The organism is Priestia sp. KCTC 13724 (genome assembly GCF_056820425.1).
Map to the genome: position 1 here is coordinate 1 of NZ_JBXDLD010000169.1, position 52,129 is coordinate 52,129.

Consider the following 52,129-nt stretch of genomic DNA (forward strand, 5'->3'; position numbering starts at 1 on the left):
GTACTCCTTTTTTGATGTCTATAAAGTCTTGCGAGACATAGGGTTCAGATTATGAAATTCATTCAATTATAGTATAATATGAAAAAAGAACATTTGGCAAAATATTTTTATTTTTTCAAACAAAAATATTGTCTTACTCTCTACATAAACAGAGCTCTTTTCACCCCGAAGTATGAAAAGAGCTCTTTAAATAAACTAGCAGATGCAGCTGCATCCAATAATAACCAATAAAATAAACAGCACAAGAATTAATGCAAATGAATTTCCTGACCCACAGTGGTGGTGATACCCCCCAACCGGATATTGACATTGATCATAACAACCATAATTATACATAGCAATCTCTCCTCATTCGTGATATTCGTTTAGCACATTGTTACTTTATGTTTTGAAAATGCGATGTGTATGTGCGAATACCCATTTTCACTCTCCTTTTTTCGTCTGTAAGCTCTTTGTTCCAAGAAGAATAAAACAAAAAAGTGTTACAAATAAAAAAACGGCCCAGTGCTGCTTCATGATTGTAAGTAGGAAGCCTACATATGGAAGATGATAAGAATACACTCCCATTATGCTTTCATCGGGCAAGTGGTTATTCGCTTTCATTACTATTAATGAATCTTGTTGATTAACTAGTACAACTCCTTCGGTATCTATATCTTGTGATGACTGAAACACAACCACTGATCCACTAGGAATTCCTGGTCCATTTTCTTGCTGTAAGGTTACAGTAAATCCAAAGAGAGCCGGCAGTAAACTCGCGACAATGAGGGTGAAAACAACAGCATAACACACAAGTACATACCGAAAGACGGTGAACCACACGCTTCCTTTCATAATGCAGTCACCCCTTTTCGTAAATTAGTAACTAAAATGATAAGACAATGAAATGCAGTAATAGAAGAATGAACCCAAATCCAATGAGCATGATTTTGAGCATCTTCTCATAAAACAACTTCATCCTCTTCACCTCTTTTACCTATAACCATTATTCATTAACGGTTATGCTTCATTCTATTCAATTAAAAGCAAGATGAAAGTTGGTCAATTGTTTCACAGCATAATTTATGAGTTTTAGCATATGTTTGGTTACGTATAGACATCTTTTTCCTACTCCGTATAACAGAGGAGCTGAACGCATGGCTAATTATTCATTTGACCAATACATTAAAAAAGCAATGAAATATGATTTTTTATCAAACTACTATAAATATAGCGATCCTTCCCGTCACATTGCTTATTACGAAAAGCATTTATATTATGTGCAGCAAGCAATTTTAGCAGGTAAAAATGCACAAGGGTCACGAATAGCTAAACCAATGGCTAGAATTTTCCACGCTTCTCCCGATGCACCGTCCGTCGATATTTATTTAAATGGCCGACGTATTATTAGGAATCTCACTTACAAACAAGAAACTGATTATTTACCGTTAGGGGACCCGGGTCGCTACACAATCTCAATTTATCCTGCTGGCCAAACCGAAAAACCTTTACTCACAAAGTCGTTTACGTTTGAAGGGAACCAAAAATATACGGTTGCTGCCGTAAATAATTTAAATGAGCTAGAATTACTTTTTATTTATGATGATAGTAAAGTTCCAGATGGCGAAACAAAAATGAGGTTTATTCATTTGTCTCCTGATGCACCAGCAGTTGATATTGCTGCTCGGGGTGGAGACGTGATCTTTTCTGACGTTACGTTTAAAGAAATTACTAAATATCTAGGATTATCTCCAATGTTTGTACAGCTTGATGTACGCATAGCAGGAACAGATGATGTTGTTTTATCTATCCCACCTCTCAGCCTGCGTCCAAACCGAGCTTATACCGTTTATGCTGTCGGCTACGCACAAGGAAATCCTGCATTAGAAGCCTTAATTTCACAAGATCGCTAACACAAAAAAGCTCTCAGTAATAAACTATTACTGAGAGCTTTTTTGCTATTCTTTCTTTGAAATTAACTTGACTCGTATATCATCATTTTCTAAGTCAAACTTCTCAACTTTCACATTAAAATCTGTTTGAAGCTCCATCTCTTGAAGAGCCACATATACAGACTCGCTCTTCGGATCAATTGTCACCCATTCAGGAAGGTTAAAATTATTATTAACATAGCGAAGTACTGTTTTTACCGGGAGCTGGATTTTTCCAATCGATAGTGTTTCTTGTTCAAGAACAATATCTCCATTATCTTGCACTTCAGGAGTAAAGGTCATTCGAATATCAATATCGTCCCCAAAAACCTCGATGGTTCCGTCTAGCTGCACAACATCTGTTAGCGTGATATCGTAATTAAGAGGCTGATTATTAAGCTCTCTTTTTAAGTATTTATCAATAAGTATATTTAAATCTTCTTTTTTAGCTAAAATCGTTAGTTCAGCATCTCCCTCTATTTCACCAGACTTCAGCGGTGTTACTTCATCAGCCGGTTGAAAAATAAGACCAATGATTATAACCGCTAAGAGAAGGTTAACGCTTAATAATCCAATAAATAACCATTTCCACTTCTTCATTTCATAAGCTCCTTACTCGTTTCCGTTCAGTTCTTCTTCCCGTGCTTTCTCTTTGTTTTGTCCCAATAAAGGATCTTCTTCTTCCATTGCATCGCTAATACGTTCCGCCATTAATTCATACCCTTTTTTATTAGGATGAAACTCATCTTTTCCTAAAAGATTGTCAGAAGAATCGTAAAAGACATCATCAATTTTAACATATGTTACGTTTTCATAATTCATTGCTACTTGTTGACTTGCTTGGTTCCATTCATCAATTACAACATTAATCTCTTTCATATCGCTTAGCGTTTTAAAAAATGGATTATAAAATCCTATTAAGTAAATATGTGCATTTGGATTTAGCTTTCGAATTCGTTGAAAAACCTCATTTAAACGTTTTTCATATTTTGATTTTTCTGTTTCAAATGTTTTAATTGAAATATCGTAAAAATAGTCTCTCACAACTTTCATTACGTCGTTACCGCCAATTGTAACATAAATCATATCTGCTCTTGAAACTTTGCTCGCAATTGATGGATCCTTTAATCTTGCCAACAGCTGGTCCGTACGGTTTCCTTTTTTACCCAGGTTAGAAATTGTTACATTTTCCACTTCGTTTTTCTTGGCAATATACTGTTCAATAAAAGGTACGTATCCACCTTTTTTGGATTCATCTCCTATACCTTCCGTTAACGAATCACCTATCGCAACAGCTTCTAATTCTACAGGGAAAAAGCCCTTTGGTATTTGTTCCTTTTCTGTAAGCTGCACTTCTTTTTGATCTACAACGTCTTCTTGATTGACAAGAAAGGTAGGCTGAGAACAGCTAGCTAAAGTGACAGAGCACACGCTTGCCACGATTATTTTTCTCCATTTTTTCATCACAACACCTACTTACTATGCTGTATTCTAATTGTCGCCTTACTTGACTAGATTTACTATAGCGCATTTATATATCTTTATATAGTAACATACATTGTCAAGGAAGGTCTTTCCCATGCTTATAGTATATGTAGAAAAATGGATAAGAATGTTTATTCTAAAAAAAGGTAACCATGAATTAAAATACAACTTTTAACTCATAGATACCTTCTTTTTACTTACTTAACGTTTTCATATCTTTAATAATTTCGTCATACGGAGTATCTCCCACACCACTATAAGACTTCATAACGGTACCTTCTTTGTCGATTAAATAAAAAGTTGTAGCATGGATAACTTGCGGATCATTTTCTGGCTTTTTAACAACAGCTTTAAATTGGTCCAACGCAAATTTTTCGATTTCTTGTTGTGTATAACCCGTTAGAAAGTGCCAATTCGAAAGGTCCGCATTAAATTTTGCGGCAAACTCCTTCAGTTTATCGGGTGAATCGTTTTCAGGATCTACGCTAAAAGAAATAAAGTTGGCATCGAGTCCCTCTTCTTTCACCATTTTCTGAAGCTTAGCCATATGAGCAGTCATTGGTGGACAAACCGTTTCACAGTTGGTAAAAATAAAGTTAGAGACCCAGACCTTCCCCTTAAGATCATCTAGGTTAACTTCTTTATTCTCCTGATTTGTATAAATAAAAGAATTGAGCTTCCAGTTTAAAGGGTCTTTAATTTGTGATCCACAAGCTGCTAAAACGATAACTAAAACCAAACACAGCAGCATAAGCTTTTGATTGTTGTTTTTCAATATTTCCCCCTCCGATACAATGGTTTACGTTTTATATGCTGGTATTGAAACAATAAACGTAGATCCTTTTCCTTTCTCACTTTCAACAGTAATCTTGCCTCTCATTTCTTCTACAATTTGGTATGATACCATTAACCCAATCCCTGTCCCTTTTTCTTTTAATGAGTAAAAAGCTGTTCCTAGTCTCTCTAACTCTTGTTGGGTCATTCCTTCACCAGTATCTTTAATTGCAATATGAACTTGATTATCTTTTACATTAATAGACACAGAAAGCTTTCCACCATCTTGCATAGCTTCAATACCATTTTTCATAATGTTGAGAAGCACTTGGTTAAATTCATTCTTATTGCCTCGAACGTATGCTAACTGATTCGTTTGAATTTCAATTTCAATATTGCTTGTTAACAGTGCATATGAAGATAATAAATCTACTAAACTTGTTACGCTTAGGATGCAGTCAATGATATCTACTTCTTTTACCCCTGGACGTGCTAAGGATAAATAATCATTAATAATAACCTCGGCTCGATCCATTTCGCTAATCATTAAATGAATATAACCTATCTCTGCTTTTGTTAGCTTTTGGTTATCTTGAAACAGCTGTAAAAAACCTTTTACCACGGTCATCGGGTTTCGAATTTCATGTGCGACAGATGCAGCTAGCTGACCAATTGCATTCATCTTTTCTGCACGCTGAAGCTCCTTTTGAAGTTTCGTTCGTTCCATAATAATTTCAAGCTCATCCAAAGCTTTTTCCAAGTCTCCACTAGACTCCAAACTCGGTTGTTTTACTGCTAACTGCTCTTTTGTAGCAGCAACCTGCTGAAACAAATGCTGTAACCTTTGGGTCATTACATTAAACTGCTGGCTGATTTGACCGATTTCTGAAGCATCTTTCTGCTGCAATTTAACTTGAAAGTTACCATGACTAACCGATTTAATACCTTCTACTAGTTCTTTAAGAGGAGCCATAACCACGCGTAGACCCCAATCTTGAATAAAAATAATAATCGTAAATAGAAAAACAAGAGCAATAAATAGTAACGAAAACAAGCGCTGCTGATAGGTTGTCATTACGCTAGCATCAACATCAATTACAAGCATAGCAATGACTTCGCCTTTTTCATTTAAAATGGGAGAAAAGGCAGTAATCCACGTGCCAAACTGATCCGTATATGTATCTGTTACCGCTTCCGTTTTTTCTGTTTTCGCTTTCATAAAATGGGTATAAAACTCTTTTTCGCCATAATAAATCATGGAAGGTGTAAGCTGTTGACGCACCTTTTGATTAGCAGTAACAACTATTTTAAATCCATGATTTTCATAAGGTTCTACTGTAAATAGATGACCTTGTAAATATTCTGGACTTGCTTTATAAATACGCTCAAACTGTTTCTCTATCCCTGTTCGAGCTAAAGAGCTAGGTAAATTTTCTGCCTTAACAAATTGCGTAATCTCATTAGGAGATAACGTCTCTTTCCAAAGCTTTGTTGTCGTTAGTGCATTCTGAGTGAGTAGCTGCTTGGTCGTTACGTTTTGGAGATAGTAGCTAACCGAAGCTGTCCCAACTCCAACAATAATAACAATTAACATGGAGAACAAAACAGTTTTGTTAAACACGCTTAAGTTTCGAATATAATTTCTCATGTTTGCACTCCATATAGAAATTTTTGCTAAACATACGATGGTTACTTTCTCACTATTATAACATCTTTTCACCACTATTAACGTTGAAGTCTATATGATTTTTCCAACAAAAAAGTGACCTGCTCACCAGACAGATCACTTTCAGTTTATTCAGCAAAGTACATAAATCCAATCGCACCAACTCCTGTATGAGTAGAAATAACAGGTGTTGTTTCTTCAATTGTAAAATCTTCATAGCCACAGGCAGCAATTATCGATTCTCTTAGCTTTTGAGCTAGTTCAAATCCTTCCGCATGCACCAATCCGATTCCTTTAATTTGCTTACCTGCCGTTTCCTCCATGATTTGCTTTGTCAAAAATTTCACGATTTGAGAATGACTTCTAACTTTTGCAACAGGCGTATACACACCATCAGCAAGTGAAGCAATAGGCTTAATATTTAGTAGAGAACCAATTAGCGCTTTACCTCGACCAATTCGTCCACCTTTTATTAAGTTTTCTAACGTATCAACTACAACAAACAGCGTCGTATTACGGCGAATTTCATCCAAACGTTGGACAATTTCATTCATTTCACACCCTTGTTGAATCATATCAAGAGCTTCAAACACCTGAAAGGAGAGAGCTTTTGAGATATACATAGAATCCACTACGGTAATATTCCCATCTACCATCTTAGCAGCACTTTCTGCAGAACGTACTGTACCACTCATACCACCTGTCATATGAATTGATAAAACATCGTACCCTTCATTCACTAGGCGCTCGTATACTTCAACAAAGGCTCCAACCGCTGGCTGGGAGCTCTTTGGTAATACATCAGACCTTTTCATCTTTTCAATAAAATCACTTGGCGTTATTTCAACTCGATCTAAATATGTTTCATTATCAATATTAATCGATAACGGGACAATCTCAATACCATATTGAGCTGCTTGCTCTACGGTTAAATCTATCGTTGAATCCGTTACCACTTTAATTTTCATCATGAGTTCACCCCTACAAAATCCTTTGCGCTCATTATAGCATTGTTCTAAACTTGATTACAGTAATATTCTAAAGTACTTATTATCAAGCTAGTATAATACAATACAACTATTTCACGTAAAACATAAAAAAGTTGACTACGCCGAAAAATTCAGAATAGTCAACTTTTTCTCTTTAAGCATTATGTTTTAATGCGTCAGACTTAAATAGCTGTTCATAATCTTTCCATTTCAACACGCGTTTTAAATATTCTTGAAACGAGTAGGTTTTTTTCGGCATTGATTTCTTCATAATGTCTGTTATTAAGATATTTAACTTTACAGAGATCATAAACCGAAATGTGCTATCTTCCTCCAATACTGGAATATCAATAATTTTTACTTTTTGACCATTCTCATGTTTAAATTCAAGGCTTTTCAATAGCAAGGCGATCAACCCTCTTTTTACCCGTTTCTTTTATTATACATGGTAAACTAATTACTTGTCTTTCCATTTTTACTTTATTTTTAGAAAAAATGTCTCATAGACATCTTATTCGACGTACAATGAGACATTCCTTTGTAATGCTGTTATTTTATTACAGGTTATTGCATCAATCTTAAATGAATAAATGGAACAAGCTGCTTTCTTTATTAATTTCCGTATAAGGAAATCCTTTTTTATCCATTCGACTAATTAATGGATAATAATCTTCTTTATGTTTTAATTCGATGCCAACCAATGCTGGGCCGCTATCTTTGTTATTTTTTTTCGTATATTCAAAGCGTGAAATGTCATCATTTGGTCCAAGCACTTCGTCTAAAAATTCTCGTAGTGCTCCTGCTCTCTGAGGGAAGTTCACAATAAAATAATGCTGCAAACCTTCATACATCATGGAACGTTCTTTAATTTCTTGCATGCGACCAATATCATTATTCCCTCCACTGATAACGCACACCACTGTTTTACCTTTAATTTGTTCGCGATAAGAGTCTAAAGCGGCAATAGAAAGCGCACCGGCTGGCTCTGCAATAATCGCATTTTCATTATACAGAGATAAAATGGTTGTACAGACTTTCCCTTCAGAAACAATAACGATATCATCAACCACTTCTCGGCTGATTTCGTAGGATACGCTACCAACGGTCTTTACGGCTGCTCCATCTACAAACGGGTCAATGGCCTCAAGGGTTACGACTTCTCCTCTATCAAAAGACGTTTGCATTCCAGCTGCGCCGGCTGGCTCTACGCCAATGACTGCTGTTTTAGGAGAAATGCTTTTCACATAAGTCCCTACACCTGAAATTAGACCGCCTCCCCCAATACTTCCAAACACATAGTCAATTTCGTCTTCACAATCGTTAAACATTTCAACAGCAACCGTTCCTTGTCCCGCAATTACATCAACGTCGTTAAAAGGGTGAATAAACGTTCTTTTTTCTTCTTCACTGCACTGAATAGCTGTTTCATACGAATCATCGAACGTATCACCTGTTAAAACAATCTTTACATTGTCTCTCCCTAAAAATTTAACTTGGTTGACCTTCTGTCGAGGAGTAGTGCTAGGCATGAAAATTTTCCCGTCAATGTTCAAATGGCGACAAGCGTAAGCCACTCCCTGTGCGTGATTACCGGCGCTTGCACACGCAATTCCATGCTCTAATTCCTGCTTTGTCAATTGCTTAATTCGATTATACGCTCCTCGAATTTTAAATGAACGAACGACTTGCAGATCTTCACGCTTCAAGTACACATTACATTCATAACGCTCAGAAAGCACCTCGTTGCGCTGTAGTGGTGTATGTACAACAACATCTTTAATCATTTGATTCGCAATCATGATGTCCTCTAACTGTACATGTTTTGTTCGATTATCTACTTGTTGTTTCATAACCAACTTCCTTCCTCTTCCTACCTTTTTTTAATTTGTACATTATATCACATAAAATTTAGAAAAATCATTATTTTTAGTTAATCTTTTGATTTTTTTTAATTAGCATCTTTTCACCAGTATAGTAAACAGTAAAAAAGAAAGATAGAAAGCTGGTGATTAACATGGAGTATACGTTACAAAGCATTGATAGTGCCATTCCTTGTGAAGTAACTATTGATGATGATAACGGACGATACATGCTGAGGAATGCGGATACAAGTGGAGAAGTATTTAACTCAGCTTCTGAGCTTACACAGTGGGTCCAACAACATTGGAATGAACAACAATTTGTAAACCCAGAAGAATTCAGACAGTTAGTTCATCATTTACAGGAATTTATTGAACAAAAAAAGAGTTTGGGACATAACAAAAGATTGCTTCTAAGAGACGAACAATAGCTGTTCCAATCTTTTTGGTTTGTCTCAACACGTTCGTTCCATTGCGCTACGGCCACTCGCTTTCCGCGGGGAGGAACCTGAGCTTCCTCGCTGCGCTGCGGGATCTCCGTTTTCCCTCTCTTTCCCGCAGGAGTCGAGTGTCCTACGCTCCATTCCACCCTGTTTCCAACATTGTTTTCACAATCAACCAAAGAACCTGAACGATTAAAAGTGAGAAACTCTCAATCGTTCAGGTTTATCATTGGCTGAATTACTTATGTCCCAGCCTCTTTTTGATTGCACTTGATGATTATTATTTAAAGCTTGAACCGATGCTCTGCGATTGACCCAATCAATAAACATACTCACTTGCTATGGGTAGTTATTTCATTATGCACGTTCGTACACTGTAAAGTAGTAGGCATAAGGGTTTTTTTCATCCTTAACACCTTGCTTTCTTGATACTTCTCTCCAAACAGATGAATCAATTTCAGGAAAGTATGTATCCCCTTCAAACACCTCGTCGATATGCGTAACGTATAAACGAGTCGCCACATGCATAGTTTGCTCATACACTGTTGCGCCACCAATCACAAACAGTTCACTTTCTCCTTCAAGCGATACTAGTTCATCAACAGAGTGAATAACTTTTACACCTTCATGGTGATAGTCTTTATTTCCTGTTAAAATAACGTTGTTTCGATTTGGAAGAGGTTTACCAATTGATTCAAACGTTTTTCGCCCCATTACAATTGTGTGACCCGTTGTGGTTTGTTTGAAATACTGTAAATCAGCTGGCAAATGCCAAGGTAAATCGTTTTCTTTTCCAATCAAGCAGTTGTTGTCCATTGCTACAATTAACGAAATCATACGCTAACGGCCCCTTTAATGTGAGGATGCGGATCATACTCAACAAGCTCGAAATCTTCAAATTTAAAGTCAAAGATAGATTTGACATCTGGATTAATCTTCATTTTTGGTAGCGAGCGAGGTTCACGCGTTAGCTGAAGATTTACTTGTTCAAGATGGTTTGTATAAATATGAGCATCACCAAACGTATGAACAAAATCACCTGGTTCTAAATCACACACTTGCGCAACCATCATTGTCAGAAGCGCATAGGATGCAATATTAAAAGGTACGCCTAAAAAAATATCGGCTGATCGTTGATATAGCTGACAAGATAATTTACCGTCTGCTACGTAAAATTGGAATAAGCAATGGCATGGCGGCAGCGCCATGTTATCAACATCCGCAACGTTCCACGCGCTTATCATCAACCTTCTTGAATCCGGATTATTTTTAATTTGATGAATGACATTTGTGATTTGATCAATCGTACTTCCTTCTGGTGTTGGCCAAGAGCGCCATTGGTGACCATAGACAGGACCTAACTCTCCGTTTTCATCAGCCCATTCGTTCCAAATACGTACACCGTTATCTTGTAAATATTTGATGTTTGTATCACCGCTTAAAAACCATAATAATTCATGAATAATTGATTTTAAATGAAGTTTTTTTGTGGTTAAAGCAGGAAAACCTTCTTGGAGGTTAAATCGCATTTGATAGCCAAATGTACTAATTGTTCCTGTTCCTGTCCGATCTTCTTTTTTCGTTCCATGTTTTAATACATGTTCACATAAGTCGAGATATTGTTTCACTTCCGACACTTCCTTTTTCAAAAGTCTTTCTCTATTGTATAGGCGATTTTTTCTCATGTCTATGAGAAAGTGCAGGGTTTCTCATAGAAAAAAGCTGGGACATAACGAACTGATTCCTTCTGGGAGACGAATCATCCTGTTTCTAAACGATGTAGGTTGTTGTAAGAACACATTCGTTCGGTTGCGCCACAGACACTCGCTTTCCCGCAGGATTCAAATGTCCTACGCTCCATTCCACTCTGTTTTCAAAATTGTTTTCCGAACCAACAAAAAAATCCGAACTATAAAAAGTAGGTAACTTTAAATAGCTCGGATAGATCATTGGCTGAAATTCTTATGACCCAGCCTCTTTTCATCAATTAAATACAATTGTTCGATTACCGTAAACTAAAATTCGATCTTCTAAATGCCACTTTACTGCTCTTGCTAAGACGGTACGCTCAATTAAGCGTCCTTTTTTCTTCAGCTCTTCCGCATCATCTCGGTGATTTACTCGTTCGATATCTTGTTCAATAATGGGTCCTTCGTCTAGATCATCCGTTACGTAGTGTGAGGTAGCACCAATTAACTTAACACCACGCTTGTATGCTCGCTCGTATGGCTTTGCACCAATAAAAGCAGGTAAGAACGAATGATGAATATTAATGATACGATATGGATTCTCTGCTACAAATGTCGGCGTTAAAATCTGCATATAACGTGCTAAGATAATTAAATCTATGTTGTAGTCCTTCAATAATTGTAGCTGCTGTGCTTCCGCTTCAGCACGAATTTCTTTTGTTGCAGGAATATGATAGAACGGAATACCAAAAGATTCAACGACTTCACGCGCATCTTCGTGATTACTAACGACTACAGCAATATCGCTCATTAAATCACCGCTTTCCCATGCCCATAGGAGTTCTAATAAACAATGTAGCTCTTTTGATACAAAGACCGCCGTTCGTTTTAAACGATGTGCGTACGTAAATTTCGCTTCCATTGAAAATGATTCTGCAATTGATTGGAAAGCTTCTTCCATTGCTGATCCTTTTTCATCCAAGCGGTCGCATTCAAATTCAAAACGAATAAAAAATGTTCCACCTTCTGGATTGGTTGAATGCTGACTAGACTCTACGATATTTGCTCCTTGTTCAAATAAAAACGTAGATACAGCTGACACAATTCCAGGCTGATCTGAACAGCTGATTAACAACCGACCTCTGTTTTTATACTTTTCTTTGTATGATGTTACATGTTGCTCAATGTGCGATTTCATAAAGTTCCCTCTCTCTTTGAATGTACAGACTATTCTATCATTATAATGAAAGTCTACCGATTATCAAGCTTCATTCTTATTTTTAGAGTAAGGATTCGATTCTTCTCCATGCTGAAGCTCTGCTAGCTTCGCGTAATGAGGCTTCATACTATTCATAATATCTCGATAGACGGGCAGAATTTTTTTATATACTTCCACATTTTCAGGAATTGGCTTTAGGTGTGTAGTTTTCCCAACCATCTTCTCTACAACGTTTACCGATTCAACTTCATCAATTGCATAAAGGCCTAGTACGGCTGCGCCAAGACAAGAGCTTTCAAAACTTTCTGGAATTCTTACTTCTGCATTAAAAATGTCAGCCATCATTTGCTTCCATACTTCAGAGCGAGCAAATCCACCTGAAGCTTTAATTTCACGAGCAGACCCAATTAATTCTTCAAGAGGCTCTAACACCGTGTATAAGTTGTACATAATCCCTTCCAAAACCGCGCGAATCATGTGCTCCTTACCATGATGAAGAGACAGTCCGGTGAATGAACCCCTCGCGTCTGCATCCCATAAAGGAGCCCGCTCTCCTGATAAATAAGGATGAAAAATGAGTCCTCCAGCTCCAGGGGGAATCGTATCAGCCATTTTCGTAAGTAAATCATATACGTTAACATCTAAGCGTTCGGCAACTGCAGCTTCGCTTTTGGCCAATTCATCTTTTGCCCATCGTAAAATCATCCCACCGTTATTAATAGGGCCGCCTACAACCCAGAGATCGTCGGTAAATGCATAACAAAATGTTCGGCCCTCTTTATCTAGAACAGGCTCTTTTGTAACCGCTCGAACTGCTCCACTCGTGCCAATTGTAATGGCAATTTCACCTTGGTCGATAGCATCTAAGCCCAAGTTAGACAATACGCCATCGCTTGCCCCTATTACAAAAGGCGTGTCTTCATTAATTTTAAGCGTGTGAGCAAGTTCGCTTTTAATGCCTTTGCTCACATGAGTTGCTGGCACAATCGTGGATAGTTGCAAAGGAGAGATTTCTGCATTTGTTAACGCGACTTCATCCCATTGTTTTGTTTCTAAATTAAGCATGCCTGTTGCAGAAGCAATGGAGTAATCCACTATATACTCATCAAATAATTTATGGAATATATATTCTTTAATTGAAATAAATTTAGCTGTTTTTTCAAAGATTTCTGGGTGCTCATGCTTTAACCATTTAATCTTAACAAGAGGTGACATAGGATGAAGAGGCATACCCGTTCGCTTGTATAGTTCCATTCGTTGATTACAAAGCTTATCTGCATATGTAGCCGCTCGCTTATCAGCCCATGTTATACAATTTGTAAGTGGCTCACCACTTTCATCAACAGCAATAAGGCTATGCATCGCGCTGCTAAAAGATACAACTTTTAAATCTTCTTTATTTACCTTTCCCTTTGCCACTACTTTCTTAATTGTTGATAGGACAGCTGCAAAAATCTCATCTGGCTTCTGTTCAGCTGTTAGGGCATCCGGCGTATGAAGAGGATACCCAACATGATGTGACTCCTTCACTTTTCCATCAGCAGTAAATAAAACCGACTTTGTTGTTGTTGTTCCAATATCAACACCTATCATATATGTTGTCACTTTACTTAACACCAACCTTTTCTCTCTGCGTTCTTTATTTATGAGGTTTTCCTAAAATGATTTAAACCATGCTTCTGCAGACGAATTACACATTACTCTTTTTACCTGATGCCTTGCATTTAAAACATAAAAACAGGTTGGGATATAACGAAATGATGGCTTTTCCAAGACGAATTATGCCTTTTTTAAAGTATTAGGCTACAATAACCAGTTTGTTTCCTATCACTGCAGACACTCGCTTTCCTCGGGGAGGAGTTACGTGTCCTACGCTTCATTCCACTAGGTTTTTTCAACTTGTTTTTGGAATGAACAAAAAGATACCCAAACTATCAAAAGTCGTTAACTTCTAATAATTCGGATATCTCGTTAGCTAAAACACTTATGTTTCTGCCTCTTTATATTTAGACTTGTTTTATAACTGCAACTTCATGAAGCGCATTCCTTACTTCCCCATGTTCACTCGCATGTGGTCGATCTTCACCGTCATTGTACCCGTAATCAAACATACGATTTCGGTTTAATGCGAGCTTAGTCACAGATGGACGAAGCAAATCAAACAGTTCAAAGCGCTCTTGAAGCTTTGGAAATTGCTTTTGATATTCAAGTATTTCACTTCTAACACTATTCCAGAATTGATATTCACTTATTCCTTCTTTATTTTCAAGCACTTTCGCTAAATAACGAAAGTGACAAATAAATAAACCTGTTAGGATAAATTGTGTTAAGCCATCTGGTTTCTCGCTCCGCAATACAGCTTTTAATTCGGGCGTTAAACTTTGTAATTCTTTAAATGATTGATCACTAATATTTACGTCATCAACAAAATCTTTCATAATAATGCGGACTGGCTTACCTTCTTTTAAGACAAGAACTGTATTTTGACCATGAGGTGAGAACACCGTTCCATATTGATATAAGTAATGTAATAACGGCGGAAGAGTTGCGCTCATTAATGCTTCTACCCACTGTGAAGCAGATAAGGCAGACTGTTCTATATAAGACGATACCAATGCTTTACCCTTAGAGTCCACATGCAAGAGTGCTGCTAGCGTAATAGCTTGCTCTCCTTCTTCTAACTCTTGATAAATACTTTCTCTCCACACGACGCCAAGCATTTCTAAATATTGATAAGGAGCATCTTTCATTGCTGCAAATGTCGGATGGTCTACATTTAAAGTGGCTACTTCTCCTAACAAGCCCACTTTACATATGTCTCGCAAGAATGAATCATTGTCGCGAATGTCTTTTATATGCTTTGTTACCTGAGGTGCAATAACCGTCCGTTCACTCGGAAGACCTCGATATACAAGCGTATTTAAAATGCTCATTGGTAGCTTTACATGATATTTATTGCGATTTGTTGTATTAACAAATGTGCGAATTGACTGCTGCGGAAGATAATAATCATCTCCTTCCCCCATTGGGACAATGAGATTTTCCGCTAAATAGTGTGCATATAGAGGGATAATCATGTTCTTCCACTGCCATTCATGAACAGGTAGATAATAATAGTCTGCTGGTTGTAAACCTTTTTCCTGCAATTGATTTTCAAATACTTCTACTGTTTTTTCACCTAGCTCTTGTTCCATTACTTGTTGGAACTGAAGTGATGTGAGTGAATGGAAAGAGCTCACAGTTTTCGACACAGCAATCCATGATAACTGAATTTTTTGCTTTTGTTCCGGAGCAAATTTCATATAGTCATTATAGTTAAAACCAATTCTTCCTTTGTTATATGTAATCCAAGGGTGTCCCGTCATTTCACCTTCAAGCTCTGCGTAGTCAAGATTTGCTAGTTCATCAGCACTGAGACGTTCTTGTAAATGAAGATCAGCCACAAGGGTATGCATATACTCTTTAGCTAAATGTCCAGCTGTTGAAAACGACATTTCATCAAGGTCAGACAGACTAATTAATAGCTGTAGTGCTCTTGAAGAGTTAATCAGCATATTATTTTCTTCTATATAAATTGTTTCTACTAACACTTCATAACTATCAAACAAGCGCTTTTTCGCTTCAAACCGATAGACAATTCCACGAGGGTCTTTCCATTCATACAACGAGCTTTCCTCGTTTACCTTCACCTCGTGTGGAGTAATAATATTTTCATACATAAACTCCTCTAACATTTTAGCAAGCAATTGATTATTTGCTTTATTCCAGCGCTCTTTTGTAAATACCGTTAAATTCGTATCTGTTATTTTCATCCTTTATTCTCCTCCGGTTTATAGAATTTTAACCTCTGCTGAGCCATGATAAATGATAGAACTGCTGCCAGTAATACCATTCCACCACCAATAAGAGGTATATGTAGCTTGCCATTTTGAACAAGTATTAGCGCAAGTAGCGGCGCTAAAAGCAAGCCAACATTTTGTGCCGTTAGCATCCAACTATAATAAGAAACCGTCTCCGCATTGCTTTGCTTAAACAGATAAAGATCGATAATTAGGTAACTTTGAAATACAAGTAGTAGAAGTGAAAAAGCTAGAAACATGGAAAAGCTGCTGCTTTCACTCAACATCCATTTACAAATGGATATACTAACAAGAGCATAGACGCTTACTTTTTCAATCTTCCACTTTTTTAAAAGCAACCCCCAAATTGGTGTCATAATAATGACGACTATTCGACAACAAATAATAAATAAGGATGTTGCCTGTAAGCCATTAACTTGAAAGAAATCTGTGAAAAATTGGGGGTGAAAAGGTGACAGAAGAACTTCTGACACCACCGTCATAAATAAGCACGTAAATATAATCCACGAGCGAATCATTTTACTTTACACACCAAACTGTTGAAATACATTCTTACTATAAACTTTATAAATTTCTTTTCCTGCAATTTGATTAATAATAATCGCATTCCGGTAAGGACCAAGCCCTAAATCTGGAGCTCCCACGCCGTGTGTATGAAGTTCTCCATTTTGAATAAACAAATTGGCTTCAACGGGTTGAGTCCTGACTTTGAACTGCTCATCAATTTGCAACTGCCCACTTTCATCAACTAGTAGATGAGATTGTAAACTTTCTAAGCATGATGGAAAGCTGCTAGCATATCCTGTAGCCATAATAACAACATCACTTTTCAACTCTTTCACTTCATCTTGCTCATATTGATAAAGGGTGAGTTTATAGCCAGTTTCTTCTCGACTAACACTTTGAACCTCCGTTAGTGCTTGCATATGAATAGGAGAAGCTTTTCCACCAACGGTTCGTTCATACAAATGTTCATAAATGTCAGCAATCGTATCAAAGCTAATTCCTTTATATAAGAGAGCTTGATTTTTTAACACATCTCTTTTTTTATCCTGATTTAAGTGATAGAAATAACGCGTGTATTCTGGTGAAAAATGCTCTAACCCGAGCTTTGAATACTCCATTGGATAAAACCCTTTAGACCTTGTATACCAATGGAGTTCATAGTTGTTTTCCTCTTGATGTTGCAACAAGTCATACACAACTTCAGCGGCACTTTGCCCAGAACCAACGACCGTAATATGACGAGCTTTAACTGTTTCATCACGATTTTGCTTATAGCAAGCCGAATGATAGAATCGATTATTTTGCAAATCTTTAAAATCAGCTGGAACGGTTGGATTTGTACCTACCCCTACTACTACATTTTTCGTGTAGTAAGCAGTTGATTCACCATCTTCCTCAACTATTACTTTATATAGCTGCTCTTCTTCTATTTCAATTTTCTGAACCTTACTGTTGAATTGTAGCCCTTTTAACTGACTAGCCACCCATTGACAATAGTGATTATATTCAGTTCGTGGAATATGAAATTTTTCAAAGAAATAAAACTGATACAATCGCGCATGCTCGTGTAAATAACGTAAAAAGCTATACGGGCTGGACGGATTAACCATTGTCACTAAGTCCGCCATAAACGGAACTTGTAGCGTAGTTCCTTCTAAAAGCATACCCGGATGCCAGTTAAACTGAGACTTTTGATCAAAGCATTTATATGAGTATTCTGTTTCTTCTAATAAAGCTGCTAGGCCAAGGTTAAATGGCCCAATGCCCACTCCAATAACCTCTAAAATTCTCCTTGAATCCATGCGTTCCACCTACTTTCAAACACTTCTTGTTGACAATAAAGAAGCATTGCTGTTTTATCAGGAAGATCTACCGTCTTTAACTGTTGAAATCCACACTTTTCAAAAACATAAATCATCTTTTCATTTCGAATATCCGGTTCAGCCATAATACGCTTGGTTTCTGGCACTTCAAACATTCTCTTCATGAGCGTTAGCATTAATGGATAAATAAACCCCTTGCCAAGATAATTTGGCTCGCCAATCAATAGATGAATGCCTTGATCTCCTTTCTCATAGTCATAATAATGACGAATTAGATCTTGGGAGACGATATACGACTCCCAGTAGCTCATCGCTTGCCCATCTATTTCACCAATTAATAATTGCTGATGTTTGTTCGCTAAAAAACGTTTTAAATGAGAGGCATACTCGGCTCTTGGCTTGTCCAAATTCCAAAACGGAATGACGTGGTCTTGATGCATCCAGCTATGCAAGCGGTCAAAATCTTGTTCATACGTTACATAGCGAAACGTAATTTCTTTTTTTGTGTTGGTATCCCATACTGTAATAGGGTAGTCACTTTGAGCCAGTACCATCATTTATATACACCTTCTAGAACCGCAAGCGGATTCGTAACGTCTACGTAAACAGATTGTGTTTCTAGACTTCCAACTAGTTCATCCATATCATGAACGCGCGTTAATAAATTGGCTTTGCAAGGCAAACTCTCTTGAGAAAGCATACTCTTGACTAGATTTGTATGATCATTCTTTGCATATTCTGAAATGACCGTACGCATCTGTTCAATCAACTTGCTTTCTTCAATTAGTCCACTTGTACCAAAAGCATTAATTAAACCAAATAAATGATTAAAGATAACATAATAACGGAATCTTTCTTCAGCAACCGCATCATCACAAACTGTATCGCTCATCTGATTCAAGTCTTTGACAAGCTTTTTGAGGCTTTCTTGTTTAGAGCGCATAAAATAATATCCTTGGTTATCACGATAATAAAACGCTTGTGGATAGCCTTCTTTTGTCAATTTGATAATCGAGTTTTGTTGATGAGCTTCAAGCGCAATTCCTTTTTCTGTATACAGCCACATCATTGGCTTTAATGAAATGTCTAAATACTGCTTAAACCAATCTTGACTAACAGCTTCCAGTGATCGATTTTCAGCTTTGGCTAAACGATGAACAATCTCTTGAAGCTGTGTATGATGACGATACACATGATCTTGACATAAACTCGCTAAAAGAGTCGTTGAATCACCTTGTGAGCCTTTAAAAGGGTTTTCTCGAATTACAACCTCAAAGCCAATCTCTTCTTCACCAAGCGTTACGTATGCAAAATCTTTAATAATGTGAAAAGCAGGATGATAAATTTGTAGCTCTTCTTCTAAACCAGCACGTAAAAGTTCCGTTACCTCTACACCTCGGTACAGCTCTTTTCGTTTGTTGACTCGAAGTGAATTTGTAATTTTTACTGGTATCGAAAACTTATACATGACGTCTGCGCTTGAGTTATATACAGTTCGTACAGAAGAAGTAGGATAAAACGCTTGCCCTTGAGGACCTAGATATGAAAGTCTCCCGCTTTGAATCCAATCACAAACTTCTGATTTCCCAAGTAAATATCTTGCTTGAAGTGGATGCATTGGAATCAATACATTCTCATCGTCTTGGCAATAGTTAGTTTTGAATTCATCTGATACTTCTTCATCTTCTACCAACTGCTTTTTAATAACTAACCTTGCTTGTTCCAGCGCAGACCCCTCTTTGACCAATGAAGCTTCTGCGTAAAAATAGTGTAGTTGAAACTTCCCCTTTAGCTCTGGAGCAAATATTGTTTCTTCTTCAGGCAAAATGCCTTGTCTGCTTTTTGGGGTTGGATGAAGCTGATGTCCAATTAAAAGTGCTTGTTCTGATTGTAAAAAGCTTTTATCAGCCCCGTAACACTCTTGAAGTTCCGCTTGTCTCACTTCGATAAATTGCTTCATATTTTCGTAGCTTAATAGCACGCGAACAATCAATTCGTTTATTTGAAGCAAGTCTTCCGTTACTTCTTTCATTAGCAGCGCTAATAGCGTTAACAAATCTAGCTCCTGGCGCTGATGACCTTCTACTTGGTATGCCATTTGCTCGTTTAATAAATGACGCCCTATTAGAGAACGATAATAAGCTGGGAAATAGAGCGTGACGGGCTGCTTTTCCAGGGTTAAAATAAGTTCTTCACCTTCCCCTACTTTTATCCATTTCCCCTTTCCTGTTTCTCTGACATAGCAGTTCACTACATTTTGCATTGTAATAAAATTAGCTGATTGTTGCGCATTCACTCAATGCTTCCTCCTTCTGCTCCAACTCGTTTCCAAGCTGAATCACTTCTTTTATAAGTTGTTTTAGGTTCTCTAACTCAATCATTGGATTCAACATTGTTACTTTTAAACATGCTTCTTGGTTTACTTTTGTTTTCGCTATAATATACGTTCCTTTTTCATATAACTGCTGCTGGATCATTGTATTAATCTTATTTTCAATATACTTTTGATTTTCCGCACTTTTCGCTATCCTTTTACACTGATACTTAAATACAACAGCGTTCATCATCGGTTCGTTCATAACTTTAACCATTGAATTTTCTTGTAAGTATCCAGCTAGCTGTCTCGCATTTTGAATAGTTTGGTCAATCAATTTACCAAAGGCTGATGTGCCCATCATTTGAAACGTTAGCCAAACTTTGAGAGCATCAAACCGTTTAGTTGTTTGAATACTACGGTTAACAAGGTGAAGATGCTCATCTTCTTCTGGATTTAAGTAATCTGCATAAAGCTGAATATGCTGAAAAGCTGTTTCAGCTTTCACAAAGAAAGCACCACAGCTAATGGGCTGATAAAACCATTTATGAAAATCAATCGTAATAGAGTCTGCAAGCTTTAACTCTTGAACTAGGTGTCTATTAGCTTTTGAAAACAACAGGCCGCCTCCATACGCAGCATCGGCATGAACCCACATATCATAAGTTGCTGCCAGCTGATGAATATCATGAAGAGAATCAATACTTCCAAAATCAGTGGTTCCAATTGTGGCTACAATAGCCATCGGAAGCTCTCCACTTTCTTTCGAAAGCTCTACCTTTGCACATAAATCATCCATGCACATCTCGTAGCGTTCATTTGTTTTAACTGGAATAACTGCATTCATCCCTAAACCAAGCTGCGCAGCGGATTGCTGAACCGTAAAGTGCGCTTTTTCAGAACAAAAGATTCGCAGTTTATTTGCTTCAGGGGGTAGACCTTCTTCTTGTACATTTGCTTTAAGCTTTCGCTTACAATAATCATTGCGAGCTAGTAGCATCCCCATATAATTTGACTGCGTGCCACCGCTTGTAAATACGCCACTTGCAGTTTCTTCATAGCCGATTTGTTTAACGCACTCTTTAATAACTGCGTCTTCTATATAAGTCGCAATTGGACTTTGGTCCCAAGAGTCCATCGATTGGTTGAGAGCTGTGATAAAGACTTCTGCGACCAAAGCAGGTATAGCTGGTGGACAATGCAAATGCGCCATTGCTCCAGTATGAGAAATATGCAGAGAATGCCTTAAAACAAGCTGTTCTATTGACTTTTTCAGTTCTGCGAACGCACGTCCATTTTCTTTGAATGTCATTTCATCATTAAAGTGTTCAAAGCGATCTTCTAGCTCCCAATGATGATAAGGCTTTTCAATTGTTTCATAATAGTTCGAAATCATCTCTATAGACTGATTCATTAACTGCTTATACGTTCTTACGCTTTGATTGTCCTTAGATAGAAACCATTGTTGATAATCTTGTTCCATCTTACCTTGTCACCCACTTAGCTTCTGCTGCTTTTACCGCTTCTTTAAAGCGCTCTAGCACATCATCAGCCTGAGCTTGACTTAAAATTAAAGGTGGTAATAAGCGAATGACTGCTCCATGTCTGCCTCCAACTTCTAGGATAACCCCTCGCTTAAAGCACTCTTGCTGAATCACCTTCGCTAGCTCTCCATTTCCGGGATGGGTTCCAATCTTATTTGCCGGCTTAGACCAATCGATGATTTCCACTCCAATCATTAACCCTCGACCACGAACATCTCCAATAGAAAAGCTATCGGACTGGATGGCTTTTAACTGCATTTGCATGTATATTCCAAGATCATGCGCATGTGCATCTAAAGCATGCTCTTTCACAAAGCTAAGCGTTGCTTTTCCCGTTGCCATTGCGAGCTGATTACCACGAAAAGTTCCAATATGAGCACCTGGTTCCCACTGATCCAACGCTTTATCGTATACAACAACAGATAGTGGTAAGCTACCCCCGATTGCTTTTGACAGCACAAGAACATCGGGCTCAATATCAGCATGCTGAAAAGCAAACATTTTACCCGTTCGACCAATTCCAGTTTGCACTTCATCAATAATTAACGGAATTTGACGCTCTTTTGTGATACGACGAAGCTCTTTCAACCACGCGATAGGAGCAGGTACTGAACCTCCTTCACCTTGAACAACTTCAACTACAATTCCTGCTGGTTTAACAATACCGCTTTCTGGATCGTCTAATAAGTTTTCAATGTATGTGCTAATTGCTTCATGACCACCTTCACCGATTCCAAAAGGACAACGATATTCGTAAGGATAAGGTAAGAAATGTGTATCTGGAACTAAAGCATGAATGCGCTCTTTAGGGCTTGTTGTTCCGCTAATACTTAATGTGCCGTGAGTAGAACCATGGTAGCCGCCTTGGAACGATAAAATTGTGCGGTTCCCCGTAGCCGTCTTTACAAGCTTTAACGCTGCTTCAATGGCGTCTCCACCCGTAGGTCCACAAAACTGCACTTTTGCTTTTTGGGCAAAATTAGCTGGTAAACTTGCAAACAACTCATCTACGAACGCTTCTTTAACCGGCGTAGTTAAATCTAATGTATGTAAAGGAATACGATCAGCTAGTACCTGTTGAATCGCTTCATGGACTACTTCATGATTATGACCAAGCGCTAAAGTGCCCGCTCCTGCTAAACAATCAATATACTCTTTGCCGTTCATATCTGTGATGATGGCTCCCTCCGCTTTTTGAATAGCAATTGGAATTCTTCTTGGATAAGATCTTGCATTCGATTCTCGAAGTTCTTGCTGTGAAAGTAACGCTTCGTTTGTAGATTGATTTGTTATTGAAATAGACATGAATAATCCTCCTATTTATTTAAATGATAATGATTTTCATTACTAATTACATGTATAAGGATAAATGATAATGATTTTCAATGTCAACTAATTTTCTAAAAATATGCATTTTTTCCTAAACTCATCTGTGTTAACTGGCAGTTTTTAATGCTGATTCTACTAAAAAAAGTGCTACTTTACTTCGTAGCACTTTTTCTCTTATTGCATTTTATTCATAATTTCTTTTGCTTTTTGCACACTTTTCTCATTTATTGGCTGTGTATATTGGCAATTAACTCGTATACCTGCTCCAATGCATACTTCTGTTAGATTGGTAACCGATAGAAAAGCCTGTAAATTTTCTGGTTTTAACCCCTTGGCTCCGACAAATATAAGATTTTCGTTTCTCATTTGACGCAACATTTTTTTGATTTGTGGAATTCCGTTTAACGCACTTTTATCAGCTCCAGACGTCATAACCCGCTTTATTTCTGGATAATTCAATAATTTTCGAAGCCCTTCTTCTTGATTATGTAAGTCATCAAAAGCTAAGTTAAACGTCACATCCATTCCTTTAGAAGCACTTAGTAAAGCTTTTAACGCCTCTTCATCAATGGTTTTCTCTGACGTTAAACAGCCCAAGATTACTCCTTCCACTCCCAGTTTCCTTGCTTCTTCGATATCATGAACCATCGTTTGAATATCGTCTTCATTGTATTGATACGACTGATTATGAGGTCGAATCATTACGTATACAGGAAGGGTAATCGCTTTTTTTATTTGTTTAATTAACCCATAGCTTGGGGTAATGCCACCTTCATTAATACTCGTGCAAATACTAATTCGATCTGCCCCATTCTCTTGAGCTAGCTTTGCATCATGCAATGTCGTCGCAATCACATCTATCATTACAATAAACATCCTTTCTTCTTCATTAATCTAGAGCATAGTAAACTCTCTTCAATATCGTACCATGCTTGAAAAGATGTCTTTTTCCTTACGAACAAAAAACGTCAGGTATAACCGTTGAAAACTTGGTTATTTCTCATGACGTTTTTATTATAAAAATGCAACAATTATACTCTATAACTTTAGAATCCTAGCTTTTTAACCATTTTTATTAGAAGTATCCGGGACTTCGCTTATTCGCATTATGCATTGGATGCATAGGCATCATGGACTTAGAAGGCATCTGTACGTTTTCACCTTGTACAAGTGGTGCATTCATACTTTGATTCATTGCAGGCATCAAATTGCTAGGCTTCTGACCGCATCCACAGTCTGCTCCTCCTGACATCGACATCCCCTGCATTGGTGGCATTTCTGGCATCGGCATTCCCTGCATTGGCATTCCTTGCATCGGCATTCCTTGCATTGGCATTTCTTGCATTGGCATTCCTGGCATTGGCATTTCTTGCATTGGCACTCCTTGCATTGGCACTCCTTGCATCGGCATTCCCTGCATTGGCATTCCTTGCATCGACATTCCTTGCATCGGCATTCCCTGCATTGGCATTCCTTGCATCGACATTCCTTGCATCGGCATTCCTTGCATCGGCATTCCTTGCATCGGCATTTCTTGCATTGGCATTCCTTGCATCGGCATTCCTTGCATCGGCATTCCTTGCATCGGCATTTCTTGCATTGGCATTCCTTGCATCGGCATTCCTTGCATCGGCATTCCTTGCATTGGCATTCCTTGCATCGGCATTCCTTGCATCGGCATTCCTTGCATCGGCATTCCTTGCATTGGCATTCCTTGCATTGGCATTCCTTGCATTGGAGTTGGTAAACTTCCATATACATGTTTCATTTATAGGGCTCCTTCCGTTACTATTACCGTTTTAACATATTCACCTTTCTTTCCGTTCGAATTTCGTCCTATTAAAAATGGGCAACATATTAAAAATGGGCAACATATTAAAACTTGGGCAATCGAATTATTTATGTTTATACTAGATAGCAAACTATTGAAAGAAAGGACGTTTATGATGGCTAATCCAACCATTGAATCTCTCATTAAAGAAGTAAACCCTACCGCAATTTATTGGAATACTAACTATGAACCAGATATAAAACAGCAAGAGCAACTTTTAATTCGCCTCTGTGATGAGTATGGGATTACAGCTCGTCAATTCGAAGGTTTTTTACTAAAAGAGCCTTCCTCCATAAAAAAACAAACCCAAAAATGAGACTTTGTATCTATCGAAAGAACGTCTCTTTTGGGTTTTCTTTCTACCAAGAACTGTTTAGAATGAGGTATAATATAACATAGAGCCTATATTTTACCTTACGGAAGATTGGAGTGATTCTATGCCTGTTTGTTCATCTTGCGGTTATCAAGAAGAATATAATTTTTGCAGAATGTGTGGTACACCTGTAAAATATCAATTTAACGAAAACCAAGTGTTATCTTTTCATCAGCTAAAAGATCGAATCATTACAGATAATATGCGAGATTTAATCACCGTTGTGGGCCAGCATGGGCATTTAATTTATAACTCCCCTTCTCATTTATCCGTATTAGGTTATTTACCAACAGAAGAAGGACAGTCTTTAAACTTTAGCGTAATACATCCTGATGATATAGATCAGATACGACATAAATTAAATCAAGTGTTTTCATTAAAAGTTGAAATGAGTGCAGAATATCGTTTACTAAAAGACGACGGCTCTTATATTTGGGTTGAAGGGCGAGGGATTCCATCTGTAAAAGATAATCAAGTAACCTACGTTGTTATTACCGCTCGTGATATTCAAGCTCGTAAAGAAGCGGAAGAGCATTTAAAGCAAAGTGAAATTCGCCATCGCTTAATTCTCTCTCACACGCACGATTTAATTTGCGTAGTCGGAATCGATGGTTGCTATGAATATGCTTCACCCTCTTACCAGTACACACTCGGCCTTCTTCCTTGTTCCTTAATTGGGAAGGATGTACTTCTTCATGTACATGAAGATGATCATACAAAAGTAGCAACCGGAATTGAAAACATGAAGTTAACAAAAACAGCAAGTACTTTTCATTATCGAAATCTACATGCTAATGGCACTTCTATTTTGCTTGAAGGAAAAGGCGTACCTATTGTTAATGATGGAAAAGTTGAAGGTTTTGTGTTCGTCTCTCGTGATATAACAGAACAGCGAAAGCTTGAAGAAATGATGAGAAATGCTGAAAAATTATCAGCAATTGGGGAATTAGCTGCAAGTATTGCTCATGAAATTAGAAATCCTTTAACCACGATTAAAGGTTTCTTACAACTGTTTAGTGAAGAATATCAAAGTGCTCAGGATATTGCTTATCGTCGCATGATGCAAAGTGAAATTGATCAAATTGAACAAATTGTAAATGAATTTATGAGTTTAGCCAAACAAGAAGTTCGACCTTACGAACCCATTGATTTACTTGCTTTATTGAAAGATGTGACAAAACGTTTCTCCCAAGCTTTTATACACCAAGGCATTAAAGTGGTTTATGAATACAATACCGCTCACGGTAACTTTGTCATTCATGGACAACCCCATCAATTAAAGCTGGTATTTATACATGTCATTCAAAATGCAATTGATGCGATGCCTCTTGGAGGACAAATTACGGTCTCTTTTAACAAGATAAATCAACAGCACGTTACTATTCAAATTATGGACAATGGTTGTGGCATGGATGCTGATCGAATAAAAAAAATTGGTCAACCTTTTTATACAACAAAAGAGCACGGCGTTGGATTAGGCTTAACTATTTGTAATAAGGTTATACTTGAGCATAAAGGTACACTTAGCGTAACAAGCATGCTTCAAGAAGGTACAACAATTGACGTTATGTTACCGATTACACATGTTGAAGCCAATTCTATCTTAATGTTAAAACAGCTGAGAATATAAGCTATATTTGTACAAGAAATAAATGATAAGACCTATTGCTATGTAAAAGATAAGCTGTTCTGAAGGTTTCCCTGTTTCGTATGTGAGAGGCGATTTTATTTTCTTTCGTACAATGGGCCAAAATAAAGGCACACCTCTTTTTGAAAAGAAGTCGCCTATTACATGAAAGATATAGCCACACGCTATCCCAAACAACCATTCATATGAATATAGCTGATATAAATAAAAAATAAGTCCACAAACAAGAAGTGAATGTGTAATTCCACGATGCCCAAAAATGCTTTTAATTACTTTTGCAAGCCCAAACGATCTTCGTCCAACGTATGAGTTTGGCTCATCGATATCGGGGAGCAATGATCCAATGGCTATGCCTACGACGTATGGAAAAGTAAAAGCGACATCTGTCTGAATCGCTACTCCTGCACCGGCAGCAATCGATGTTGCAATATGTGTATGGTATCTCAATTTTGCCACCTTCTTTCTTATTCAACTTATGAACGAAAACTCAAAAACAGATACATACGTTCGCTCATGGTTAACTATAAGTGAAGGTGGCAAAATTGTCAAAGAAATCTCAAACTATGACACTTGCATACCGATTAAACCTACAGCCATGACTAAGAAGCCAATCAGTGCGCGCTTTCCATTTTGCTTTGCTTGTCCACTTTTATTAATGATGGCATACACAAATGTACAAGCATACAGTGCAAAAGTTAAAAATCCTAGTATTGTGACGTACATAAACATGTTTTTTCTCCTTTATCACCAGTGTATCCTTTTAGCATAGCTTCTTCGAAATAGAAAATCTAGCCTTTAGACAAAACTCATTTTATTTTTCTCATTCAACATGGTCATACTACTTAAAAAGGAGGAATAAAAAATGCATACAGAACAATTGCAGGATGTCTTTGACTACTATGGATTACAACCTTTATATCATAAATTTGAGTACTCGTTTAAAGCAATGGGACTATTTCAATCTATCCCCCGTCATATGATTGAAGACTTTTTGGATACTTACTCTTGTGAAACATTTGATACTTTTTCCTTTGAAGAGTTTTGTTTTTTGTTTTTAGACTTTAAACATTACGTTCAAGATGATTCTTCTTAGGATCTGTCTTTTTACTAAATTTGACTAAAAGGTCCTTTTTCTTTTAATAACTTTCTAGTATACTAAGTTTAAGAAACCGTTTTCATAACACTTAGTAAAGGACTGATACGATGATTACATTTTTACTTTCGTTTGTGCTATTACTCATTGGGTATTCGACTTATGGAAAAGTAGTCGAGCGCGTATTTGGAGTGAAAGATTCTCGACCAACTCCTGCCTATGCAATGAAAGATGGCATTGACTACGTACCGATGAATAATAAGAAGAATTCTTTAATTCAACTATTAAATATTGCCGGTGTTGGTCCAATTTTCGGACCTATTATGGGAGCGCTTTATGGTCCCGTAGCGTTTGTTTGGATTGTAATTGGAGCAATCTTTGCAGGTGCTGTACATGATTATTTAACTGGTATGATTTCCATTCGAAACCGTGGTGCTCATATTCCTGAATTAGCTGGAAAATTTTTAGGAACTTTTTCAAAACACATTGTAAACGTTTTCTCGATTTTACTACTCATTTTAGTCGGAACTGTATTTATTACATCACCAGCGGCTTTAATCAATGACTTAGCCAATGGAACCATTCCGCTGACTATCATTATCTTTGCTATTTTCGTTTATTATATTCTTTCTACAATTTTACCGATTGATAAAATTATTGGACGTATTTATCCAATCTTTGGTGCATTTCTAATTATCAGCGCAGTTGGTGTAGGAGCCATGCTTGTTGTAACAGGGGCACCTATTCCAGAGTTAACGTTTACAAATATGCATCCTGATAACATTCCAATTTTCCCACTCTTATTTTTAACGATTTCTTGTGGTGCATTATCAGGCTTTCACGCCACGCAATCACCAATTATTTCACGTACATTGCAAAATGAAAAATCCGGGCGCAAAATTTTCTACGGTATGATGATTGCAGAAGCTGCAATTGCAATGATTTGGGCTGCGGCAGCTATGAGTTTGTTTGATGGTCGTGATTTAAATAGTATTATTAACAGTGGTGGCCCAGCAGCCATTGTATCTGAAGTATCAACGTTGATGCTTGGTGCAATTGGGGGTACGCTTGCTATTATCGGAGTCATTATTTTGCCTATTACATCAGGCGATACGGCTTTCCGCTCCGCTCGTATGATCATCGCTGATTATCTGAATTTTTCGCAAATTAAGTTGCTGAATCGTTTAATCATCGCTGCACCTTTATTTGTTATTGCATTTATCTTAACTAAAATTGATTTCACGTTGTTATGGCGCTACTTCTCATGGGCTAACCAGTCAACAGCAGTCATTGCCCTATGGATCGCATCGATGTATCTCATTGTAAAAGGGGCTAATCATTGGATTTCAACGATTCCAGCATTGTTTATGACGATGGCAACGACAACTTATATTATGAATGCACCAATCGGATTTAATTTACCAATAACCGTATCTTATATAATTGCATTTGCAGTAAGCATTATCTTTTTATTTTTATTCTTTAAAAAGGCAAAACAAAATATCGCAAGCGGCTTGGAAATTGACTATACACATCCAAAGTCACCCAATCAAGCAGCTGGATAACAAAAAGGTAGCTCCCATATTTTCTGGGAGCTACCTTTTTTCACTTGTTAAATTAAAGTCCTAATGAGATGTATTTTACTTCTAAGTATTCCTCAATTCCAAAGTGGCTTCCTTCTCTACCAAGTCCACTTTCTTTAAAGCCACCAAACGGAGCTTGTGGTGTTGATGGCAGGCCATCATTTAACCCCACAATTCCATATTCAAGAGCTTCTGCAATACGGATTGCTTCTGAGATATTTTCAGTAAATACGTATGCTGCTAAACCAAATGGTGAATTATTCGCACGACGAATTACTTCTGCTTCATCTCGATAAGTAGCGATTGGAGCGATTGGTCCAAACGTTTCTTCATACATACAAAGCATTTCATCTGTAGCGCCTTTGACAACAGTTGGCTCTACAAACAAACCACTTCCTTTTGTTAGAACAGATCCACCAGTGACAACATCTCCACCTTTTTCTACTGCATCATTTAACTGCTTCTGAACTTTTTCTAACGCTTTTTCGTCGATTAGCGGTCCAATATCTGTTCCTTCTTCTAAACCGTTACCAATCTTTAGCTGTGAAACTGCTTGTGCAAATTGCTTTGTAAACTCCTCTGCAACTTTTTCGTGCACATAAATACGGTTCGTACATACGCATGTTTGACCAGCATTGCGGAATTTAGATGCGATAGCATTTGTTACTGCTTTATCTAAATCTGCGCTTTCTGTTACGATAAACGGTGCATGTCCACCAAGCTCAAGTGATACTTTTTTCATTGTATCTGCTGCGCCTTTCATCAATAGCTTTCCAACAGCTGTTGAACCTGTAAATGACAGTTTACGAACACGACCATCTTCCATCCAAGCTTCACCAATTGATTTCGCATCTCCGGCAACGACGTTAATTACTCCTTTTGGAATACCTGCTTCCGTTGCTAATTCAGCTAAGCGTAATGCAGTTAAAGGAGTTTGTTCAGCTGGCTTAATGACAGCCGTACAACCTGCCGCCAAAGCAGGAGCAACTTTACGTGTGATCATTGCAGCAGGAAAGTTCCAAGGCGTAATAGCCGCCATTACACCAACTGGTTGTTTATGAACAAATAAGCGCTTGTTCGGAGCTGATGCCGGAATTGTTTCACCGTATATTCGCTTACCTTCCTCTGCATACCATGATACAAATCCGTTCGCATATCCAATTTCACCTTTTGCTTCTTTTAATGGTTTTCCTTGCTCAATTGTCATTGTTTCAGCTAATTCGTCGGTATACTCTTCAATTAGCTGATGCCATTTCATTAATAATTTTCCGCGTTCTTCTGCTGTTTTCTTGGACCATTCTAAAAATGCTTCGTATGCTGCATCTGCTGCTAATTTTGCTTCTTTAGCCCCACCTTTGGCAACTGAAGCTACCACTTCATTTGTAGCTGGATTCACAACGTCGAACGTTTCAGACGTTTTTACCCACTCACCGTTAATATATAGATTTGCTTGTTTCATGAATGATCACTCCTTTAATTAATTTTCGCATCAACCGAGCTGTCGGTATCGTTTACTTGTATTTCTTCGTCATTGCTATGATAAACCCCTTTGTTCATCTTAATAAAGAAATATGCTCCGATAAGCGTCCAGCCTAGTACCATAATCCACTCATACGGCCAAATAAGAGCAGCTGGCATTCCAGGCATATATAATGCAATGAATCCAATGCTAAAGATGACTCCTAACCAACCGATAAAAGTTGTTTTTCCTGCTTTAAATGGACGATCCATTTGCGGTTCTTTTTTACGTAAAGCTACAAACGATAACGCAACCATTAAGTAAGCTATAACGATTCCTAATCCACCTGCATCTACAATCCATACAAGTGCAGGTCTGCCCAATAATGGAGCAAACACTGCTAATGCCCCTAAAAAAATGACCGCATTGGAAGGTGTATTATATTTAGGATGAAGGCGACCAAACCATGCTGGCAACATTCCATCTTGGGCCATCGCATAAATAACACGGCTTCCCCCGATAATAAATGCGTTCCAACTCGTCACAATTCCTGCAATACCGCCAATGATCAAAATTTTCCCGAATAATGGTGAATTAAACGCTGCCGCCATCGCATCAGCAGTTGCTAATTGCGAAATTTCTAGAGCGCCTTTATCTAATGCCATCCCTACGCCCAAAGCAATAAACATATAAAATACAATTGCAGCACTTACAGAAATAATTAAAATCTTACCAATTTCTCTTGCCGGTAAATTAGCTTCTTCTGCTACTTGAGGAATAACATCAAAACCAACGAATAAGAACGGTACCATGACTAGTACGGTCATGATGCCACCTGCTCCCCCAATAAATAATGGGTCCAAGTTCTTTGTATCTCCGTTAATCCCTGACCCAAAAATTAAAAGAATACCAATACCAACAATTGCGACTGTTAGTACAACCTGTAAAAAGGCCGCTGTTTTGAGACCAAAATAGTTGATGGCTGTTAAAATAATGGCTCCTACATTTCCAACTAATACCCACGTTAAGTAAACATCCCAGCCGTTGATTGTCCATAAATATCCTGTTTGATAATTAGGAATTAAGTAGTCTAGAACCGTAGGAAGCGCTACTGCTTCAAACGTTACTACAGATACATACCCTAAAACGATTGCCCATGAACCTACAAACGAAGCCTTTTTTCCAAGGCCTCTTTTTACAAATACATGCTCTCCGCCTACCTTTGGCATAGCTGATGCTAATTCAGCATAAGTAAGTCCTACAAAAATAACGAGTAATCCTCCAACTAAAAAAGCAATTAACGTTCCTAATGACCCAGCCGAATTTAGCCAAGTACCTGATAGTACGACCCAACCCCAGCCTAACATGGCTCCAATAGCTAAACATAATACATCGAATTTTGATAACACCTTATCCAATTGCTTAGGTTGCTTGCTCATCTCCTTCATCCATCCCCTCTAGATACTTCCTTATTTTTCGATTCGCTTGTGACTGACTAATCCCTAATTGCTCTGCAACTTTGTAAGAAGATTCGTACTTTTCATAAGCTTCGACCACCATTTTTCTCTCTATTTCTTCTACGACTTCTGGCAATGTACGATTGTGTTTATGAAATGAAAAGTCCTGTTCGAATGGTAAATCTTTTAGCGTTACTACATTGTCACTTGTAACGACAAGACGTTCAATCATATTTTCAACTTCTCGCACATTCCCCTTCCACTCCTGTCTACTAAACGCATCCAATGCTTTTGGTGAAAGCTCCACTTTGCGTTCATACACTGCATTAAAATGATTTAAAAACTGATAGACCAGCGGTAAAATATCTTCTGCCCGTTCACGTAAAGGAGGAATTGTGATGGGGACTACATTCAAACGATAATATAAGTCTCTTCGAAATAACCCTTTGTCCACCATCGCCTCCAAATCTTGATTGGTTGCAGCAATAATGCGCACATCTACTGGAATTGTTTTACTTGAACCGACAGGCCGAATGGTGCGGTCTTGAAGCACATGAAGCAATTTACTTTGTGCTTGTAACGATAGTTCACCAACTTCATCTAAAAACAAGGTTCCTCCGTTTGATAGCTCGATAATACCTTTTTTCCCTTCACGAAACGCTCCTGTAAATGTTCCACCTTGATAACCGAACAGCTCCGATTCAATTAGCTGATCTGGTAAAGCAGCACAGTTAATTTCATAATAAGGAGCACTCTTTCTAACACTTAGCTGCTGAATTAATTTTGCCACCCTACTCTTTCCAACACCCGTTTCTCCAAGTAAAAGAACGGTTGTATGAACAGAAGCAATTCGTTGAACAATAGCAAACACTTTCTTCATTGCTTTGCTATTGGTAACAATGCCCTCTAGCTCTACAGAATCAGACATCTCTTTTTGGTAACTCTCCAGCTGCTCTTCCATCTGTTCTACTTTATTTTTCAACTGCATTAAATCCGTTAAATCACGGGAATAGCTAATGACGCTTTTCAACTGCTTACTTTCATCAAAAACGGGGCGAGTCCGAACATGCAAATACCTACCTGAACTTGTTTTTTGCACAAGTTCTAGCGATGTATTGGATTCAATTACCTGAAGCGTCGCCGAGGGATAAAAAATCCCTATTTCTTGAAGCTCCTTTACGTGCTTTCCAATAAACTCTTCCGCTTTCAGATGGTAATTTTTTTCACACTGTGAATTTACCATCACGACATAACCTTGCGCATCCGTAACAAAAACTTCATCAAAGGATGACTCAAAGATATCGTAAAGTTCTTGATTCATATAAGACATATTCTCGCTGTTGCTCATTAACTAAATCACCTTTTCATCAAAAATAGTATTCATTCATTTTATCAGAAAAATTTGGTAACGAAAATGGTACTTCTATTAAGAGACAAAGGACAAGCGGGTGGCCTTTGTCTCACCATTCTTATTTTTATACATTCACGAGTTGTTGTACACTTGCAGCTAACGATTCTTCCACAATTTGCAGCCCTTCTTCAAGCTGTTCATCCGTGATGACAATCGGCATTAAGAAGCGAAGTACGTTGCCATAAACCCCTGCACTTAGCAACAATAACCCTCTTTTATTTGCTTCTTGCACAACTTTTTGCGTTAATTCTTTATTTGGCTCTTTTTTAACACGATCTTTTACTAATTCTACGGCGCACATTGATCCAAGACCGCGGATATCGCCAATTACATCATAGCTTTCGCTTAACTTTTCAAAGCGTGCGCGCACAATTTCCCCAAGAACATCACTGCGCTCGTTTAGCCCTTCTTCTTCAATAATATCTAATACAGCTAACGCTGCTTCACAGCCTAAAGGACTTCCGCTATACGTTCCACCAAGTTCCCCAGGATTAGATTCGTCCATAATTTCAGCTCGACCAATAACGCCACTAATTGGTACGCCAGCACCTAATGATTTTGATACTGTGATCAAATCCGGCTCAACATCAAAGTGCTCAATTCCAAAATAACGACCTGTTCGTGCAAAACCGGCTTGAATTTCATCTGAAACAAATAAAATTCCATTCTCTTTACATACGTTATATACTTCCTGAACGAAGCGCTTGCCAGGAACGATAAAGCCACCTTCTCCTTGAATTGGTTCCATAACTACTGCTGCTACTGTTTCAGGTGCTACTTCATTATTCAAGAAGTTTTTAAACTCTGAAATGATATAGTCCTCATAAGCTTCTTCAGTTAACCCTTCTGGTCTACGGTATGCATAAGGATAAGGAGCTTTGTATACCTCTGGAGCAAATGGTCCGAACTCAAACTTATACGGTTTTACCTTGCTTGTCATCGTCATTGTCATTAATGTACGTCCATGGAAACCACGAGTAAACGAAATGATGCCTTGACGTTTTGTATATTTACGAGCAATTTTCACAGCATTTTCCACTGCTTCAGCACCGCTGTTTAACAATAATACTTTTTTATCAAAGTTTCCTGGTGCAATAGCTGCTAATCGTTCACACAATGCTACGTATGATTCATACATCACTACATTAAAACCTGTGTGGATGAATCGATCAACTTGCTTATGAAGCGCTTCTTTTACTTTTGGATGTCCATGACCGACATTAATTGTTCCGATAGCACCAACAAAATCGATAAACGTATTGCCGTCAACATCTGTTACTAAAGCACCTTCTGCCTTTTCAGCAAATGTTGGAATACCGTAACTCACCCCTTTTGGCACAGCTTTATGTCTACGCTCTAATAGTTGTTTTGCATTTTTACCCGGAAAGTTTTTATCTACCTGACTGAATTGTCTGCTCATTATAATCTTCCTTTCACTAGTTAATTTCCTCACTCTTTTAATATGCAAGAAGCGTGCCAACTCTAAAAGTTTAATTTTTTCGATATTTCTGAACAATTTTCTTTTTCTATATAAGTCACAAATGACTCAACCAAGTCATTTGTGACTTATATAGACTTTTTATTCTTCTAAACTAGCTGTTGCCACGTTTATCCACTCCTCGCTATAATAAAGACAAAAGCTATATATTGCTAAGAGCATAATACATAGGGGGGATAAAATGCTTGAGGGATGGTTTTTGTGGTTCATTGTACTATGGGTTGTCATATTGGTTAGCTTGTTTGCAATCGGTGGCTTTTTTATGTTTCGAAAATTTTTAAAGCGGTTACCAAAAGAAGATGGAAAGTCAATTCTTGATTGGCAAGACTATTACTTAGAGCAAACGATTCACTTGTGGTCTAATGAACAAAAACAGTTATTGGAAACGCTTGTACAACCTGTTCCTGAGCTATTTCGCGACGTAGCTAGGCAAAAAATCGCCGGTAAAATCGGTGAACTTGCACTTCAAGAGCAAGCCCCAAGTATTACGGAAGATTTAATTATTCGAGGATACATTACGGCAACTCCAAAACGAGATCATAAGTTTTTGTTAAAAACATTAAAAGCTCAACGTATCGATCATTCTCCGTATCAACATTTATTTGAATAGACAAAAAAGGTGTCCCGTATGGACACCTTTTTAAATCATTTTATTCATCAAGTTGTGCTGCAGCTGTTGCTCAAGTTTTTTATACGAACGATACATCGCAATGCGCCATGGCACAATCATACCGAACGCTAAAATCCAAAACATCCCCCCAAGAGCACCTACATCGATTGTTGAGCTTAAATATAGTTTCATGACAACGCGAATGAGTAACAATGCAATAATAATAAAGATAAACGCTTTTGACTGTTTTAAATAAATATCATCATCACGCACTTCAAACTTTGATGTTTTTATTAGAAATAATGAAAAGAACAGGCCAACTATCAAAGCCTCTAAAAATTCAGCTCCAGTCACTCGAAAAACTGGAAAAATAAACATCAACGCTCCCGTACTCATAAAAAAAGGTGGTAAAATGATTTTTTTAGCATTTACCGGCTTTTCAGATGCTTTCATCCTCATAAAAATAATGAATGAACCCATTAAAACAGCAAAAATCGTGGAAGCATAAATCAAAGTAACCCCTTCTTTACTCATAGTATACTTCCTATTATAAAACAACTGCAAAAGAATGTGAAATCTTGTCTTACTTTAAATGCGAAGGGTCATTTTTCGGTTTCTGCTTAGATTTTACTTTTTGCTTTTTCATTGCTTTTAATAAGAATCCGCCTTTAAATTTACGAGGCTCGTACGAAATAATAAATGCTCTAGGTTCATATTCTTCTATAAAATCTAATAGCTCTTCTTCACGACTTCTTTTTGTTAAAATATCTAAACGATAACGTGCGCTATCTCTTCCTTCACCTTGATAGACCGTAACTCCAAAACCTTCTTGACGAAGGCGGTTAATTAGCTCTTCATTCTTTGTCATTAAATTCACTAAAAATGTCGTATAGCCAATCGCTAAGCGTGACTCAATATATCCACCTAATATAATACCAGCACCAAATCCAACAGCATATACAATCATAGCTACAATGCTTTGGTCACCTGAAAAGACGAGGGATAAACCAAATACATATACTAATGCTTCTAAAAAACCAAAAGCCGAGGCGTACATACTCATTCCTTTTACTAGGAAAATCGTTCGCAACGTTAAGATTGGTACATAAACTAGTTGCAAAATCAATATTAATATAATCTCTTTCACTTCTACACCTCTTTTAAAATACAAATTTTACGGTTTCATTGTATCACTCTCTATATCGTTAAGGAATACATAAAAATAAATTTTTATTAACAAAAAAGAGTTTGGGACATAACAAAATGATTGCTTCTAAAAGACGAACACTAGCTGTTCCCATCTCTTTAGTTTGTCTCAACACGTTCGTTCCATTGCGCTACGGCCACCCGCTTTCCGCGGGAGGAACCTGAGCTTCCTCGCTGCGCTGCGGGATCTCCGTTTTCCCTCTCTTTCCCGCAGGAGTCGAGTGTCCTACGCTCCATTCCACCCTGTTTCCAACATTGTTTTCGCAATCAACCCAAAAAAACCTGAACGATTAAAAGTTATGAACTCTCAATCGTTCAGGTATAGTAAGGACTGAACTACTTACGTCTCAGTCTCCTTCAATTTAATTAACTATTGTTTTTTTACTAGTTTAGCAAGCGCTTCATAGCTTCTAACACTGACGACTCCTCAAAAGGTTTTACAATAAAATCTTTTGCACCAGCCTCAATGGCTTCAACAACCATTTTTTGTTGTCCCATCGCAGAACACATAATAATTTTTGCATTCGGATCAACTCGCTTGATGGCTTTAACCGCTTCAATTCCATTTAGCTCCAGCATTGTAATATCCATCGTTATAACATCAGGTTGAAGGTCATGAAATTTTTCGATGGCTTCTTTACCTGTTTCCGCTTCTCCAACTACGTGGTAACCAGCATTCTCCATAATACTTCTTAACGTTGCTCTCATAAACTTTGCGTCATCTACAATTAGTATTCTTGACAATTATAGCCCTCCGTCTTCCCCTATCTACCTCTGGTCTTTTCCAACGAAACGAAATAGGACTTTTTACTTATTACTTTATCAACGATTCCAACTTTTTTCAAGCCACACCACTTCGTTATCTAGAACCCTGTAAAGCCTCCAAAGATGCTCGTTGTATAAATAATAATCTTGGTCATCCAGTCAAAATATAAAATGATTCCCATTCCAATCATTGCATATCCACCAGCGGTCATCATTGCTTTCATATGACGCTTTATCCAGTTCATTTTACCTATAAAAAACGACATGATAAAAAATGGAATTGAAAACCCTAGCGAATAAGCAATCATGTAGAGCATAGCTGAGCTAGGATTAGTAGCTGCTAGAGCCATAACAGATACAAGAATAGGTCCTGTACATGGCGTCCACCCTGCAGCAAAAGCCATTCCGATAAGAGAAGAACCTAACAAACCTGTAGGTCGATTAGAAAACTGTACTTTGCGATCTTTCATTAAAAACTTCGGCTTAAAGACTCCAATTGTTACAAGCCCTAAAAACACAATGAGTATGGCTCCCACTTGACGAATTAAATCTCCATAGTTCGCAAATAAACTTCCAATAAAAGAAGTGCCAAAACCAATTGCAATAAAGATTAAACAAAAGCCTAGTAGAAAAAAGGTTGTATGTAAAAGAGCTTTGCGCTGATGTACGTTTTTCCCTTCTTTCAGATCCCCTACTGAGACACCTGTAATATACGATAAAAAAGCCGGATACAGCGGTAGACAGCATGGTGAAATAAACGATAAAAACCCTGCTCCAAATGCTAAAAATAAATTCACATCAGCCATTTCTGATTCACTCCATTTGTTTAGAATCTGTTACCATTTTGTCATCAAAATGACTCATCTATTCCTTTTCAAAAAGTGCCATTATCTTGTATAATTAGGTAAAAGTTTTATTGAGAAGGGACCAGTTCTATTGCTGAAACAAAATATATTGTTAGAGATTGAAAAGAAGCGTGAAGAGCTGATTCGGGTCGTTCGAGTTAGTGGATTAAATTCTCCCCCTGCTATTAAGCATAGTCAAGAATTAGATCATCTACTAAACATCTATAATAACACTCCTTCACAGCACTCCGACACAACTTCTACTTAAGAAGTTGTTTTTTTATATCTCTCCACCAGCCTTTCCTTGATGGTTCTGGAGTCGATACATGCTGTAATAAAGACCTTGCTTTTCTAACAGCTCTGCATGAGTACCTCTTTCTACAATTTCACCTTTATGTAGCACTAGGATAGCGTCTGCATGTTGAATAGTAGACAATCGATGAGCGATTGCCACCGTTGTCCTATTTCTCTTCATCTTCGCTAAAACAGCTTGAATAGCATCTTCTGTCTCTGTATCAATATGTGCTGTTGCTTCATCTAGAACTAGTATTTTTGGTTTACGTACCATTGTGCGAGCAAATGATAAGAGTTGACGCTGGCCGCTTGACAATGTTGCCCCCCTTTCAACAAGCACTTCATTATAGCTTTTCGGTAAATCTTCAATAAAAGGTTTTGCCTGTACAAATCTCAGCGCTTCTCGTACATCTTCTTCTAAAATTAAAGGATCATGAAGAGAGATATTTGCTTTAACCGTATCAGCAAAAATAAATGAATCTTGTAATACCAAACCAATTCTTCTTCTAATTTCTTCTTCACTATACGTTTGAAGGGGCTGACCATCAATTAGGATTTCACCTTGCTTTGGCGTATAAAATCCTAGAAGAAGATTAATGATTGAGCTTTTACCACTGCCTGTATGTCCCACTAACGCTACCGTTTGACCTTCTTTTATTAAAAAGGAAATATTTGATAGAACGTTTGTCTTTCCATCATAAGAAAAGGTAACTCCTCTAAATTCTATCATACCTCGTTTAATTGTAGCTTGTGAGTCTTTCATGAAAGGCGGTGCTTTTTCACCTTCGTCCATTAATTCAAATACTCGCTTTGAAGCGACCATGGCTTGTTGGTACATTGAAAGGCGCTGCATCATTTCATTAACTGGCTGAAAAAAGCGCTCCAAATAGTTTACAAAAGCATATAACACCCCCACTTCTACTGGGCTATCTAAAACTGATATACCAAAGTAGCTAAGTACGCCAATAATTGCAAGAACATATAATACATCAACTGCTGACCTTAAAAGTAAGCCGTCTAACTTTAAATTACGTACACCAGCTTGGTAATGTGATTCGTTAATATCTCCAAATTCACGTCTTAGACGCTTTTCTTGTCTAAATACCTGAACAATCCCCATGCCTTGTAACGATTCGTGAATCTTTGCATTGAGCTGGCTGAGCTTTTCTCTTAACTGTGTATAATAAATCCCACTAAAATGCTGATATGTTTTCATTAATACGAAGATGAATGGTAAAAGCGCTAAGCAATAAAGTGCTAACTTCATATCTAAAATGAACATGGCTATAAAAATACCAATTAAAAAGACACCATTTTGAATAAATACCGCAATCACTTCGACAAACATTTCCTTAATTGCTTCCGTGTCGTTTGTGATTCGTGAAACCAGACTACCCGTTGGCGTTCGGTCAAAGTAGCGGAGCCCAAGCTTATGTACATGTGAAAACACGTCAATTCTTATTTGCTGAATAATGTTTAAAGCAATTCCCTGAAACTTGAGCTGCTGAAAGTATTGAATAACGACCTTGATCATGTTCAAACTTATATAGCCAACTCCTAATAAAAGGAGCGGCTCTACAGGAAAGTAACGCTCTGTTAAATACGTATCAATAAACACTTTAATAAGCATGGGACCTAATAAATCCGCTGTGGTGGCCACCAACAATAAACAAAATGCAAGCGCAAAGGATTTGCGATGGGGAACTGCGTATCTTACTAACCGCCTTAATACTTGTTTATTTTTCATGATATTCATAGCCTCCAGCTTCCACAATCTCTTCTAGCTGCTGCCTTGTATACATCTCTTGATACCACCCGTGTTCTTTTAAAAGTTCTTCATGCCTTCCCCGCTGAATGATTCGACCACCTTTAATGACCAAAATCAAATCTGCATGTGCAACTGCACTCAGGCGATGAGTAGTAATAACCGTTGTTTTATTGCGGCGGTGCTGCTTTAAAGATTTCAAAATAAGGGCTTCAGTTTTCCCATCAACTGCTGAAAGCGAGTCATCTAAAAAAAGCATTTGAGGATCTTGTAATAGTGCACGCGCAATCGACAATCGTTGTTTTTGTCCACCTGATAAAGAAACCCCTTTTTCTCCTACAATGGTTTCATATCCATCTGTAAAGCACGTGATATCTTCATGAACATGTGCCAATTGTGCCACTCGCTCTATATCCGAATGGGAAGCATTTTGGTTTGAAAAGGCAATATTTTCTCCTACTGTCGTTGAAAATAAGAAATGATCCTGGGGAACGTAACCAATACTATTATATAAAGAATCAAAGCTATAAGATTTAATGCTATGTTGATCAAAATAAATATCTCCAACCGTTAAATCGAATTCACGAATAAGAAGCTTTAGTAAAGTTGTTTTTCCAGCTCCTGTTTTTCCTACAATTCCAAGCGTTTGGCCTTCCTGTAAGGAAAAGTGAATATCTTTAAGAGCTGCTTCATCTGTACCCGGATACACAAAGCAGTCAATTTGTACCGTAATCGCTCCATTAGGGCGTTTTGTAATAGGTTTCTCACTTTCAACAATCTCATTTTTTTCTTGTAGTAGCGCAAAAACTCGATCATATGAAGCCCTTCCTCTTTCTACGATATTGAAAAGCCAACCAAACGCTAGCATCGGCCACACTAACAACCCAAGGTACGTAGTAAATGTAACTAGTTCTCCTAACGTGATCTCATTGCTTACGACCATTCGTGATCCAAAAATAAGAGCAAATAAAAAAGACCAGCTCACAATAAAAGAAATCGTAGGGTCAAATAAAGAATCAATTCTCGCTACTTTCATATTCTTTTGAACAACATCAGCTGATTGTCTCGTAAACATATCGACTTCTGAGGTTTCTTTTCCAAACGTTTTTACAACTTTTACACCCGTTATACTTTCTTGCACCTTATCGTTTAATGAAGAAAAAGCCGCTTGTGCTTCTCCAAACCGTTGATGTAACATTGTGCCATATTTATTCGTTAGCCAGGCCATTAAAGGCATGGGTAATAAGCTAATTAGCGTTAGCTTCCAGCTGATTGTTACAGCCATTGTTATTAAAACAACACTGCCCGTAATAACAGAATCCGCAAATGTTAAAACGCCAATTCCCGCTGTTTGTTGAATAGCTTGAATATCATTCGTTGCGTGAGCCATCAGGTCACCCGTACGTTTACTTTGATAAAATGTTTGATTCATTTTCGTGAAGTGTTCATACAACGTATTGCGCATTTGTCGTGCCAGCTTAACAGCAGCACCAAAAATCATAACTCGCCATATGTATCTCATACCATATGAGCCGACAGCGGCTGCCCCTAACAAGAGCACCATCTGAAGGAGCGTTTCTTTTGATAAACTTCCTTTTTCAATAGCATCAACTGCCCACCCAATAACACGAGGTGGCACTAGCTGAAGTAAAGCAACCGCTATCAAAAGTAAAATCCCTATGATATACGCTCTCTTTTCTTGCTTAAAAAACCATCCCAAATCACGAAATATATTCATAACCCCACCACCACCCCTGTTTTTTCTATATTTTCTAACAATTCAAACATTATACCACTTACATATTTTAACACAATCACATACTATCGTCAGTACATACTTATATTATATACGCGTAAGCAGTTAAAGCTCTTTATAACGCAACGATATTTGCGTTATCCCTTTCCCTCTTACAAATACTTAGTGTACAAAAAAGACACCCTTTAAGCTGAGAGTGTCTGTCCAATTAACCGTTATTTAATTTGGCTGTTCATCGCTTTCATCATTTGGTTAATCTTCTTCTGTGATGGTTTCATGCCCATTTGCATCATCATCATTTTTAACATTTGTTCATTAATTGGTGGATTTTTCTTAAAGTAGCTCATCATGTATTTACGAGCAATGAAAAATCCTAGCGCTACCCCAGCAAGCAATGCTAGAATACCAACTAGAATATATGGCCACATACTACAACTTCCTCCTTCGTGTTGTCTACCTTACAGTGTACTAAATCATTCGCCAATATACAATATTTCCAGACTAATTCCCTTAAATAATTACACATATTTTCTTGTTTTAACAGGCCTTAGCCATCCGTACTCTTCTGTCCCGTAATTAATTGCTAGATAGCACGCATCAAGCTTTCGCAGCACTTCAAAGAAAGCGGTCTCTGCATCAACATTTCCATCTCCTTCAATCGTTATACATCGACTATTTATTTTCAGCGAAGCCCGGCTTTTTTTGTGTGGGTATTCTAAAACAAAATGATCATTGTGTATAAAGAAGTGAGGGTATTGAGAAAATATTTGAAGTATCGCGCGCTGAATATATGAAATAGCAAGGGGTCTTGTAATGTATTCAACCTGCTTTTGAAGATATTGATCTTCTAAGCCTCTCTTCATTTTATAATCCACAAATAGTTGAAAAACAAGCTTCTCTCTTTGAAAATATGCTTTTGCTACTTCGTCTTCCATTAAATATACTTCATATGTTCTCATACTTCTCCTCCTTACTTTCGCCTTTTTATTTTTTTATTATAGCTTGTCCACATTGCAATGGTTGTCTATTGATGCAAAAATTCTTTTGTTTTTTTGTCGAAACAAAAAGAGTTTGGGACATAACAAAATGATTGCTTCTAAGAGACGAACAATAGCCGTTCCCATCTCTTTGGTTTGTCTGAACACGTTCGTTCCATTGCGCTGCGGGATCTCCATTTTCCCTCTCTTTCCCGCAGGAGTCGAGTGTCCTACGCTCCATTCCCCCCTGTTTCCAACATTGTTTTCACAATCAAACAAAAAACCTGAACGATTAAAAGTGAGAGACTCTCAATCGTTCAGGTTTATCATTGGCTGAATTATTTATGTCCCAGCCTCTTTTTTATCAATTATGCATTTAACATGCTTTTTACTCTTGCTACAACGTTATCAACTGTAAAGCCAAATTCCTTCATAATTATTTCACCAGGAGCAGAAGCACCGAAATGGTTAATGCCAAGAACTTGACCTTCGTCACCTACATAGCGCTCCCAACCTAATGTCGAAGCCATTTCAATACCTAAGCGCTTCTTCACTGATTTTGGAATAACACTTTCTTTGTACTCAGCTGACTGCTTCTCGAAGCGATCCCATGATGGCATGCTGACAACAGCTACTGAAACACCTTCTGCTTCAAGTGCTTTTTGTGCTTCTACTGCTAAGCTTACTTCAGAACCAGTTGCAAGTAGAAGTGCATCCGCCTGTTCTTTACCTGCTTTTGATACAACGTAAGCCCCTTTTGAAACACCTTCATAAGCAGTTTCACTCGTACCTTCAAGAGTCGGTAAGTTTTGACGAGTTAACACAAGCGCTGTTGGCGTATCTGTAGACTCTAATGATAAGCGCCATGCTGCAGCCGTTTCGTTAGCGTCTGCTGGACGAATAACTGATAGACCAGGCATTGCGCGTAATGAAGGTAATTGCTCGATTGGCTCATGTGTTGGACCATCTTCACCAACTGCAATACTGTCATGCGTAAATACATACGTAACAGGTAGCTTCATTAATGCTGCTAGACGAATTGCTGGACGTAGGTAATCAGAGAATACGAAGAACGTACCGCCGAATACTTTTACACCACCATGAAGAGCCATACCGTTAAGCGCTGCGCCCATTGCAAATTCACGAACACCAAACCAGATGTTGCGTCCACTGTAATCTTTTGCAGTAAAGTCTTCTGCACCTTTGATCATTGTTTTGTTTGAACCAGCAAGATCTGCTGAACCACCAAAGAATTGAGGAACAGCTTGTGCTACTGCGTTTAATACTTCACCTGATGAAGCACGAGTTGCTAAGCTTGAACCAGTTTCATATACAGGTAATTGTTGTTCCCAACCTTCTGGAAGTTTACCTTGTACAGCTAATTCAAATTGAGCGGCTAGCTCAGGATGTTTTTCTTTATACTGAGCAAAAACGTCGTTCCATTCTTTTTCTTTCTTTGCACCTTCATCAGCAATCGTTGCTTTAAAGTGTGCATAAACTTCTTCTGGCACATAGAAATCTTCTTCAAACGTCCAGCTATACGCTTCTTTTGTTAATTTTGTTTCATCTGCACCTAGTGGCGCACCGTGAACACCTGATGTTCCCGCATGGTTTGGAGAACCATAACCAATTGTTGTTTTTACTTCAATTAAAGTTGGACGAGAAAGATCTTCTTTAGCTGCTTCGATTGCACTTGAAAGCTCTGCTACGTCATTTCCATCTTCTACGCGAATTACTTGCCATCCGTAAGCTTTGAAACGACCTTCTACGTTTTCAGAGAATGAACGGTCTAAATCTCCGTCTAATGAGATGTCGTTTGAATCATAAAGCACGACAAGGCGACCTAATTTTAAGTGCGCTGCTAATGAAGCTGCTTCAGCTGATACACCTTCCATTAAGTCTCCGTCACCACAAATACCGTATGTAAAGTGATCAACGATTTCAAGTCCCTCTTTATTATATGTTTCGGCTAAATGACGCTCAGCCATCGCTTTACCAACTGCCATTGCAATTCCTTGTCCTAATGGACCAGTTGTTGCATCAACACCTGCTGTGTGACCATACTCTGGATGACCTGGTGTTTTACTTCCCCATTGACGGAAGTTTTTTAAATCGTCAATTGATAGGTCATAGCCTGCTAAGTGTAATAAGCTATATAGAAGTGCTGAACCATGTCCTGCTGATAAAACAAAGCGATCACGGTTAAACCAATCCGGATTTGATGGGTTAATATTCATAAACTTTGTCCATAGCGTGTACGCCATTGGAGCTGCTCCCATTGGCATACCTGGGTGACCTGAATTTGCTTTTTCAATAGCATCAATTGATAAAGTACGAATTGTTGCAATTGAAAGATCTTCAATACGTTGTGTCATAACTCTTCATTCCTTTCAAAACTATGTATATATGTAATCATACTAATGATTAACGATTTTGTACAATATTTGATTCGTTTTTTTTCGTACTTTTACATTTTTCGTTTCCAAACGCAAAAATATACAAAAAAAACTAGAGAAACTCATTTCCCTAGTTTTTGCACCACAGCAAACCATCGCCTTAGTGTAGACGCTTCTTTTTGCTATCTTTCAGTTTTTTAGGGGTTACGTCATTCCCTTTTTCATCAACAACTTTAATCGTATGAAGATGATTTGTCATTGATTGACGGAACGTTTGTAAATATTCTTTGCGAAGCTCTTGCTGTTCTTGTGCTTCAGCTTCTGTTAAACCTTCCGCCTTTGATTTTTTAGATAGTTGATTGATTCGTGCCATTTTATCTTTAGACAACATTTTGTCAGAACTCCTCGCTTTTTAATACAGTTTAAAGCATAATACAATACTACACATCTTACTAAATCTCTTGTTTTTTAGCAAGAAGCTCGCCTTGGTCGTCGCAGTACTCCTGATAGCGACGGTGTACAGTTGCTTTTGATACCTTATAACCAAAGCCTTTTAGCGTGACAGCAATTTCTGCAAATGTTAAGCCATTATTACGTAGTTGTACAATTTCTTCTATGGGAACTTCCTTTCGTTCTCTACCTGAGTTTACATGCTGGTTTTTCAAATTATGCTCCGGGTGATACCCATTAGCAACTGCTCTTTTCATACCTCGTTTAATTTTTGCATTATGTAATTTTCTTTGATGTTCTTCCACCAAGCTAATGATGTTTAACAACATGGAATCAGCTTCTGATAGCTGTAGCTGTCCCTGATGACTAATCGTGTAAATTGCTACTTTCTCTTTATTTAACGCGTGTAGTAAAGCAATCCTTGCATTTCCACGCCCCAGTCGTGTTTCATCCTGAATAAGCAGGGTAGAAACGTCTTCTGCTTTTAATAATTCTAAGACTTCTAATATTCCTTCTCGGTCAACTTCATAGCCGCTCGCTTTTTCAGAAATAACTTCACAAACTGTAAAATTATGCATCTTAGCAAGTTGCATTAACTCTTCTTCCTGCCTCTTTAACGATGTCTCTTGGGCTTCTTTATCCGTACTTACTCGACAATAGATAACTGCTTTCATCTTTCTAGCTCCCTTTCTTCATTTCCAAACACTAAAACCCCTACCATCGTTCAGTAGAGGACTCGTAGCTCTAGTTCACTTATCAAAAGCAATCTGATGATCACTTGCTAAATCAGATTTCAATACCGGAATATATAACTGATCTCCCGGAGAAAGCGACTGTGTAGATGGAACAGTTAGCTCATTCATATTTTGGACCCATTCTACAAATTCATTTGGTGATAAATTATGATGCTTACTATATTCTTGGGATAATTCCCAAATAGTGTCACCCTTTGCAATAGTAACAGTTGTATATTTTTCTAACTCCACTCTATCTGCTCCTAATAGCAACGTCAAGACATATGTAAGTGCGGCGATAACCACAAAAAAGGTAGTATAATGTTTAATAGATTCTATTAATGGTCTCATTTCAAATCCCCCTCAGAATGTATGTTCTCATTTTATTGCGAACATCCGTTTCTGTCAATGGGTTTTTTCGAACTTATGTTTGTATATTATATATAGCCATGATATAATTTATAGCAAAGAATAGCTAAAAATGAGGTGAAATGTATGAAGCTATCAAAACGTCAACAAGAAATACTAGATTTCATTAAGCATGAAGTGAAATTAAAAGGATATCCCCCATCTGTTCGCGAAATTGGTGAAGCAGTTGGTTTAGCATCTAGTTCAACAGTTCACGGGCACTTAGCTCGTTTAGAAAGTAAAGGTCTAATTCGTAGAGACCCCACAAAACCAAGAGCAATTGAAGTTCTTCAAGCAGAGGCCGATGTAAGCATTCCACAAAGTGCAGTTATAAATGTTCCTGTTATCGGTAAAGTTACGGCAGGCTTTCCAATTACTGCAATTGAAAATGTAGAAGAATACTTTCCGTTACCTGACAAGTACGCCTCTCCAGATGAGCAAGTATTTATGTTAGAAATTATGGGAGAAAGTATGATTGAAGCCGGTATACTAGATGGAGATATGGTCATTGTTCGCCAACAGCAAACAGCTAATAACGGCGATATTGTTGTAGCAATGACGGAAGACAACGAAGCAACTGTCAAACGTTTCTTTAAAGAAGATAATTTCGTTCGCTTACAGCCAGAAAACTCCACAATGGCACCTATTATCTTACGTCATGTAACTATTTTAGGAAAAGTCATTGGAGTATATCGCTCCATTCATTAAGAAAAGAGACTGAGACATAAGTAGTTCAGCCTCTACTATACCTGAACGATTGAGAGTTCATAACTTTTAATCGTTCAGGTTTTTTTGTTGATTGTGAAAACAATGTTGGAAACAGGGTGGAATGGAGCGTAGGACACTCGACTCCTGCGGGAAAGAGAGGGAAAATGGAGATCCCGCAGCGCAGCGAGGAAGTTCAGGTTCCTCCCCGCGGAAAGCGAGTGGCCGTAGCGCAATGGAACGAATGTGTTGAGACAAACCAAAGAGATGGGAACAGCTAGTGTTCGTCTTTTAGAAGCAATCATTTTGTTATGTCCCAGCCTCTTTTATGTTTTTTTTTGGTCAAATATAGGTATATTACTTAAAGAGCAATAATGAAAAGCATAAGGGAGGGAATTTCTCAGTGGATAAGTGGCAAGCAATGAACTCTCCTTTTCAAGATATTACACCGAATCGTGCAATAAACATGTTCTTGTTTCCTTTTTCTTTTAACCGAAAAGAGAAAAAAGATTTAGTTTCAGCTCTTTATGAGCATGAATTTGACTTTTTTTCTCTAGAGAATACAGATTTAGAAAAGAAATTTTATAGCAAAGACTATTTTGTTTCCCACGCTAGCCTTGATCAATACTTTCTTCCTTATATCGAATGTATTCTCTTTCCTCAATCACCAAAAGAAACAGGGCTCATTCGATTTTCAAAAAAGGTGAATCAAGAAATTACATTTGAAACAAAAGCGTCAACAATTCTAAGTGAAGTTTTGTCTATTGATATTTTTTTATGCCCATTTGAAATCGGTGTAATGACGATTCGTATCGAAGTAAAGGGAAACCATTATTCGTACGATGACGTCATTGAGTTTATGAATCATTTTCGCGTATTAGAGCCTAAATTAGCTGAAGAGCACGGAGCGACCATTACATACAAAAATAAAACCTATGATAAAGTACAAGATTATATTTTTTCAAACTTAACACCGTTTCTAAAACCTTACATTGAGCAAGAAACACAGCACAGCAAACATTTTGGAAGCCTGCCTTATTTTATTGATGAACGGATGTACGTACTAAGTTACGTAACCGTCAACAATGAACAGCCTATTAGCAGTGGCACCTTATTTCGAACTGGACAACTGAACAGCTATGATACTGGCGGTAAACCATTTATTTCAGCTAGAAACCAAGAATATATTGATGAATACAATGATCAACACGTCTACAAGCGATGGACGCCCGAAACATACTATGTTGTAACAGACCACGTTTTTTCTTGCATTTCACATTCAGCCGATGAAGAGACGAATCAAATGTTAATGAATCACCTATTTGGTCAGCACTACTATAATCTATTTTTACATTTCTTTTATAAAATTGTACTGTTGAAACTATCTTATCAATATTCGCAGCTTACATTTGAAAAAGACCAAAACGCTATTGAGCGACTCATCCGCTCTATCACACTCTTTTCAGGTAAGTACTTGTTTTTAGAAATCAGTTCTCGAACGGAAGGACAAGAATTTTCTAGACTTTTCAAAAAGACCTTTCACATTGATTCACTCTACCAAGAAGTGAAGGAAACACTTGGGACTTTATATCAAAATCAAGAAAAAATTGCAGGGAAACGTCATAATTATCTACTGTTGATTTTGACCATCTATACTGTGCTATCCGGTATTTACGGAATGAATTTAGTTATTGAAAGCTGGAATAAAAACCTAAGCTGGAGCGCAATAAAAGATTATTCATTGTTTGAGTACATCGCCTTTATCGTTGCTTTGTCAGGAATTACAATTAGCATTAGCTTAGGAATAAATGCTTTATATAAACTAATTAAAGACCGTCTTCAAAAATAACGAGCATAGGTTCTATGCTCGTTATTTTCCTTTCATCACTTCTTCTAATTTTAATCGAACGTTCGGTCCGTAAATTCCATCCACTTCTTTTGGCAAATAGACTTTTTGAAAGCGAGCAACAGCATTAGCTGTATTGGCTCCATAAATTCCGTCTATTCCATGATTAGGAGCGAACTTATTGGGATAAAAGTAAACGGAAGCAAGCGCTTTTTGGAGTACAAACACTGCTTCTCCTCTCGCTCCCTTTTTTAACATGCCTTTAGGTAGAGACGGATTAGAACTTTTCACAAATTGACTTTTCATTTGTTGAAAAGACGTTTTTACGGTACTTAGTAAGCTTGGCTTCGACTCCTTGACATACTGAAAAAAAGCAGCGTTCATTTCATTTAAATCGACATACGTTGAAATCCCGTCAACTTTCCCCTGATCGGTAAATTGAAATATGGTCCACTCTGACCAAGTAAATAGGTTTCCCGGGCAATCAAATCCTTCCGTTCGGTTACTGCTACTATAGCGAGCAATCCAAAGAGGATAATAGGAAAGCTCCTTTGTGAAGTATGTTTTAGCAAAGTGATACCCACTATATAACAAAGGCTGTACACCAGTATTTTTCTCCATTTCTTCTAGCCACGTTCGGCCAAACCTAGAGACAAACTCAGCATTTTTCCCTTTATTTACTTCTAAATCTAAGCATGAGGGAAAATCAAACTTCATTGACTGCAGCTGCTGCAAAAAGAAAGCCACTTCCTGTTTAGGGTCGTTGGTACAGTGTGCATAGTGATAAAAGCCGACAAGCAAACCCACTCGCTTAGCTTCAACATAATTCTCATATACCCTTGGATCTGTAAATGTTTTTCCTTCTGTTAACTTAATATATGCACCTTGCACTCCTGCTCGAGCCACTCGTTCCCAATCAATTTCCCCTTGATGATGAGATACATCAATAATTAATGGATTATGTACACTACGATTTTGCATATCATCACACTCCTGTGCTTTTGTATTACCCTAGCAGAAAAAAACATCCATGCAAAGCAATAACCACATTTGATTGTTTAAAACATACTTTTTGATAATTTAATACTTCACAATTGTTGTAATCCCATACGGTGTAAGAAAATTACGGTGACTTAGTTCTTCAACCCACTTTTTTTCATTCAAGTGATACACCCCTGTTTGATCTTCATAAGTCAAGCTACCCACATTGATCTTGATTGGTTCAGCAGCAGACAGTAGACGCCTTTCATATTCTGAAGAAGCATGCTGATTAGGAAGGTGCCATAGCTCTAATACATCTCCTTCTTCCATATACTTTTCAAGGTACAGTAAAAATAAACGGTTGTCCGCACCACGGATTTCATATAAGTACGGCAGTGTAAACAATCCGCCTACTTCTTCATACCAGCCCGTATCTTTTAAATCAAAAACAGCTAAATATATTAAGTCCTCTATTCGTTCAAAGTTTGTTTTTTTGTTGTATTCTTCGATTTCATCAGGAATAATAAATGGCTTATATGATGCTAAAAATGTAATTTCAGACATGGGTTGCCACCTCACATTTCATTAAATAGTGAAAAAACTCTTCAAGCGTTCCCATAAACTTGTCAACTCTGTCTAGGTGATAAAAAGCACTTGTGTTTTGAAGATCATTTAACCCGCTGTTTTCACTGTACAAATAGACCTTCTTTTCAAACGCAATTGCCCAATATGACTTCCCTTTCCTCCTGGAAGGATTAAAATAAAGAGGTCTGCGCGCTGCACTCCGTCTTTTTCACATTGCCCTATTTCTTTCAGCTCCTGAAAGGAAGAAGCTTTTCTTCAATAAAGCTAAAATCAATTGTCGCTTCAATTGTACGCAAAAAGTGATTGGCAGGAACTAAATCTTCTACAGAAACCATCACTTGTTCATCTCGATGATTTTTAAGTGCACCCATCATGTTTCATCAACTCCAGTCTTTTTTTATCAGTGTTAACACTGATAAAAAAAGACTGACATAAAAAAGGGGCTGTCTAATAAGTCCCTCTAAATAAAACAGGTGGAACGACCGATTGCCCTTGATGTGACCGAACACACTTTCGACCTCGACCTTACGACGAGCGTAGATAG

The 52,129-nt window shown here is 37.7% G+C and carries 54 protein-coding genes and 1 pseudogene; 10 read left to right on the plus strand and 45 right to left on the minus strand.

Annotated elements, in window-relative coordinates:
* Positions 1-195: 195 nt before the first annotated feature.
* Together AC1UFB_RS18780 and AC1UFB_RS18785 are read right to left on the minus strand one after the other, a co-directional pair.
* On the minus strand, positions 196-336 hold the full coding sequence (locus tag AC1UFB_RS18780; RefSeq protein WP_076512731.1) for a YjcZ family sporulation protein: 141 nt from the start codon (positions 334-336) through the stop codon (positions 196-198).
* A gap of 87 nt (positions 337-423) precedes the next feature.
* On the minus strand, positions 424-834 hold the full coding sequence (locus AC1UFB_RS18785) for a hypothetical protein (RefSeq protein ID WP_025908495.1): 411 nt from the start codon (positions 832-834) through the stop codon (positions 424-426).
* A 302-nt stretch (positions 835-1,136) separates the two neighbouring features.
* Here AC1UFB_RS18785 and AC1UFB_RS18790 point away from each other — a divergent pair, with 302 nt between their 5' ends.
* Positions 1,137-1,892, plus strand: coding sequence for a DUF4397 domain-containing protein (locus AC1UFB_RS18790; RefSeq protein WP_328101861.1), 756 nt, complete (start codon positions 1,137-1,139; stop codon positions 1,890-1,892).
* A gap of 45 nt (positions 1,893-1,937) precedes the next feature.
* On the opposite strand, the gene AC1UFB_RS18795 is transcribed toward AC1UFB_RS18790, so the two are convergent.
* From AC1UFB_RS18795 to AC1UFB_RS18895, 21 genes are all read right to left on the minus strand, one after another.
* Positions 1,938-2,510 carry a YpmS family protein gene (locus AC1UFB_RS18795; protein WP_025908497.1) on the minus strand — a complete coding sequence of 191 codons (573 nt, stop codon included), beginning with the start codon at positions 2,508-2,510 and terminating at the stop codon, positions 1,938-1,940.
* Between the two features lie 12 nt (positions 2,511-2,522).
* Complete coding sequence (locus tag AC1UFB_RS18800) at positions 2,523-3,374, minus strand: GDSL-type esterase/lipase family protein (protein WP_328101860.1); 852 nt, start codon at positions 3,372-3,374, stop codon at positions 2,523-2,525.
* A 214-nt stretch (positions 3,375-3,588) separates the two neighbouring features.
* Positions 3,589-4,146, minus strand: a complete 558-nt coding sequence (locus AC1UFB_RS18805; RefSeq protein ID WP_100348167.1) for an SCO family protein — start codon at positions 4,144-4,146, stop codon at positions 3,589-3,591.
* Between the two features lie 48 nt (positions 4,147-4,194).
* A complete protein-coding gene (locus tag AC1UFB_RS18810) occupies positions 4,195-5,817 on the minus strand; it encodes an ATP-binding protein (protein ID WP_100347029.1) in 1,623 nt (540 codons plus the stop codon).
* Positions 5,818-5,963: 146 nt separating this feature from the next.
* The gene (locus AC1UFB_RS18815) at positions 5,964-6,806 is read right to left on the minus strand and encodes a DegV family protein (RefSeq protein ID WP_482589724.1); all 843 of its coding nucleotides are present in this window, start codon (positions 6,804-6,806) and stop codon (positions 5,964-5,966) included.
* 172 nt (positions 6,807-6,978) lie between these two features.
* Positions 6,979-7,230, minus strand: coding sequence for a DUF2535 family protein (locus tag AC1UFB_RS18820; protein ID WP_100347028.1), 252 nt, complete (start codon positions 7,228-7,230; stop codon positions 6,979-6,981).
* Positions 7,231-7,402: 172 nt separating this feature from the next.
* Positions 7,403-8,674: a threonine ammonia-lyase IlvA gene (gene ilvA, locus AC1UFB_RS18825; protein ID WP_100347027.1), complete on the minus strand. Its 1,272-nt coding sequence runs from the start codon at positions 8,672-8,674 to the stop codon at positions 7,403-7,405.
* A 364-nt stretch (positions 8,675-9,038) separates the two neighbouring features.
* Positions 9,039-9,272, minus strand: a complete 234-nt coding sequence (locus AC1UFB_RS18830) for a hypothetical protein (protein ID WP_482589726.1) — start codon at positions 9,270-9,272, stop codon at positions 9,039-9,041.
* Positions 9,273-9,483: 211 nt separating this feature from the next.
* Positions 9,484-9,963: a dihydrofolate reductase gene (locus AC1UFB_RS18835; protein WP_482589727.1), complete on the minus strand. Its 480-nt coding sequence runs from the start codon at positions 9,961-9,963 to the stop codon at positions 9,484-9,486.
* Positions 9,960-10,754: a thymidylate synthase gene (locus AC1UFB_RS18840; protein ID WP_025908305.1), complete on the minus strand. Its 795-nt coding sequence runs from the start codon at positions 10,752-10,754 to the stop codon at positions 9,960-9,962. Before AC1UFB_RS18840 ends, AC1UFB_RS18835 begins: the two co-directional genes overlap by 4 nt.
* 355 nt (positions 10,755-11,109) lie before the next feature.
* Positions 11,110-12,012 carry a formyltetrahydrofolate deformylase gene (purU, locus tag AC1UFB_RS18845; protein WP_025908304.1) on the minus strand — a complete coding sequence of 301 codons (903 nt, stop codon included), beginning with the start codon at positions 12,010-12,012 and terminating at the stop codon, positions 11,110-11,112.
* 63 nt (positions 12,013-12,075) lie between these two features.
* The gene (gene gntK / locus AC1UFB_RS18850) at positions 12,076-13,653 is read right to left on the minus strand and encodes a gluconokinase (protein WP_198511869.1); all 1,578 of its coding nucleotides are present in this window, start codon (positions 13,651-13,653) and stop codon (positions 12,076-12,078) included.
* A gap of 386 nt (positions 13,654-14,039) precedes the next feature.
* Positions 14,040-15,845 carry an IucA/IucC family protein gene (locus AC1UFB_RS18855; RefSeq protein WP_025908302.1) on the minus strand — a complete coding sequence of 602 codons (1,806 nt, stop codon included), beginning with the start codon at positions 15,843-15,845 and terminating at the stop codon, positions 14,040-14,042.
* On the minus strand, positions 15,842-16,411 hold the full coding sequence (locus tag AC1UFB_RS18860) for an MFS transporter (protein WP_100347024.1): 570 nt from the start codon (positions 16,409-16,411) through the stop codon (positions 15,842-15,844). Before AC1UFB_RS18860 ends, AC1UFB_RS18855 begins: the two co-directional genes overlap by 4 nt.
* Before the next feature lie 6 nt (positions 16,412-16,417).
* Entirely contained in the window at positions 16,418-17,701 is a 1,284-nt protein-coding gene (locus AC1UFB_RS18865; protein WP_328101789.1) for a lysine N(6)-hydroxylase/L-ornithine N(5)-oxygenase family protein, read from the minus strand.
* Positions 17,680-18,276: a GNAT family N-acetyltransferase gene (locus AC1UFB_RS18870; RefSeq protein ID WP_100348166.1), complete on the minus strand. Its 597-nt coding sequence runs from the start codon at positions 18,274-18,276 to the stop codon at positions 17,680-17,682. Before AC1UFB_RS18870 ends, AC1UFB_RS18865 begins: the two co-directional genes overlap by 22 nt.
* Positions 18,276-20,018, minus strand: coding sequence for an IucA/IucC family protein (locus tag AC1UFB_RS18875; RefSeq protein ID WP_482589731.1), 1,743 nt, complete (start codon positions 20,016-20,018; stop codon positions 18,276-18,278). The genes AC1UFB_RS18870 and AC1UFB_RS18875 overlap by 1 nt, the downstream gene beginning before the upstream one ends.
* The gene (locus AC1UFB_RS18880; RefSeq protein WP_100347022.1) at positions 19,996-21,519 is read right to left on the minus strand and encodes a pyridoxal phosphate-dependent decarboxylase family protein; all 1,524 of its coding nucleotides are present in this window, start codon (positions 21,517-21,519) and stop codon (positions 19,996-19,998) included. The genes AC1UFB_RS18875 and AC1UFB_RS18880 overlap by 23 nt, the downstream gene beginning before the upstream one ends.
* A 1-nt stretch (position 21,520) precedes the next feature.
* Positions 21,521-22,885 (minus strand): aspartate aminotransferase family protein, encoded by a 1,365-nt coding sequence (locus AC1UFB_RS18885; protein ID WP_100347021.1) that lies wholly within the window; start codon positions 22,883-22,885, stop codon positions 21,521-21,523.
* A gap of 198 nt (positions 22,886-23,083) precedes the next feature.
* Positions 23,084-23,773 (minus strand): copper homeostasis protein CutC, encoded by a 690-nt coding sequence (locus AC1UFB_RS18890; RefSeq protein WP_225002241.1) that lies wholly within the window; start codon positions 23,771-23,773, stop codon positions 23,084-23,086.
* A 347-nt stretch (positions 23,774-24,120) separates the two neighbouring features.
* Positions 24,121-24,681, minus strand: a complete 561-nt coding sequence (locus AC1UFB_RS18895) for a pentapeptide repeat-containing protein (RefSeq protein WP_482589744.1) — start codon at positions 24,679-24,681, stop codon at positions 24,121-24,123.
* Between the two features lie 174 nt (positions 24,682-24,855).
* On the opposite strand from AC1UFB_RS18895, the gene AC1UFB_RS18900 reads away from it, so the two are divergent.
* Entirely contained in the window at positions 24,856-25,056 is a 201-nt protein-coding gene (locus tag AC1UFB_RS18900; RefSeq protein ID WP_163070735.1) for a deoxyribodipyrimidine photo-lyase, read from the plus strand.
* A 121-nt stretch (positions 25,057-25,177) separates the two neighbouring features.
* Positions 25,178-26,743, plus strand: coding sequence for a PAS domain S-box protein (locus AC1UFB_RS18905; RefSeq protein ID WP_482589732.1), 1,566 nt, complete (start codon positions 25,178-25,180; stop codon positions 26,741-26,743).
* Here the strand turns inward: AC1UFB_RS18905 and AC1UFB_RS18910 are convergent.
* Positions 26,723-27,208, minus strand: a complete 486-nt coding sequence (locus tag AC1UFB_RS18910) for a metal-dependent hydrolase (protein WP_025908291.1) — start codon at positions 27,206-27,208, stop codon at positions 26,723-26,725. The two genes, AC1UFB_RS18905 and AC1UFB_RS18910, sit on opposite strands and share 21 nt — an antisense overlap.
* Positions 27,209-27,322: 114 nt before the next feature.
* Positions 27,323-27,490 (minus strand): hypothetical protein, encoded by a 168-nt coding sequence (locus AC1UFB_RS18915; protein WP_175384187.1) that lies wholly within the window; start codon positions 27,488-27,490, stop codon positions 27,323-27,325.
* A gap of 133 nt (positions 27,491-27,623) precedes the next feature.
* Between AC1UFB_RS18915 and AC1UFB_RS18920 the strand changes: the two genes are divergently transcribed.
* Together AC1UFB_RS18920 and AC1UFB_RS18925 are read left to right on the plus strand one after the other, a co-directional pair.
* Complete coding sequence (locus tag AC1UFB_RS18920) at positions 27,624-27,854, plus strand: hypothetical protein (RefSeq protein ID WP_061786313.1); 231 nt, start codon at positions 27,624-27,626, stop codon at positions 27,852-27,854.
* A gap of 110 nt (positions 27,855-27,964) precedes the next feature.
* The gene (locus AC1UFB_RS18925; protein WP_100347017.1) at positions 27,965-29,419 is read left to right on the plus strand and encodes a carbon starvation CstA family protein; all 1,455 of its coding nucleotides are present in this window, start codon (positions 27,965-27,967) and stop codon (positions 29,417-29,419) included.
* A gap of 52 nt (positions 29,420-29,471) precedes the next feature.
* On the opposite strand, the gene AC1UFB_RS18930 is transcribed toward AC1UFB_RS18925, so the two are convergent.
* The 4 genes from AC1UFB_RS18930 to gabT form a co-directional block, all read right to left on the minus strand.
* Complete coding sequence (locus AC1UFB_RS18930) at positions 29,472-30,896, minus strand: NAD-dependent succinate-semialdehyde dehydrogenase (RefSeq protein ID WP_100347016.1); 1,425 nt, start codon at positions 30,894-30,896, stop codon at positions 29,472-29,474.
* Positions 30,897-30,910: 14 nt separating this feature from the next.
* Positions 30,911-32,335: an APC family permease gene (locus tag AC1UFB_RS18935; RefSeq protein WP_482589733.1), complete on the minus strand. Its 1,425-nt coding sequence runs from the start codon at positions 32,333-32,335 to the stop codon at positions 30,911-30,913.
* Positions 32,319-33,701 carry a sigma-54 interaction domain-containing protein gene (locus AC1UFB_RS18940; protein ID WP_100347015.1) on the minus strand — a complete coding sequence of 461 codons (1,383 nt, stop codon included), beginning with the start codon at positions 33,699-33,701 and terminating at the stop codon, positions 32,319-32,321. Before AC1UFB_RS18940 ends, AC1UFB_RS18935 begins: the two co-directional genes overlap by 17 nt.
* Positions 33,702-33,828: 127 nt before the next feature.
* Positions 33,829-35,184, minus strand: a complete 1,356-nt coding sequence (gene gabT / locus AC1UFB_RS18945; protein WP_035320142.1) for a 4-aminobutyrate--2-oxoglutarate transaminase — start codon at positions 35,182-35,184, stop codon at positions 33,829-33,831.
* Between the two features lie 259 nt (positions 35,185-35,443).
* Here gabT and AC1UFB_RS18950 point away from each other — a divergent pair, with 259 nt between their 5' ends.
* Complete coding sequence (locus AC1UFB_RS18950; RefSeq protein ID WP_100347014.1) at positions 35,444-35,872, plus strand: DUF2621 domain-containing protein; 429 nt, start codon at positions 35,444-35,446, stop codon at positions 35,870-35,872.
* 30 nt (positions 35,873-35,902) lie between these two features.
* On the opposite strand, the gene AC1UFB_RS18955 is transcribed toward AC1UFB_RS18950, so the two are convergent.
* The 4 genes from AC1UFB_RS18955 to AC1UFB_RS18970 all read right to left on the minus strand — a co-directional run bounded on the left by AC1UFB_RS18955 (position 35,903) and on the right by AC1UFB_RS18970 (position 38,649).
* Positions 35,903-36,406, minus strand: coding sequence for a CcdC family protein (locus AC1UFB_RS18955; protein ID WP_061786311.1), 504 nt, complete (start codon positions 36,404-36,406; stop codon positions 35,903-35,905).
* A 49-nt stretch (positions 36,407-36,455) separates the two neighbouring features.
* On the minus strand, positions 36,456-37,019 hold the full coding sequence (locus AC1UFB_RS18960) for a DUF2179 domain-containing protein (protein ID WP_025908282.1): 564 nt from the start codon (positions 37,017-37,019) through the stop codon (positions 36,456-36,458).
* Positions 37,020-37,462: 443 nt separating this feature from the next.
* Positions 37,463-37,822 (minus strand): response regulator, encoded by a 360-nt coding sequence (locus tag AC1UFB_RS18965; protein WP_328101607.1) that lies wholly within the window; start codon positions 37,820-37,822, stop codon positions 37,463-37,465.
* A gap of 119 nt (positions 37,823-37,941) precedes the next feature.
* The gene (locus tag AC1UFB_RS18970; protein WP_100347012.1) at positions 37,942-38,649 is read right to left on the minus strand and encodes a cytochrome c biogenesis CcdA family protein; all 708 of its coding nucleotides are present in this window, start codon (positions 38,647-38,649) and stop codon (positions 37,942-37,944) included.
* Between the two features lie 130 nt (positions 38,650-38,779).
* Between AC1UFB_RS18970 and AC1UFB_RS18975 the strand changes: the two genes are divergently transcribed.
* Positions 38,780-38,956, plus strand: a complete 177-nt coding sequence (locus AC1UFB_RS18975; RefSeq protein ID WP_076512718.1) for an aspartyl-phosphate phosphatase Spo0E family protein — start codon at positions 38,780-38,782, stop codon at positions 38,954-38,956.
* A 12-nt stretch (positions 38,957-38,968) separates the two neighbouring features.
* On the opposite strand, the gene AC1UFB_RS18980 is transcribed toward AC1UFB_RS18975, so the two are convergent.
* The 9 genes from AC1UFB_RS18980 to yneA all read right to left on the minus strand — a co-directional run bounded on the left by AC1UFB_RS18980 (position 38,969) and on the right by yneA (position 47,411).
* Positions 38,969-40,729 carry an ABC transporter ATP-binding protein gene (locus tag AC1UFB_RS18980; protein WP_482589736.1) on the minus strand — a complete coding sequence of 587 codons (1,761 nt, stop codon included), beginning with the start codon at positions 40,727-40,729 and terminating at the stop codon, positions 38,969-38,971.
* Positions 40,719-42,485 (minus strand): ABC transporter transmembrane domain-containing protein, encoded by a 1,767-nt coding sequence (locus tag AC1UFB_RS18985; protein WP_100347010.1) that lies wholly within the window; start codon positions 42,483-42,485, stop codon positions 40,719-40,721. The genes AC1UFB_RS18980 and AC1UFB_RS18985 overlap by 11 nt, the downstream gene beginning before the upstream one ends.
* 233 nt (positions 42,486-42,718) lie before the next feature.
* Complete coding sequence (locus tag AC1UFB_RS18990) at positions 42,719-42,931, minus strand: YneF family protein (protein ID WP_025908276.1); 213 nt, start codon at positions 42,929-42,931, stop codon at positions 42,719-42,721.
* Positions 42,932-43,021: 90 nt separating this feature from the next.
* Positions 43,022-43,462 carry a sporulation inhibitor of replication protein SirA gene (gene sirA, locus AC1UFB_RS18995; RefSeq protein ID WP_076512715.1) on the minus strand — a complete coding sequence of 147 codons (441 nt, stop codon included), beginning with the start codon at positions 43,460-43,462 and terminating at the stop codon, positions 43,022-43,024.
* A gap of 25 nt (positions 43,463-43,487) precedes the next feature.
* Positions 43,488-43,721, minus strand: a complete 234-nt coding sequence (locus AC1UFB_RS19000; RefSeq protein WP_100347009.1) for a hypothetical protein — start codon at positions 43,719-43,721, stop codon at positions 43,488-43,490.
* A gap of 127 nt (positions 43,722-43,848) precedes the next feature.
* The gene (tkt, locus tag AC1UFB_RS19005; RefSeq protein ID WP_482589737.1) at positions 43,849-45,855 is read right to left on the minus strand and encodes a transketolase; all 2,007 of its coding nucleotides are present in this window, start codon (positions 45,853-45,855) and stop codon (positions 43,849-43,851) included.
* A 181-nt stretch (positions 45,856-46,036) separates the two neighbouring features.
* Positions 46,037-46,267, minus strand: coding sequence for a DUF896 domain-containing protein (locus AC1UFB_RS19010; RefSeq protein WP_025908272.1), 231 nt, complete (start codon positions 46,265-46,267; stop codon positions 46,037-46,039).
* A 61-nt stretch (positions 46,268-46,328) separates the two neighbouring features.
* On the minus strand, positions 46,329-47,000 hold the full coding sequence (locus tag AC1UFB_RS19015; RefSeq protein WP_076512714.1) for a YneB family resolvase-like protein: 672 nt from the start codon (positions 46,998-47,000) through the stop codon (positions 46,329-46,331).
* A gap of 75 nt (positions 47,001-47,075) precedes the next feature.
* On the minus strand, positions 47,076-47,411 hold the full coding sequence (yneA, locus tag AC1UFB_RS19020; protein WP_025908270.1) for a cell division suppressor protein YneA: 336 nt from the start codon (positions 47,409-47,411) through the stop codon (positions 47,076-47,078).
* A gap of 144 nt (positions 47,412-47,555) precedes the next feature.
* Here yneA and lexA point away from each other — a divergent pair, with 144 nt between their 5' ends.
* The 3 genes from lexA (at position 47,556) to AC1UFB_RS19035 (ending at position 50,022) form a co-directional block, all read left to right on the plus strand.
* Positions 47,556-48,176 carry a transcriptional repressor LexA gene (gene lexA, locus AC1UFB_RS19025; protein WP_025908269.1) on the plus strand — a complete coding sequence of 207 codons (621 nt, stop codon included), beginning with the start codon at positions 47,556-47,558 and terminating at the stop codon, positions 48,174-48,176.
* Between the two features lie 116 nt (positions 48,177-48,292).
* On the plus strand, positions 48,293-48,454 hold the full coding sequence (locus AC1UFB_RS19030; RefSeq protein ID WP_482589740.1) for a hypothetical protein: 162 nt from the start codon (positions 48,293-48,295) through the stop codon (positions 48,452-48,454).
* A 122-nt stretch (positions 48,455-48,576) separates the two neighbouring features.
* A complete protein-coding gene (locus tag AC1UFB_RS19035) occupies positions 48,577-50,022 on the plus strand; it encodes a magnesium transporter CorA family protein (RefSeq protein WP_235859269.1) in 1,446 nt (481 codons plus the stop codon).
* 21 nt (positions 50,023-50,043) lie between these two features.
* Here the strand turns inward: AC1UFB_RS19035 and AC1UFB_RS19040 are convergent, their stop codons facing one another.
* From AC1UFB_RS19040 to AC1UFB_RS19050, 3 genes and pseudogenes are all read right to left on the minus strand, one after another.
* The gene (locus AC1UFB_RS19040; RefSeq protein ID WP_482589742.1) at positions 50,044-51,000 is read right to left on the minus strand and encodes a GH25 family lysozyme; all 957 of its coding nucleotides are present in this window, start codon (positions 50,998-51,000) and stop codon (positions 50,044-50,046) included.
* A 99-nt stretch (positions 51,001-51,099) separates the two neighbouring features.
* A complete protein-coding gene (locus AC1UFB_RS19045) occupies positions 51,100-51,564 on the minus strand; it encodes a hypothetical protein (RefSeq protein ID WP_328101779.1) in 465 nt (154 codons plus the stop codon).
* A gap of 257 nt (positions 51,565-51,821) precedes the next feature.
* A pseudogene (locus tag AC1UFB_RS19050) lies at positions 51,822-51,959 on the minus strand (IS5/IS1182 family transposase); the annotation flags it as partial.
* Between the last annotated feature and the right edge of the window lie 170 nt (positions 51,960-52,129).

Excerpts from the sequence above, each read along its gene's own strand:
- gabT (WP_035320142.1), bottom strand. The coding sequence starts at position 35,184 with ATGAGCAGACAATTCAGTCAGGTAGATAAAAACTTTCCGGGTAAAAAT.
- AC1UFB_RS18785 (WP_025908495.1), bottom strand. The coding sequence starts at position 834 with ATGAAAGGAAGCGTGTGGTTCACCGTCTTTCGGTATGTACTTGTGTGT.
- AC1UFB_RS18780 (WP_076512731.1), bottom strand. The coding sequence starts at position 336 with ATGTATAATTATGGTTGTTATGATCAATGTCAATATCCGGTTGGGGGG.
- AC1UFB_RS18925 (WP_100347017.1), top strand. The coding sequence starts at position 27,965 with ATGATTACATTTTTACTTTCGTTTGTGCTATTACTCATTGGGTATTCG.
- AC1UFB_RS18905 (WP_482589732.1), top strand. The coding sequence starts at position 25,178 with ATGCCTGTTTGTTCATCTTGCGGTTATCAAGAAGAATATAATTTTTGC.
- AC1UFB_RS18915 (WP_175384187.1), bottom strand. The coding sequence starts at position 27,490 with ATGTTTATGTACGTCACAATACTAGGATTTTTAACTTTTGCACTGTAT.
- AC1UFB_RS18835 (WP_482589727.1), bottom strand. The coding sequence starts at position 9,963 with ATGATTTCGTTAATTGTAGCAATGGACAACAACTGCTTGATTGGAAAA.
- tkt (WP_482589737.1), bottom strand. The coding sequence starts at position 45,855 with ATGACACAACGTATTGAAGATCTTTCAATTGCAACAATTCGTACTTTA.
- sirA (WP_076512715.1), bottom strand. The coding sequence starts at position 43,462 with ATGAGAACATATGAAGTATATTTAATGGAAGACGAAGTAGCAAAAGCA.
- AC1UFB_RS18920 (WP_061786313.1), top strand. The coding sequence starts at position 27,624 with ATGCATACAGAACAATTGCAGGATGTCTTTGACTACTATGGATTACAA.
- AC1UFB_RS18950 (WP_100347014.1), top strand. The coding sequence starts at position 35,444 with ATGCTTGAGGGATGGTTTTTGTGGTTCATTGTACTATGGGTTGTCATA.
- AC1UFB_RS19040 (WP_482589742.1), bottom strand. The coding sequence starts at position 51,000 with ATGCAAAATCGTAGTGTACATAATCCATTAATTATTGATGTATCTCAT.
- AC1UFB_RS18970 (WP_100347012.1), bottom strand. The coding sequence starts at position 38,649 with ATGGCTGATGTGAATTTATTTTTAGCATTTGGAGCAGGGTTTTTATCG.
- AC1UFB_RS18900 (WP_163070735.1), top strand. The coding sequence starts at position 24,856 with ATGGCTAATCCAACCATTGAATCTCTCATTAAAGAAGTAAACCCTACC.
- AC1UFB_RS18805 (WP_100348167.1), bottom strand. The coding sequence starts at position 4,146 with ATGCTGCTGTGTTTGGTTTTAGTTATCGTTTTAGCAGCTTGTGGATCA.
- AC1UFB_RS18860 (WP_100347024.1), bottom strand. The coding sequence starts at position 16,411 with ATGATTCGCTCGTGGATTATATTTACGTGCTTATTTATGACGGTGGTG.
- AC1UFB_RS18890 (WP_225002241.1), bottom strand. The coding sequence starts at position 23,773 with ATGATAGATGTGATTGCGACGACATTGCATGATGCAAAGCTAGCTCAA.
- AC1UFB_RS18865 (WP_328101789.1), bottom strand. The coding sequence starts at position 17,701 with ATGGATTCAAGGAGAATTTTAGAGGTTATTGGAGTGGGCATTGGGCCA.
- AC1UFB_RS19015 (WP_076512714.1), bottom strand. The coding sequence starts at position 47,000 with ATGAAAGCAGTTATCTATTGTCGAGTAAGTACGGATAAAGAAGCCCAA.
- AC1UFB_RS18955 (WP_061786311.1), bottom strand. The coding sequence starts at position 36,406 with ATGAGTAAAGAAGGGGTTACTTTGATTTATGCTTCCACGATTTTTGCT.
- AC1UFB_RS18855 (WP_025908302.1), bottom strand. The coding sequence starts at position 15,845 with ATGAAAATAACAGATACGAATTTAACGGTATTTACAAAAGAGCGCTGG.
- AC1UFB_RS18985 (WP_100347010.1), bottom strand. The coding sequence starts at position 42,485 with ATGAATATATTTCGTGATTTGGGATGGTTTTTTAAGCAAGAAAAGAGA.
- AC1UFB_RS18815 (WP_482589724.1), bottom strand. The coding sequence starts at position 6,806 with ATGATGAAAATTAAAGTGGTAACGGATTCAACGATAGATTTAACCGTA.
- AC1UFB_RS18980 (WP_482589736.1), bottom strand. The coding sequence starts at position 40,729 with ATGAAAAATAAACAAGTATTAAGGCGGTTAGTAAGATACGCAGTTCCC.
- AC1UFB_RS18795 (WP_025908497.1), bottom strand. The coding sequence starts at position 2,510 with ATGAAGAAGTGGAAATGGTTATTTATTGGATTATTAAGCGTTAACCTT.
- AC1UFB_RS18880 (WP_100347022.1), bottom strand. The coding sequence starts at position 21,519 with ATGGAACAAGATTATCAACAATGGTTTCTATCTAAGGACAATCAAAGC.
- AC1UFB_RS18810 (WP_100347029.1), bottom strand. The coding sequence starts at position 5,817 with ATGAGAAATTATATTCGAAACTTAAGCGTGTTTAACAAAACTGTTTTG.
- AC1UFB_RS19010 (WP_025908272.1), bottom strand. The coding sequence starts at position 46,267 with ATGTTGTCTAAAGATAAAATGGCACGAATCAATCAACTATCTAAAAAA.
- ilvA (WP_100347027.1), bottom strand. The coding sequence starts at position 8,674 with ATGAAACAACAAGTAGATAATCGAACAAAACATGTACAGTTAGAGGAC.
- yneA (WP_025908270.1), bottom strand. The coding sequence starts at position 47,411 with ATGAGACCATTAATAGAATCTATTAAACATTATACTACCTTTTTTGTG.
- AC1UFB_RS19045 (WP_328101779.1), bottom strand. The coding sequence starts at position 51,564 with ATGTCTGAAATTACATTTTTAGCATCATATAAGCCATTTATTATTCCT.
- AC1UFB_RS18940 (WP_100347015.1), bottom strand. The coding sequence starts at position 33,701 with ATGAGCAACAGCGAGAATATGTCTTATATGAATCAAGAACTTTACGAT.
- AC1UFB_RS18870 (WP_100348166.1), bottom strand. The coding sequence starts at position 18,276 with ATGGTACTGGCTCAAAGTGACTACCCTATTACAGTATGGGATACCAAC.
- AC1UFB_RS18990 (WP_025908276.1), bottom strand. The coding sequence starts at position 42,931 with ATGTGGCCATATATTCTAGTTGGTATTCTAGCATTGCTTGCTGGGGTA.
- AC1UFB_RS18800 (WP_328101860.1), bottom strand. The coding sequence starts at position 3,374 with ATGAAAAAATGGAGAAAAATAATCGTGGCAAGCGTGTGCTCTGTCACT.
- AC1UFB_RS18930 (WP_100347016.1), bottom strand. The coding sequence starts at position 30,896 with ATGAAACAAGCAAATCTATATATTAACGGTGAGTGGGTAAAAACGTCT.
- AC1UFB_RS18885 (WP_100347021.1), bottom strand. The coding sequence starts at position 22,885 with ATGTCTATTTCAATAACAAATCAATCTACAAACGAAGCGTTACTTTCA.
- AC1UFB_RS18790 (WP_328101861.1), top strand. The coding sequence starts at position 1,137 with ATGGCTAATTATTCATTTGACCAATACATTAAAAAAGCAATGAAATAT.
- purU (WP_025908304.1), bottom strand. The coding sequence starts at position 12,012 with ATGAAATCGCACATTGAGCAACATGTAACATCATACAAAGAAAAGTAT.
- lexA (WP_025908269.1), top strand. The coding sequence starts at position 47,556 with ATGAAGCTATCAAAACGTCAACAAGAAATACTAGATTTCATTAAGCAT.
- AC1UFB_RS19000 (WP_100347009.1), bottom strand. The coding sequence starts at position 43,721 with ATGGAGCGTAGGACACTCGACTCCTGCGGGAAAGAGAGGGAAAATGGA.
- AC1UFB_RS18935 (WP_482589733.1), bottom strand. The coding sequence starts at position 32,335 with ATGAGCAAGCAACCTAAGCAATTGGATAAGGTGTTATCAAAATTCGAT.